50 protein-coding genes and 1 pseudogene are annotated in these 51254 nt (G+C 64.9%); 28 read left to right on the top strand and 23 right to left on the bottom strand.

The genetic code is table 11. The annotated features are described in order from the left end of the window. The 7 genes and pseudogenes from HOP51_RS20635 to pqqA all read right to left on the bottom strand — a co-directional run. Nucleotides 1-133: pseudogene (locus HOP51_RS20635) on the bottom strand (S-(hydroxymethyl)glutathione dehydrogenase); the annotation flags it as partial. A 166-nt stretch (nt 134-299) separates the two neighbouring features. Next, entirely contained in the window at nt 300-2783 is a 2484-nt protein-coding gene (locus HOP51_RS20630) for an insulinase family protein (RefSeq protein ID WP_234275746.1), read from the bottom strand. Continuing rightward, nucleotides 2780-3931: a pyrroloquinoline quinone biosynthesis protein PqqE gene (pqqE, locus tag HOP51_RS20625; protein ID WP_234275745.1), complete on the bottom strand. Its 1152-nt coding sequence runs from the start codon at nt 3929-3931 to the stop codon at nt 2780-2782. The genes HOP51_RS20630 and pqqE overlap by 4 nt, the downstream gene beginning before the upstream one ends. Continuing rightward, nucleotides 3924-4202 (bottom strand): pyrroloquinoline quinone biosynthesis peptide chaperone PqqD, encoded by a 279-nt coding sequence (gene pqqD, locus HOP51_RS20620; RefSeq protein WP_407061825.1) that lies wholly within the window; start codon nt 4200-4202, stop codon nt 3924-3926. Before pqqD ends, pqqE begins: the two co-directional genes overlap by 8 nt. Before the next feature lie 5 nt (nt 4203-4207). Next, a complete protein-coding gene (gene pqqC / locus HOP51_RS20615) occupies nt 4208-4996 on the bottom strand; it encodes a pyrroloquinoline-quinone synthase PqqC (protein ID WP_234275743.1) in 789 nt (262 codons plus the stop codon). Nucleotides 4997-5065: 69 nt separating this feature from the next. Then, nucleotides 5066-5995: a pyrroloquinoline quinone biosynthesis protein PqqB gene (gene pqqB, locus HOP51_RS20610; RefSeq protein WP_234275742.1), complete on the bottom strand. Its 930-nt coding sequence runs from the start codon at nt 5993-5995 to the stop codon at nt 5066-5068. A gap of 90 nt (nt 5996-6085) precedes the next feature. Next, nucleotides 6086-6157 carry a pyrroloquinoline quinone precursor peptide PqqA gene (gene pqqA / locus HOP51_RS20605; protein ID WP_234275747.1) on the bottom strand — a complete coding sequence of 24 codons (72 nt, stop codon included), beginning with the start codon at nt 6155-6157 and terminating at the stop codon, nt 6086-6088. A 332-nt stretch (nt 6158-6489) separates the two neighbouring features. On the opposite strand from pqqA, the gene HOP51_RS20600 reads away from it, so the two are divergent. The 8 genes from HOP51_RS20600 (at nt 6490) to HOP51_RS20565 (ending at nt 14227) form a co-directional block, all read left to right on the top strand. Next, nucleotides 6490-8313 (top strand): methanol/ethanol family PQQ-dependent dehydrogenase, encoded by a 1824-nt coding sequence (locus HOP51_RS20600; RefSeq protein WP_234275741.1) that lies wholly within the window; start codon nt 6490-6492, stop codon nt 8311-8313. A gap of 95 nt (nt 8314-8408) precedes the next feature. Beyond that, on the top strand, nt 8409-8879 hold the full coding sequence (locus HOP51_RS20595; protein ID WP_234275740.1) for a c-type cytochrome: 471 nt from the start codon (nt 8409-8411) through the stop codon (nt 8877-8879). A 32-nt stretch (nt 8880-8911) separates the two neighbouring features. Continuing rightward, nucleotides 8912-9763: a quinoprotein dehydrogenase-associated putative ABC transporter substrate-binding protein gene (locus HOP51_RS20590; RefSeq protein ID WP_234275739.1), complete on the top strand. Its 852-nt coding sequence runs from the start codon at nt 8912-8914 to the stop codon at nt 9761-9763. Continuing rightward, nucleotides 9760-10419, top strand: a complete 660-nt coding sequence (locus HOP51_RS20585) for a hypothetical protein (protein WP_234275738.1) — start codon at nt 9760-9762, stop codon at nt 10417-10419. The genes HOP51_RS20590 and HOP51_RS20585 overlap by 4 nt, the downstream gene beginning before the upstream one ends. Before the next feature lie 67 nt (nt 10420-10486). Beyond that, nucleotides 10487-11701: an ABC transporter substrate-binding protein gene (locus tag HOP51_RS20580; RefSeq protein ID WP_234275737.1), complete on the top strand. Its 1215-nt coding sequence runs from the start codon at nt 10487-10489 to the stop codon at nt 11699-11701. Next, a complete protein-coding gene (locus HOP51_RS20575) occupies nt 11689-12696 on the top strand; it encodes a PQQ-dependent catabolism-associated beta-propeller protein (RefSeq protein ID WP_234275736.1) in 1008 nt (335 codons plus the stop codon). Before HOP51_RS20580 ends, HOP51_RS20575 begins: the two co-directional genes overlap by 13 nt. Next, complete coding sequence (locus HOP51_RS20570; RefSeq protein WP_234275735.1) at nt 12693-13421, top strand: ABC transporter ATP-binding protein; 729 nt, start codon at nt 12693-12695, stop codon at nt 13419-13421. Before HOP51_RS20575 ends, HOP51_RS20570 begins: the two co-directional genes overlap by 4 nt. After that, a complete protein-coding gene (locus tag HOP51_RS20565; RefSeq protein ID WP_234275734.1) occupies nt 13418-14227 on the top strand; it encodes an ABC transporter permease in 810 nt (269 codons plus the stop codon). The genes HOP51_RS20570 and HOP51_RS20565 overlap by 4 nt, the downstream gene beginning before the upstream one ends. A gap of 13 nt (nt 14228-14240) precedes the next feature. Here HOP51_RS20565 and HOP51_RS20560 read toward each other — a convergent pair whose 3' ends face one another. The 6 genes from HOP51_RS20560 to HOP51_RS20535 all read right to left on the bottom strand — a co-directional run bounded on the left by HOP51_RS20560 (nt 14241) and on the right by HOP51_RS20535 (nt 17648). After that, complete coding sequence (locus HOP51_RS20560; protein ID WP_234275733.1) at nt 14241-14603, bottom strand: c-type cytochrome; 363 nt, start codon at nt 14601-14603, stop codon at nt 14241-14243. A gap of 153 nt (nt 14604-14756) precedes the next feature. Beyond that, the gene (locus HOP51_RS20555; RefSeq protein WP_234275732.1) at nt 14757-15107 is read right to left on the bottom strand and encodes a hypothetical protein; all 351 of its coding nucleotides are present in this window, start codon (nt 15105-15107) and stop codon (nt 14757-14759) included. Nucleotides 15108-15180: 73 nt separating this feature from the next. Next, a complete protein-coding gene (locus HOP51_RS20550; RefSeq protein WP_234275731.1) occupies nt 15181-15537 on the bottom strand; it encodes a hypothetical protein in 357 nt (118 codons plus the stop codon). Between the two features lie 94 nt (nt 15538-15631). After that, nucleotides 15632-15937 carry an AzlD family protein gene (locus HOP51_RS20545; RefSeq protein WP_234275730.1) on the bottom strand — a complete coding sequence of 102 codons (306 nt, stop codon included), beginning with the start codon at nt 15935-15937 and terminating at the stop codon, nt 15632-15634. After that, nucleotides 15934-16656 carry an AzlC family ABC transporter permease gene (locus HOP51_RS20540; protein ID WP_234275729.1) on the bottom strand — a complete coding sequence of 241 codons (723 nt, stop codon included), beginning with the start codon at nt 16654-16656 and terminating at the stop codon, nt 15934-15936. Before HOP51_RS20540 ends, HOP51_RS20545 begins: the two co-directional genes overlap by 4 nt. Further along, entirely contained in the window at nt 16653-17648 is a 996-nt protein-coding gene (locus tag HOP51_RS20535; protein WP_234275728.1) for an LLM class flavin-dependent oxidoreductase, read from the bottom strand. The genes HOP51_RS20540 and HOP51_RS20535 overlap by 4 nt, the downstream gene beginning before the upstream one ends. Before the next feature lie 171 nt (nt 17649-17819). On the opposite strand from HOP51_RS20535, the gene HOP51_RS20530 reads away from it, so the two are divergent. From HOP51_RS20530 to HOP51_RS20515, 4 genes are all read left to right on the top strand, one after another. Next, nucleotides 17820-19454, top strand: a complete 1635-nt coding sequence (locus tag HOP51_RS20530) for a BCCT family transporter (protein ID WP_234275727.1) — start codon at nt 17820-17822, stop codon at nt 19452-19454. Nucleotides 19455-19761: 307 nt separating this feature from the next. Next, nucleotides 19762-20460: an extensin-like domain-containing protein gene (locus tag HOP51_RS20525; protein ID WP_234275726.1), complete on the top strand. Its 699-nt coding sequence runs from the start codon at nt 19762-19764 to the stop codon at nt 20458-20460. 71 nt (nt 20461-20531) lie between these two features. Then, nucleotides 20532-21467 (top strand): cobyrinic acid a,c-diamide synthase, encoded by a 936-nt coding sequence (locus HOP51_RS20520; protein WP_234275725.1) that lies wholly within the window; start codon nt 20532-20534, stop codon nt 21465-21467. 84 nt (nt 21468-21551) lie between these two features. Continuing rightward, nucleotides 21552-22784 (top strand): toxic anion resistance protein, encoded by a 1233-nt coding sequence (locus HOP51_RS20515; protein WP_234275724.1) that lies wholly within the window; start codon nt 21552-21554, stop codon nt 22782-22784. Nucleotides 22785-22787: 3 nt separating this feature from the next. On the opposite strand, the gene HOP51_RS20510 is transcribed toward HOP51_RS20515, so the two are convergent. From HOP51_RS20510 to HOP51_RS20495, 4 genes are all read right to left on the bottom strand, one after another. Continuing rightward, nucleotides 22788-23135 carry a sll1863 family stress response protein gene (locus tag HOP51_RS20510; protein ID WP_234275723.1) on the bottom strand — a complete coding sequence of 116 codons (348 nt, stop codon included), beginning with the start codon at nt 23133-23135 and terminating at the stop codon, nt 22788-22790. 88 nt (nt 23136-23223) lie between these two features. Beyond that, a complete protein-coding gene (locus HOP51_RS20505) occupies nt 23224-24474 on the bottom strand; it encodes a GGDEF domain-containing protein (RefSeq protein ID WP_234275722.1) in 1251 nt (416 codons plus the stop codon). A gap of 17 nt (nt 24475-24491) precedes the next feature. Further along, nucleotides 24492-25850: a substrate-binding periplasmic protein gene (locus tag HOP51_RS20500; protein WP_234275721.1), complete on the bottom strand. Its 1359-nt coding sequence runs from the start codon at nt 25848-25850 to the stop codon at nt 24492-24494. A gap of 223 nt (nt 25851-26073) precedes the next feature. After that, entirely contained in the window at nt 26074-27186 is a 1113-nt protein-coding gene (locus HOP51_RS20495) for a PQQ-dependent sugar dehydrogenase (protein WP_234275720.1), read from the bottom strand. A 125-nt stretch (nt 27187-27311) separates the two neighbouring features. Here HOP51_RS20495 and HOP51_RS20490 point away from each other — a divergent pair, with 125 nt between their 5' ends. Both HOP51_RS20490 and HOP51_RS20485 read left to right on the top strand, forming a co-directional pair. Then, the gene (locus HOP51_RS20490; protein ID WP_234275719.1) at nt 27312-28697 is read left to right on the top strand and encodes an MFS transporter; all 1386 of its coding nucleotides are present in this window, start codon (nt 27312-27314) and stop codon (nt 28695-28697) included. Further along, a complete protein-coding gene (locus tag HOP51_RS20485) occupies nt 28694-29443 on the top strand; it encodes a sulfite exporter TauE/SafE family protein (RefSeq protein WP_234275718.1) in 750 nt (249 codons plus the stop codon). The genes HOP51_RS20490 and HOP51_RS20485 overlap by 4 nt, the downstream gene beginning before the upstream one ends. A 20-nt stretch (nt 29444-29463) precedes the next feature. Here HOP51_RS20485 and HOP51_RS20480 read toward each other — a convergent pair whose 3' ends face one another. Continuing rightward, nucleotides 29464-29700, bottom strand: a complete 237-nt coding sequence (locus tag HOP51_RS20480; protein ID WP_234275717.1) for a hypothetical protein — start codon at nt 29698-29700, stop codon at nt 29464-29466. 158 nt (nt 29701-29858) lie between these two features. On the opposite strand from HOP51_RS20480, the gene HOP51_RS20475 reads away from it, so the two are divergent. From HOP51_RS20475 to HOP51_RS20450, 6 genes are all read left to right on the top strand, one after another. Continuing rightward, the gene (locus HOP51_RS20475) at nt 29859-30386 is read left to right on the top strand and encodes a retropepsin-like aspartic protease family protein (protein ID WP_234275716.1); all 528 of its coding nucleotides are present in this window, start codon (nt 29859-29861) and stop codon (nt 30384-30386) included. A gap of 21 nt (nt 30387-30407) precedes the next feature. Then, nucleotides 30408-31379, top strand: coding sequence for a YihY/virulence factor BrkB family protein (locus tag HOP51_RS20470; protein ID WP_234275715.1), 972 nt, complete (start codon nt 30408-30410; stop codon nt 31377-31379). Between the two features lie 14 nt (nt 31380-31393). Next, complete coding sequence (locus tag HOP51_RS20465; RefSeq protein WP_234275714.1) at nt 31394-32434, top strand: NAD(P)H-dependent flavin oxidoreductase; 1041 nt, start codon at nt 31394-31396, stop codon at nt 32432-32434. Nucleotides 32435-32478: 44 nt separating this feature from the next. Further along, entirely contained in the window at nt 32479-34194 is a 1716-nt protein-coding gene (locus HOP51_RS20460) for a VRR-NUC domain-containing protein (protein ID WP_234275713.1), read from the top strand. Nucleotides 34195-34205: 11 nt separating this feature from the next. Then, entirely contained in the window at nt 34206-36527 is a 2322-nt protein-coding gene (locus tag HOP51_RS20455) for an ATP-dependent DNA helicase (protein ID WP_234275712.1), read from the top strand. A gap of 105 nt (nt 36528-36632) precedes the next feature. Next, complete coding sequence (locus HOP51_RS20450; protein WP_010627671.1) at nt 36633-36812, top strand: PLDc N-terminal domain-containing protein; 180 nt, start codon at nt 36633-36635, stop codon at nt 36810-36812. Between the two features lie 39 nt (nt 36813-36851). Here the strand turns inward: HOP51_RS20450 and HOP51_RS20445 are convergent, their stop codons facing one another. The 3 genes from HOP51_RS20445 to HOP51_RS20435 form a co-directional block, all read right to left on the bottom strand. Then, the gene (locus tag HOP51_RS20445) at nt 36852-37058 is read right to left on the bottom strand and encodes a DUF3565 domain-containing protein (RefSeq protein WP_234275711.1); all 207 of its coding nucleotides are present in this window, start codon (nt 37056-37058) and stop codon (nt 36852-36854) included. 27 nt (nt 37059-37085) lie between these two features. Further along, the gene (locus tag HOP51_RS20440) at nt 37086-37613 is read right to left on the bottom strand and encodes a GspH/FimT family pseudopilin (protein WP_234275710.1); all 528 of its coding nucleotides are present in this window, start codon (nt 37611-37613) and stop codon (nt 37086-37088) included. Nucleotides 37614-37733: 120 nt separating this feature from the next. After that, nucleotides 37734-37997, bottom strand: coding sequence for a PP0621 family protein (locus HOP51_RS20435; protein ID WP_159554851.1), 264 nt, complete (start codon nt 37995-37997; stop codon nt 37734-37736). Nucleotides 37998-38095: 98 nt separating this feature from the next. On the opposite strand from HOP51_RS20435, the gene HOP51_RS20430 reads away from it, so the two are divergent. Beyond that, a complete protein-coding gene (locus tag HOP51_RS20430) occupies nt 38096-39727 on the top strand; it encodes an NAD+ synthase (RefSeq protein WP_234275709.1) in 1632 nt (543 codons plus the stop codon). A 72-nt stretch (nt 39728-39799) separates the two neighbouring features. Here the strand turns inward: HOP51_RS20430 and HOP51_RS20425 are convergent, their stop codons facing one another. Continuing rightward, nucleotides 39800-40621, bottom strand: a complete 822-nt coding sequence (locus HOP51_RS20425; protein ID WP_234275708.1) for an outer membrane protein assembly factor BamD — start codon at nt 40619-40621, stop codon at nt 39800-39802. A 119-nt stretch (nt 40622-40740) separates the two neighbouring features. Here HOP51_RS20425 and rluD point away from each other — a divergent pair, with 119 nt between their 5' ends. From rluD to ilvN, 5 genes are all read left to right on the top strand, one after another. Beyond that, on the top strand, nt 40741-41700 hold the full coding sequence (gene rluD / locus HOP51_RS20420) for a 23S rRNA pseudouridine(1911/1915/1917) synthase RluD (RefSeq protein ID WP_234275707.1): 960 nt from the start codon (nt 40741-40743) through the stop codon (nt 41698-41700). Between the two features lie 9 nt (nt 41701-41709). Then, complete coding sequence (gene pgeF / locus HOP51_RS20415) at nt 41710-42465, top strand: peptidoglycan editing factor PgeF (RefSeq protein ID WP_234275706.1); 756 nt, start codon at nt 41710-41712, stop codon at nt 42463-42465. 139 nt (nt 42466-42604) lie between these two features. Then, nucleotides 42605-45187 (top strand): ATP-dependent chaperone ClpB, encoded by a 2583-nt coding sequence (clpB, locus tag HOP51_RS20410; protein ID WP_234275705.1) that lies wholly within the window; start codon nt 42605-42607, stop codon nt 45185-45187. Nucleotides 45188-45709: 522 nt separating this feature from the next. Then, a complete protein-coding gene (locus tag HOP51_RS20405) occupies nt 45710-47434 on the top strand; it encodes an acetolactate synthase 3 large subunit (RefSeq protein WP_234275704.1) in 1725 nt (574 codons plus the stop codon). Next, the gene (gene ilvN / locus HOP51_RS20400; protein WP_104205163.1) at nt 47434-47925 is read left to right on the top strand and encodes an acetolactate synthase small subunit; all 492 of its coding nucleotides are present in this window, start codon (nt 47434-47436) and stop codon (nt 47923-47925) included. Before HOP51_RS20405 ends, ilvN begins: the two co-directional genes overlap by 1 nt. A gap of 72 nt (nt 47926-47997) precedes the next feature. On the opposite strand, the gene ilvY is transcribed toward ilvN, so the two are convergent. Beyond that, a complete protein-coding gene (gene ilvY, locus HOP51_RS20395) occupies nt 47998-48885 on the bottom strand; it encodes an HTH-type transcriptional activator IlvY (protein WP_159554839.1) in 888 nt (295 codons plus the stop codon). Between the two features lie 181 nt (nt 48886-49066). Between ilvY and ilvC the strand changes: the two genes are divergently transcribed. Then, a complete protein-coding gene (ilvC, locus tag HOP51_RS20390; protein WP_234275703.1) occupies nt 49067-50083 on the top strand; it encodes a ketol-acid reductoisomerase in 1017 nt (338 codons plus the stop codon). A 152-nt stretch (nt 50084-50235) separates the two neighbouring features. Then, nucleotides 50236-51114 carry a CDP-diacylglycerol--serine O-phosphatidyltransferase gene (pssA, locus tag HOP51_RS20385; RefSeq protein WP_234275702.1) on the top strand — a complete coding sequence of 293 codons (879 nt, stop codon included), beginning with the start codon at nt 50236-50238 and terminating at the stop codon, nt 51112-51114. Nucleotides 51115-51254: the final 140 nt, after the last annotated feature.

Raw genomic sequence — 51254 nt, 5'->3', positions numbered from 1 at the left:
AGGCGTCGGTGTGGCACACACTGGTCGCGGCGATGCGCACCAGTACCTCCCCAGCCTTGGGACCTTGCACATCGATCTCGGTGAGTTCGAGCGGCTTACCCGCTTCGAGGGCGACGGCGGCGCGTGATTTCATGAGCGGGTCTCCCGGGTTGTTGTTGGCGGCCGGTGTGGCAGCGCTATGGGGTCGACGTGATGTCAGTCTAGGTGAGGTAGGGCGGGAGCATTGTGACGTAGCGACACAACTGAGTTGTCTATTGGCAACATTCGCTAGAGAGGAGGGTGCATAAAAGCGGCGGGCTTCAGCGTGGCTGGTGCAGCCACCAGCGCTGTACCAGACGGCCCGCGGCGAGATCCTTTGCCAAGTCGAGCAGCGAGTCGGCGTGCAGTGCGGCCAATGCCTGCGACTCGGCTTCCCACGGCAGCGGCTGCCAGGGCGGTGAGGCATTTTTCATGGCGGCATGGCGACGCAGCGCCTGCCACAGCTGGGCGATGGTCTCGGTCTGAGTCTCGGGGTAGCCCGCGTAGGCGACCAAGCCGCGCTTGCGGCGTTCCATCTCCGCTGCGGTGAGGCACGCCAGCGCCTCACTCTGCTGGGTCAGGAAATCGGCAATGGCTTGGCGCAACCCGTCAATCTCGGCATGAGGGGACTGCACCACATAGCCCAGGCGGGGAGCGCCCGACGCTTCACGATAGCGCACCGCCGCCACGTATCCCAGGCCGCGCCGCTGGCGCATCTCATGCTGGAAGGCGGCGTCGTGGCACTGGGCCAGCAGGCATAGCAGCCAGCGGTTGCGTGGCGTGTCGTCGGGACCGGCAACTTCCAGCATCGCGACGTGGTCGTTGCCCTGGGGCGGCAGCCAGCGGGTGCCGTCGATCTCTTCGCGGGCTTCATGGGGCGTCGTGCCGGCCATCAGGTTCGGAACTGCCGACAGACGTTCGGCAAGGCAGTCCAGCATCGCCCGGGCCGCCCCGGCGTCTTGCTCGTCGCTGACCCAGCCCAGCATCGGCAACGCTCCGGCTTGCTCAACCCTTGGCGCCGAGGTTTCGAGCTGGCTCAGCAGGCGCTGGGCGAGCAGCCCCGTTGGCGGATCGCATGGGGGTAAGGTTGCCTGCTCCGGCCAGCATGCCAGGGCCAGCTCCGCCAGGGAGCAGAGTCGATCGGCGCCGCCGCTGACGATCAGCCAGTCGCCGCGGGCATCACCTCCGCAGGAGAGCTGCAGCCCTCGCTCCAGGGCGGCCTGGCGCAGGGGCAACGTGTTCTGCCGCCACTGGCATAACCGTGCCCCCAACTGTGAGGTCGGGGTGGGCCAGCCCAGGCAGAGGCTGGTCGGTGTGGTATCCCGCATTCGTGCCGGCTTTCCGCACCACAGCCTGAACTGTTCGTTTCGGGGCAGCTCGCGTGGGGTCGTGGTGTCGGTATCCTCGCGGCGTGGGCGGACGCAGAGGTCAGGAGGTGCCCGCGAGGGCAGCGCCACGCCCTCGCTGAGTGAAGGCTGGGGACGCCAGCGGGTGCCGGTCTCCGTCAGCGTTTTCCAGCGGCCGGACGCAGCGGGAGCCTGCCAGAGCAGCCGACACTGCTGGGGGGTTAGCCAAGGCAAGAGTGATGACTCTTCCAATGCTTCGCCGCGTGGGATGCGCTCCGTTGAGCCCGGCAGTTGCCTGGCGTAGCGCCGGGGCCAGGCGTCGAGATCCGCCGCCGACACGGATGGGGCGGGCAACGTAGCGACGGAGGCCTGCTCGAGTGCCGCACAGCAGGTGGCCAGCATTGCCTGCACCGTTTCCTCGTCCGGCGTCGGGGCCAGGCTCAGTGCCAGGGCCGACCCCAGGCCAACGGGTTCCAGGGTAACCTCGAGCCGGTCGAGTTCCATGGTGGCCTGTAGGGTGGCGGCGAGACCTCCATCGGCTAGCCGGGCAGCCACGGCGGCGAGCCAGTCGGTATGGGTGGCGGCCTGTTCCTCGGGCAGCGGCCAGAAGAGTTCCAAAGCCGAAGCGCCGGGGCTGGCCGCGGGCGGGTGCCATGCCACGCCGCCGGGCTGGGCCCAACGCCAGGTCCGTGGCGGCGACGGCACGGCGCCCGTTGGCAGTGTCGCACCATGCCGCGTGAGCTGCTCGAGCTGCGCTTCGAGCGGCAGAGGACCCAGCATTACCAGGGCCATGAGTCCGGCACGGTAGTGATGGTCATGAAAGTCGGTGAGCCGTGCGGCCAGCCGGGAGGCGTCAGTGCCCAGAGTGTTGCGATTGCCGGCATGGCTGTGTCGGGCGGGGTGCCCCTCGCGGCAGAGCCGGCCGAGTGCCGCCAGCCGATGCAGCGCGGGGTCGGCCAGCCGCGCGCGGAACTCTGCCTCGAGTACTTCCACCTCGTGCGCGACGAGCCCGGGTTCGAAGCGAGGCCGGGCCAGCATATCCACCAGTCGAGCCAGGCCCTCGTCGGTATCGGCGGGGGGCAGATGCAGGTGCACCTCGGTCACGGTCTCGTCGGTACGGGCGTTGTAGCGCCCGCCCCGTTGGCCGACCCAGCGCGCCAGTTCGCCTGCTCCGGGAAAGCCCGCCGAGCCCAGGAACAGGGCGTGTTCGAGCAGGTGGGCCAGTCCGCGGCAGTCGTCGGGCTCGTCCAGGTAGCCCACGTTCACGGCACCGACCAGGCGCTGCCAGCGAGCGTCGGGCACTTCGGCGGCGGTGACGGTCAGGCCATTGGCGAGGCGGGCTTCACGTAGCCGGCTGCCTGGTGGTAGCCCCGCGTGCCGGGCGAACTCGTCGTCGGAAATCGTGGATGGGTGGTTCATGCGCGGCAGAAGATCCGCGATTCGTGCACGTTGCGCAGGGTCAGGTCGGCCATGGGGCGCTCGCCGTGTTCGGCCTGGCGACGGGCGGCCTCGATCAGGTGGTGATCGGGCGACAGCGAGCATACTGGATCGGTGGCCGTGGCGTCGCCGGTAAGCAGGTAGGCCTGGCAGCGGCAGCCGCCGACGTCCTTGTGGCGTTCGTCGCAGCTGCGGCAGGGTTCGCGCATCCAGCCATCGCCGCGGTAGCGATTGAAGGGTTCGCTGTCGTACCAGATTTCATGTAGCCCACGCTCGCGCACGTTGGGAAAGCTCATCGGCAGCATCCGCGCGCTATGACAGGGCAGCACCGCGCCGTCCGGCGCCACGGTCATGAAGATCGCGCCCCAGCCGCCCATGCACGCCTTGGGACGCTCGGCATAATAGTCGGGCACCACGAATAGCAGGCGCATGTCGCGGCCTCGCTCGGCCAGACGCTCGCGCCAGCGCGCAGTGGTGGCCTCGGCGGACTCGAGCTGCTCATGGCTGGGAAGCAGGCCCTCGCGGTTGAGGTGAGCCCAGCCGTACATCTGACAGTTGGCCAGTTCCACTGCATCGGCCCCCAGTTCGTCGCACAAGGCGATGATGTCGTCGATGCGGTCGATGTTGTGGCGGTGCAGCACCACGTTGAGCACCATGGGATAGCCGGCCGCCTTGACCGCTCGGGCCATGGCCAGCTTCTTGGCGTGGGCCTTGGGCGAACCGGCCACTGCCGCGGCAACGTCCGGATCGGAGGCCTGCAGGCTGATCTGAATATGGTCGAGCCCGGCCGCGTGCAGCGCCTTGATGCGTGCTTCGTCGAGCCCCAGCCCGGAGGTGATCAGGTTGGTATAGAAGCCGAGCCGGCGCGCCTCGGCCACCAGGGTTTCAAGATCCTGGCGCACCAACGGTTCGCCGCCCGAGAAACCTATCTGCACGGCGCCCATGGCGCGGGCCTGGGCCAGCACGCCCATCCACTCCTCGGTGGAGAGTTCCTCCTTCACCGCAGCGAAGTCGAGCGGATTGGAGCAGTAGGCGCATTGCAGCGGGCATCGGTAGGTCAGCTCGGCAAGCAGCCACAGCGGGGCACCGGTGGTGTCGTTGACGGCAGTGGTGTGGGTACGGTCAGTCATGGCGGATCCACCCTTGTCGTGCGGCGTCGAGCAGGAATTCGTGTACGTCCCGTTCGATCTCCGCGGCGGGGGCATCGGCAAACCGGGCCTGCAGATTGGCCACTACGCCGGCCACGTCGCGCTGGCCGTCGAGCTGGGTCAGGATGGCCCCCGCGCTGTCGTTGAGCTGCACCATGCCCTCGGGATAAAGCAGCACGTGACGACCCTGGGCTTCCTCCCACTGCAGGCGCCAACCCGGGCGCAAGCGATAGATGCTGGTTGACTCGATCATATCCATCATAGTCCCCGGTGGTAAACGCGCTGGTCGGTCACGCTGTGATAGGGCGGGCGCTCGAGCTGGTAGGCCAGGGTCATGGCGTCGAGCATGCTCCACAACACGTCGAGCTTGAACTGCAGGATCTCCAAGGCGCGCTGCTGAGCGGCGGCAGTGGTGCACACCGCCAATGCCACCTCAAGGCCATGGTCGACGTCGCGTCGCGCTTCCTTCAGACGCTTGCGGAAGTAGCCGTAGCCGGCCTCGTCGATCCAGGGATAGTGGGTTGGCCAGGTGTCGAGACGGCTTTGATGCGCCTGTGGGGCGAACAGTTCGGTCAGCGACGAGATTGCTGCCTCCTGCCAGCTAGCCCGGCGCACGAAATTGACGTAAGCGTCCACCGCGAAGCGCACACCGGGCAGCACGTGCTCCTGGGCCCACAGTTCGTCGCGGGACAGCCCTACCGCCTCGCCCAGGGTCAGCCACGCCTCGATGCCGCCGCCGTCATCGTCATGGCCGTCGTGGTCGAGTAGGCGCTGGATCCAGCGCCGCCGGGTGGCGGCGTCCGGACAGTTGGCCAGCAGCGCGGCATCTTTCTGTGGGATCATCACCTGGTAATAAAAGCGATTGGCCACCCAGCCGCGGATTTGCTCCGGCGTGGCGCGCCCTTCTGCCATGTCGACCTGGTAGGGATGGTGGATATGGTAGTAGTCGCCTTTGGCCAACAGGGCCTCTCGGAAGGCCTCGGCAGAAAGGGGCGGGGTCTCGGGTTCACTCGCCGAGGCGGCAGAGGGGGATGCAATAAAGGTCATGAGGCGCTTCCTTCCCATTGCATGGCGTACAGCGTCGTTATTGTTGTGACGTCAGCGAAAATGAGGGGTTCATATCTCCAGGCGCATGCCGTCGTGGGCGACCTCGATTCCGGTCTGGGTCAGCGTGGCGCGCTCCGGCGAGCGCTCGTCGAGGATCGGGTTGGTGTTGTTGATGTGCGTCAGCACCCGGCGCGTGGCGGTGGACAGGGCGCTTAGTTCTTCCAGCAATCCGCCTGGACCGGCAAGCGCCAGGTGGCCCATGTCGCTGCCCGTGGCCTGCCCCACGCCGGCGCGGCGCAACTCGTCGTCGTGCCACAGGGTGCCGTCGACGAGCACACAATCGGCGCTGGCCAGAAAGCTGCGCACGCGCTCGTCGACACGACCGAGCCCGGGAGCGTAGAACAGCCGGGTGGCGCGGCGGCGATCCTCGACCAGCAGGCCGATGTTGTCTCCTGGCGTGGGAGAACCGCGGCGCGGCGAATAGGGCGGAGCGTTGCTGTCGAGCGCCACCGCGGTGAACAACAGGCTGGGGCAGGCGGGGATCTCGAAGGTGCTCTCCAGGCGCTCGGCGCCGATGTCGATGGTGCGCCAGTTGAGCCCGCCCTGCCAGTGTTCGAGCATGGTGAACAGGGGAAAGCCCCGGCTCAGATCCTGGTGCACGTTGGGCGTGCACCAGACATCGAAAGGACAGCCTTCGCGCAGCGACAGCAGGCCGGTGGTGTGATCGATCTGAGCGTCGACCAGCAACACCCCGGCGATGCCGCTGTCGCGGGGTACGCGGCGTGGGTGTAGCGATGGGTTGGCGGCCAGTTGGGCGCGGATGTCGGGAGAGGCGTTGCACAGTAGCCAGCGCTGACCGTCGCTACTGATGGCAATGGAGGACTGGGTGCGGGGCCTGGCGTCGATGCTGCCCTCGCGGACTCCTTTGCATAGCGTGCAGTTGCAATTCCATTGGGGAAAGCCGCCTCCGGCGGCCGCGCCCAGGATCAGTATGTGCATGACGGCTCCCTGCAAACGGCACCGGCCGACGCCCATGCTACGGACGTCAGCCGGTGGGTGTCGCCTCGCGAACGAGGCGGGGGTACAACCTCAACGGTTGGCGATGTATAGCGTGACTTCGAAGCCAAGACGAAGATCAGTGTAGGTAGGCTTGGTCCACATAGAGAATCCTCCACGTTGGGGTGGATATCGTTACACGCACCCCAAGTAAAGCAGTTAATGGCGTCGCTACCTTTCGACCTAAGTCGTAGGTGCGGAACGAAGGGCAGGTGGTATATGACCGAAACGCCGCCATGGAGCGGCTTGTCAGCGATGTTGCCGTATTGTTGCCAGAGGGCAATAGTCTTTTGATTTATTAAAATGCCTAAATTACCGGACAACAGCAATGGCGCTCCCGAAGTTGTGCTAGACCTTCTCAATGTCAATACCTGAAAGACAACTACACAAGATGTGCCGTTTCCCAGGCACACCTTCAGTGAGACGGAGACAACGCCATGCTTCGCGAGACCGGCTACGCAGTCGTGGCCATCGGTTTGATGGCCGCCACGGCGGTTCACGCCAACCAGAATGTCTTGGAACTCCAGGACAATCCCGAATACTGGGCCACACAACTCGGCAACTACCAGGGCCACCGCTTCAGTCAACTAGACCAGATCAACCGTGACAACGTGCAAGAGCTGCGCTCGGTATGGCAGTTTTCCACCGGCGTTCTGCGCGGTCACGAAGGCGGGCCGTTGTACGTCGGCGACGGGCGCCTCTACATCCATACGCCTTTTCCCAACAAGGTCTTCGCCCTCGATCTGGAGGATGAGGGGCGGGTGATCTGGAGCTACGAGCCGGTACAGGACTCACGCGTCATTCCGGTGATGTGCTGCGACACGGTCAACCGTGGACTGGCCTACGCCGACGGAAGGCTGTTCCTCGGCCAGGCCGACAATACCTTGATCGCGCTGGACGCCGAGAGCGGCGAGCTACTGTGGGAGGCCAACAACGGCGACCATACCATCGGCGAGAGTAATACCATGTCGCCGCTAGTGGTGCACGACAAGGTCATCGTCGGCATCAGTGGCGGCGAGTACGGTATTCGCGGCCACCTTTCCGCCTATGATGTCGAGACCGGCGAAATGGTGTGGCGGGGTTACTCCACCGGGCCGGACGATGAGGTACTGATCGACCCCGAGACCACCCTGATGCTGGGCGAACCCGTCGGCGAAGCCGATCTGGGTGTCACCACCTGGCCCGAGGGCGAGTGGGAGCGTGGTGGCGGGGCGCCCTGGGGGTGGATCACCTACGACCCCGAGCTCGACCTGATCTATTACGGTACCGGCAACCCCGGCACCTGGAACCCCGACCAGCGCACCGTGGATGGCGAGCCCGCCGACAACAAGTGGGCCATCACCATCTTTGCCCGCGATCCCAACACCGGCGAGGCCAAGTGGGTCTTCCAGAAAGTGCCCTTCGACGAGTGGGACTACGACGGGGTCAACGAGAACCAACTGATCGACATCGAGTTCGAGGGCGAGGAGCGCAAGGCACTGGCGGTGATCGACCGCACCGGCTTCGGTCTGCTGATGGACCGCGAGACCGGCGAGTTGCTGGTGGCCGAGAAGTTCGCCCCGGAGACCAACTGGGCCGACAGCTACGACCTGGAGACCGGGCGGCCGGTGGTCAACGAGGAGTACAGCACCTTCCGCCAGGGGGTCGACGTCAATACCACCAACATTTGCCCCACCGCCATGGGCGCGAAGAACATGCAGCCCAGCGCCTATTCGCCGAATACCGGGCTGATATATGCGGGTATCAACCGCATCTGCATGAACTACGAGCCCTACGAGACCGAATACATTGCCGGCCAGCCCTATGTCGGCGCGACCCTGACCATGATGCCCGCGCCCTCGCATAACGGCAGCATGGAAGGGCGTACCGGCAGCTTCATCGCCTGGGACCCGGTCGCGGGCGAGACCGTCTGGGAGGTCGATGAGCGCTTTGCGGTCTGGAGTGGCGCCCTGGCCACGGCTGGCGACCTGGCCTTCTACGGCACCCTGGAAGGGCACGTGAAGGCGGTGGACCTCGAAACCGGCGAGGAACTGTGGCGCTTCAAGACCCCGTCGGGGGTGATCGGCAACGTTAACACCTTCATGCATGAGGGCAAGCAGTACGTGGCGGTGCTCTCGGGCGTCGGCGGCTGGGCCGGCATCGGTCTGGCGGCGGGGCTCGAGGATCCGGAGGAGGGGCTGGGCGCGGTGAGCGTCTTCGGTGCCCTGGGCGACTACACCAAGCTCGGCGGTGTACTGACGGTATTTGCCCTGCCGGATTGAGCCGGCTCGACCCACGCGTTTTTCTCTCGTTGCGTTGCTCCGGCCCGTTTCCGCCGTCGTTGTCACGGTGGGCCGGAGCCTCAGAAGGAAATGGCATGATGGTATTCAAGCGTTCCCCCCTCTTCGCCGCGCTCGCGGCCATTTTGCTGGCATCTACCGCCTTGGCCAGCGAACCCGGCGACTACGTCGTCGAGGATGGCAAGGTTGACCCCAGCACCTACGAAGGCTACCTGGTCTACACTCGCGCCTGCATGGCGTGCCATGGCCCCGATGGCCTGGGTTCCTCCTTCGCTCCCAATCTGATCCAGGCCGCCGAGCGTCTCGGCTGGGCCGAATTCGCCGGCACCATCGCCGCCGGGCGCGAGATCCAGCCCGGCCAGGTGATGCCCTCCTTTGCCGACGATCCCTACGTGATGGGCAACATTCCCAAGATCTTCAGCTATATGCTGGCGCGTGGCGAGGGCGGACTGGGGCGCGGCCGTCCGCAGATCATCGAGTCTATGCAAGAGGAAACCGAGGAAGCGGCGGACGCCGGCGAGGATGGGAACGAGGCGGCGGAAGAGTGAGACGCCGAGATCCGATAGCCAGTGGAGGAAGCATGAACGTCGCTCGTCATCCTGTTCGGGGAGCGCTGTTGCTGGGACTGATTGTAGCTCTGGTAGGGCTCCCGCCCGCTGCCGCCAACCCGCCGGAGCGCCAGGAGCGCGAAGCCCTGCGGGTATGCGCCGACGCCAATAACCTGCCTTTCACCAACCAGGCCGGCGATGGGTTCGAGAATCGTATCGCCGAACTGATGGCCGAGGAACTGGGAGTGCCGCTGATCTACGTGTGGGCGCCCCAGGTGATGGGCTTCGTGCGCAATACCCTGGAGTTGCGCGTATGCGATGTGATGATCGGGGCGGTGGCGGGTTATGAGTTCGTGCAGAACACCAATGCCTACTACCGCTCGGTCTACGCCCTGGTGGTGCCCGAGGAGTCCGACCTGCGGGCCACGAGCCTGACCGACCCGGCGCTGGCCGGGAAACGTTTCGGCGTGGTGGCGGAAACGCCGCCGATGGTGCCGTTGCGCCGTGCCGGGGCGAGCGTAAAGGGCTATCCCCTGATGGTCGACACGCGGGTGCGCACGCCGGTGCGCGATGCCATAGAAGAGGTCGCGGCCGGAGAAACCGACGGTGCCGTGGTATGGGGGCCGCTGGCCGGCCACTATGCGGCGTTGCAGTCGCCACCGCTACGGGTCATTCCGCTGGTCGACGACGATTCGGGCGCGCAACTGGACTATCGCATCACCATGGGGATCCGCCGCGGCGAGCCACACTGGAAGGATTGGATCAATGACTTCATCGAGCGCCATCAGGAGACCATCGACGCCATTCTGACCGAGCACCATGTGCCGCTGCTCGACCGTCGCGGTCAACTGCTGACGGCGGATGGCATGGGAGGTGAGTCATGAGTCGCGGTCATCGTCCGGGATCGCTGGCGCTGGGGGTATTCGCCTGCCTGGTCTTGGCCGGCGCGCCCCAGGCACAGGCTCAGCGCGCAGCGGCAGGGCCACCGGACTGGCCCTGCGTGCAGCGCCTGATACCTGAGCTGGCCTGGGGCACCCTGTGGAGCGGACCTTCGCCGGAGGCGCTGGAACGTGAGTGGTGGGAGGACGAGGAGGTCGGCCGGGTGGTGCGCTTCGCCGCTCCCCGCTCGACACCCGAGGAGCAGGCCGTGGAGCGGGTGCGGGAGTTCGTCACCGAGGCGAGCCAGGGCATGAACGGGAGCGAGGCCGAACTCGAGGAGCGTCTGACGCTGCTCTTTTCCGGCCTGTTCGAACTCACCAACCGCGAACGGCGGCGCGCCATCGATGGTATCCGCGGCGCATCCCGCGCCCAGTTGGCGCGCCTCGACAGCGTTTCCGCCATGATCGACGAACTGGAAGAGAAGCGCTTCGCCGAGGATGCCGACGAGGCCGAGATCGAGCGCCTGTCCGAAGCGTTGTTCTGGGAGCAGCGGACATTCCAGCATCGTCAGCAGGCTTTACCGGCGATGTGCGATCAACCCTACCTATTGGAGGAGCGGCTTTCCCGGTTGGTCCGGGTCATCATGCAAGGCATGCCATGAGCCCATTCGCGGCCTTGCAACCGCATAACCACAATAAACGGCAGCACGGGCTGCCTGAGGAGCGCGCATGACGACCTTGCCTCATACCCTGCGCTGGCTGGCGGCGGGGGGGATCATCGCTGGCCTGGGATGGTCGGCGGCACTGCCGGCCGACGACACGGTGGAAACCCTTACCCTCGGCTATATCGGTCTGGAGCGGGACGACGATCTCGAACCGCTCTCGGTGCTCGATCCCGTCCTCGACGACGAGGGTATCCAGGGGGCCCGGCTGGGCATCAACGACAATAACGCCACGGCCCAGTTCCTGGGGCAGGAGTTCGTGCTCCACGAGGAGGTGATCCCGATGGGGGGCGACGTTGGCGAGGCCCTGGAGCGATTGTTCGACCAGGGTGCCGACTGGATCGTCGCCGGCCTTCCCGCCGAGGCCCTGCTGGAGGTGATCGAGCATCCAGACCTGGGCGACCGGGTAGTGTTCAACGCCCTGGCGCCGGACGACGCCCTGCGTGGCGAGTCGTGCCATCCCAATCTCTATCACACCACACCGAGCCGACGTATGCTGGCCGACGCCCTGGCCCAGTTCCTCGGCTACAAACAATGGCAGAACTGGGCCCTGGTCTACGGCAATACCGAGGAAGACCAGCGCATGGCCGAGGCGCTGCGCGAGTCGGCGGAGCGCTTCGGGCACACGGTGATTGGCGACAAGATGTGGCCCCACGAGCCCATGGCGCGCCGTTCCGAAGGGGGGTTCCATGACATCCAGCGCGAGGTGCCGGTGTTCCTGCAGGATCTGCCCGAGCACGATGTGCTGGTGATCGCTGACGAGACCGACTACTTCGGCGAGTACTTCCCCCACCAGACCTGGCTGCCGCGCCCGGTGGCGGGCACCCAAGGACTGGTTTCCACCGCCTGGCACCGCTCACATGAATCCTGGGGCGCGGTGCAGTTGCAGCGGCGTTTCGAGAAGCTGGCTGAACGCTGGATGACACCCCATGACTTCGCCGCCTGGCTGGCGGTGCGCTCGCTGGGAGAGGCGGCGGCGCGCACCGGTTCGGTGGAGCGCGAGGCCGTGCTGGAGTACATGCTCGGCGAGGAGTTCGAGCTTGCCGGCTATCTGGGCGTGCCGGTCAGCTATCGCACCTGGAACCATCAGATGCGTCAGCCGATCCTGGTCACCGGGCCGCGCATGGTGGCTTCCGTCTCGCCCCAGGAGGGGTATTTGCATCCACGCACGCCACTCGACTCAATGGGCGCCGATGAGGGGGAATCGCAATGTCGCTTCTGAATTCGCGGGATCGCAAGCCCGCCATCAAGCAAACCGCCCTGGTCGTGGCGCTGGGCGTCTTGCTGGGACTGCCGTTGGCCGCCCAGGCGGAGCGCATCTTCGTCTCCAACGAGAAGGACAACACCATCTCGGTGATCGACGGCGAGAGCCTGGAGGTGGTGGAGACCATCCGTGTCGGCCGTCGACCGCGCTCCATGGCCTTCAGCAGCGACGGCAGCGAGTTGTTCGTGGCGGTGGGCGACGACGAATCCATCGACATGATCGACCTGGAGACCCTGGAGGTGGTGCGCAGCCAGGCCTCCGGCGACGATCCCGAAGTGATTCGTGTCGATCCGAACCGGCCCTACATCTACGTTTCCAACGAAGACGACAACATCGTCTCGGTGCTCGACTACGAGGCGCGCACCCTGGTCACCGAGATTCCCGTCGGGGTCGAGCCCGAAGGTCTCGGTATCAGTCCCGATGGCCGCTGGCTGGTATCCACCACGGAGACCTCCAACATGGCGCACATCGTCGACACCGAGAGCATGGAAGCGGTGCACCATCGCCTGGTGGGCGCGCGACCGCGTCACGCCGAGTTCACCCATGACGGGCGCGAGGCCTGGGTCTCGGCGGAAATCGCCGGCACGGTGTCGATCCTCGACATGGAGGAGACCTTCGACGTCAAGCATACCATTCGCTTCGACGTGCAAGGCGTACCGCGGGAGACGGTGCAGGCGGTGGGCGTGGCGCTGACCTCCGACGGTCGCTACGGCTTCGTCGCCCTGGGGCCCTCCAACCGGGTGGCGGTGGTGGACCAGCAGAGCTACGAGGTGCTCGACTACATCCTGGTCGGACAGCGGGTCTGGCATCTGGCGCTCAATGCCGATGAGAGCCGGCTCTACACCACCAACGGGGTTAGCGGCGACGTCACCGTGATCGATGTGGAGAGCCTGGAGGCGGTGCGCTCGATTCCGGTGGGGCGCTTCCCCTGGGGGGTGATCGTCGAGCCGTGAATGACGTTCCCGCCCTGGAGGTAAGCGAGCTGAGCTTCGCCTATGCGGGCGAACCGGTGCTCGACGCGATCTCCCTGGCCATCGCGGCCGGGGAGTTCGCCGTTCTGCTGGGGCCCAACGGGGCCGGCAAGACCACGCTGTTTTCGCTGATCACGCGGCTGCACGACCGTCGCCGGGGCGATATTCGTATCGGCGGCCATGACGTGCGCCGTCACGCGTCCCAGGCCCATGCGCATATCGGCGTGGTGTTTCAGCAGCCGACCCTGGACCTGGACCTGAGCGTGGCCCAGAACCTCGCCTACCATGGTGCGCTGCACGGTATGGGACCGGGCGAGGCCCGTCGCCGTGGCGCGCGGCAATTGGAACGGGTGGGGCTGGCGGAGCAGCGCCGCACCCGGGTGCGGCGTCTTTCCGGTGGTCAGCGTCGCCGGGTGGAGATCGCCCGCGGCCTGATGCACGAGCCGCGCTTGCTGCTTCTCGACGAACCCAGTGTGGGGCTCGACATCGCGTCACGGCGGGAGTTGGTCGAGCATGCCCATCGGCTATGCGCCGAGGAGGGTGTGGCGGTACTGTGGGCGACCCACCTGATCGACGAGGTGCGTCCCGGCGACCGGGTTCTGATATTGCATCGCGGCCGCCTGCTGGCGGACGATCGCGCCGAGGCGCTGGTCGCCGGGCTCGGCGTTGCCGACTTGGGAGCGGCTTTCGACCGGCTGACGACATGAATCCAATATCCTGGTTACATTGCCTGCGTGGCGTAGTCGGCCGCGAACTGCTGCGCTTCCTGCACCAGCGCAGCCGCTTCCTGGCTGCGCTGGTGCGCCCGTTGATCTGGTTGTTCGTCTTCGCCACTGGCTTCCGCATGGCGCTGGGGGTGGCCATGACCGCCCCCTACCAGACCTACATTCTCTATGAGGTCTACATCGTGCCGGGGCTGGTCGCCATGATCCAACTGTTCAATGGCATGCAGAGCTCGCTCTCCATGGTCTACGATCGGGAAATGGGGAGCATGCGGGTCCTGCTGGTCAGTCCGTTCCCGCGCTGGTATCTGCTGATCTGCAAGCTGCTGGCCAGCACCCTGGTTTCGATGGTGCAGGTCTATGTCTTTCTCGCCATCGCCTGGGTCTATGGCATCAAGGCACCGCCGTTGGGGTATCTCTACATACTACCGGCGCTGCTGATGACCGGTTTCATGGTCGGCGCCCTGGGACTGCTGCTGTCGACCTTCGTGCGTCAGTTGGAAAACTTTGCCGGAGTGATGAACTTCGTGATCTTTCCCATGTTCTTCCTCTCCTCCGCGCTCTACCCACTGTGGCGCATTCGCGAGGGGAGTTATCTGGTCTATCAGATTGCCTCCCTCAATCCGTTCACCTATGCGGTGGAAACCATTCGCTTCGCCCTCTACGAGCGCTTCAATGGAGAGGCGGCTCTGATTAGCGTGGCAGTGACGCTGGTGCTGCTGGCGCTGGCCATCCTTGGCTACAACCCCTCGCGGGGCATGTTGGCGCGCAAGGGGAGGGGCGGGGACTGAGGCCCCGCCCTAGTCAGTCGGAAGGCTCGTCCAGGCTCTCCAGGTAGCGGACGATGGCGCGGCGCGAGCGCTCGTCGAGCCCCCATAGCACCATGCGGTTGCCGGGCAGGAAGCCGGAGGGATCGGCGAGAAAGGCATCGAGGGTGGGGGCGTCCCAGGTCAGTTCGGCCCCGGCCAGGGCGGGGGAGTAGTCGAAGTCGTCCAGGCTGCCCGCCGGGCGCCCCAGCAGTGCATGCAAGCTGGGACCGCCCAGATGCACGCCGGGCTCGACACTGTGACAACCCACGCATTGGGAACGGAACAGCCGCTCGCCAGCACGCAGCTCGCCATCATCGGCCTGGGCAAACGTCCCGCCCAGGCAGGCGAGCCAAAGCACGCCTCCGGCTCCCACCGAGGCGGCGAGGCTCGCTCGTGGGTGGGGTCGCTGGCCGTGCGGCCCCCTGGCCCTTCTCTCGTCGGGAAGTAGCGACCGGCAGCCCGCCGCCCCTTGTCCTGATCGCACAGCGTCCGCCATCCTGGTCGCTCCCCGTCAGAAGCAGCGCAGGTTGGCGTCGGCCTGGGCCTGTTGCAGGGCGCGAATCTGGTCCTGCATGCCGCGCTCGGTACGGAACAGCACGCCAAGCTCACCGCGCTGGTCCTGCATGCCAAGCACCGTTTCGACCTGCTCGTACTGCTCGTAGGGCAGGTGTTCGGCGATCACATCGATACTACAGGCACACTTGCGCATCGTGAGTTGATGATTGCCATTGGCGGCCATGCAGCCCAGCACATAGTCGACCCGGGCCTCGGTGGGGTAGTCGTTGGCGCCGGCGGCCCAGGCGAAGGGCAGGCACAGCGCGACCAGAGCGGTCTGGCGTGGAAGTGTCCGAAGAAAGGACATTGTTATTGTCTCCGGATTTTTTTATGGATTGTCGTGCTTCAGAGTATGGCACCGGGCGGCGTCGTTTGGCCACCTAGCGGTCGTCCTTCACTTCGTAATCGCCTTCCAGCAACGCGGAGTCGCGTGAGGGGCGGCCTTCCTGGCGATGCGAGCCGCCGACATCGGTTGCCTGCTCGGCGCGCATGCGCTCCATGCGCTTCTTCATGCGGTAGCGCATGATCGGCAGCAGCGCCCAGCCAAGCAGCAGGAGGAACAGCCCGAGCACGGTGCCGACGATCAGCAGCAGGCCGAACAGCAGCCAGGTGAACATCAGTTTCAGCCCGCCGAGGGGGCCGCCGCCGGGTCGGTTCATGCGGCTGCGCCACTGCTGCGCCGCCTGCCAGGCGGCGTTGTTGCGGTAAGCGTTGCGCGGGTCGTTGGGGTCGAACATCGCTTTCTCCAGGAGGGGCTCCGACAGGGATGATGGTGTATTGGAGGCCGGGCGCGCGGAATCGTTCCCGTGAGCGCCGGCTCCGTGGACCCGCTCACAGGCGCCACAGCGCCGCGGTGAGTATGCCGGCGGCGATGGCCGGCAGTGGCTTGCGCAGCACCAGCATGGTACCCAGGGTGGCCAGCAGGGCGAGTCGGGCACCCCAATCGCCTTGGATGGCCATGGGTGTGATTACCGCCACCAGCACCGAGCCCGCCATGGCGTTGATGAAGCGCTCTACCCTGGGCCCGATGGGCACCCGCGACATCACGAATACGCCGCCAGCGCGGGTCAGATAGGTGACCAGCGCCATGATCACGATTGCGGCCAGCGCCCCCATGGCCGTGGATGGCAGGCTCATGCGGTCGCCTCCTGTGACGGGCTGGCCGGCAGCAGCAGGCCGACCAGCCCACCGGCCAGGGCGCCGACGATCACGTGGGAGTGTGGCGGCAGCCAGGCCATGGCGGCCAGGGCGGCCAAGGCGGCCGCACCCCACGGCACCAGCATCGAAAGGTCGCGGCGGCCACCCACCAGCATGGCCAGCAGGAAGCAGCCCATGATCACGTCGAGGCCAAAGCGCTCGGGCTCGGTGATGCCGCTGCCGAAGATCACCCCGAGCAGCGTGCCCAGGAGCCAAGTCAGCCACAGGGCGATGCCGCCGCCCACCAGCATGCCGACGTTGGTTTCGCCGCGCTGACGGTCGGCGACGGCCATGGCCCAGTTGGAGTCGCTCATCAGCACCAGGCTGCCATAGCGCTGCCCCGGGGGCAGGTGAGCCAACCACGGCTGGATGGCGGCGCCCATCAGCAGGTGGCGAGCGTTGATGGCGAAGGTGGTGGCGATCAGCGGCAGCAGCGGAATCTCGGGGCCCCACAGCTCCAGGGCGGCGAACTGCGAGGCGCCGGCGAACACCAGCGCGCTCATCAGCAGGGCTTCGAAGCCCGACAGCCCCCGCGCCAGCGCGGCCACGCCGAAGGCCAGGCCGAAGATCACTACGAACAGCGATAGTGGCGCCATACGGCGGATACCGGTGAGAACGCCGGTAACATCGAGCTTGGCGCCTGGGGTGGTCTGGCTCATGCGCGCCACGCCTCGGCGACGATTTCGTAGCTGCGCAGGCGGTCCTCATGTGCATAGAGATCGCTGTTGAGCATCAGCTCATCGGCGTCGGTCTGCTCAAGGAAGCGCTCGAGTCCGTCGCGCACGGTATCCGGCCCGCCGATTACCGCCGCGCCCAGGAACTGCTCCACCTGAACACGCTCCATCGGCGTCCAGTCGAGGGTCTCGACCGGTGGCAGCGAGCGGGTGCGGCGGCCACGCACCATGCCGAGGAATTTCTGGCGGGTGGTGGAGGCGAGGAACTCGGCGCGCTCGTCGCTCTCGGCGGCAATTACCGGCAGTCCGACCATGGCATAGGGGCGCTCGAGCAGCGCCGAGGGGCGGAAGTTGTCGCGGTAGAGACGCAGGGCCTCGTGCAGGTAGCCCGGGGCGAACTGGGCGGCGAAGGCGAACGGCAGCCCCTCACGGGCGGCGAGCTGGGCACTGTAGCCGCTGGAGCCGAGCAGCCACAGCGGCACCTTGGTGCCCTGTCCGGGCACGGCGCGTACGCGCTGGCCGGGTCGCTCGTCATCGAGGAAGCCCTGCAACTCGGCGAGCAGCTCGGGGAAGTTCTCGGCTCCGGCGTAAGGATCCCGACGCAGCGCGGCCATGGTGGCGGCGTCGGAGCCGGGGGCACGGCCCAGTCCCAGATCGATGCGGCCTGGGTAAAGGGTTTCCAGGGTACCGAACTGCTCGGCGATCACCAGCGGCGGGTGGTTGGGCAGCATGATGCCGCCGCTGCCCACGCGAATACGCGAGGTGGCGCCGGCAATGTGGCCGATCAGCACCGCGGTGGCGGCACTGGCGATGCCGTCGAGGCTATGGTGCTCGGCCAGCCAGTAGCGGGTGAAGCCGAGGCGCTCGGTCAGTTGGGCCAACGCCACGCTTTCGGCGAAGCTGTCGGCGATGGTGCCGCCATCGCGGATCGGCGCCAGGTCGAGAACGGAGAGAGGTGTCCGGGAGAGTCGGGACATGAGCACACTCGTCAGAGAAATGTTAGCCTGCTTGGTATCTCCCCTAGAATCCACCCGTCGGCGTCTCGATGCAATGGCTTGTTGCCTTTTCGGGGTCAGTCAGTGGTTGTGTTCCGCTGGGATCATGCTGCTAGCATGAGAGGCGTCCAGGGACGGAACGAGGAATTTTGTATGGCCAATCATGGAGGGCAGCGGGTCTTTACCGTGTCGGCCCTGATTATCCTGATGCTGGTGGCGGCCGGTGCCGGTTTTCCAGAGGCATTCGGCAATGCCGCCGATGCTGCGCTTGCCAGCGTTACCCGACTGTTCGGTTGGTTCTATCTCATTTCGGTGTTCGGTTTCGTCATCTTTCTGCTGGTGCTGGCCTTCAGCAAGTACGGCAAGATCCGCCTGGGGCCCCAGGACAGTACGCCGAGTTTCAGCTTCTTCTCCTGGGTCAGCATGCTGCTGGCGGCGGGCTTCGGCGTGGGCTTGGTGTTCTACGGCATGGCCGAGCCGATGCTGCACTACATCGAGCCGCCCTATGGCGACGTGCCCGCCGAGACTACCGCGGCGGCGCGATATGCCATCCAGTACAGCTATTTCAACTGGGGCGTCCACCAGTGGGCGGCCTTTTCGGTGGTTGGCTTGATCATCGCCTATTTTCAGTTCCGCAAGGGGCAGGCCGGGCTGGTCTCCTCGGTGCTCTCCTCGATCACCGCCAAGTACCCCGCCATGCGCCCCTATGCGCCCACCCTGGACGTCTTCGCGGTAGTGGCCACGGTAATGGGCGTGGCCACCTCGCTGGGGCTGGGCGTACTGCAGCTCAACGGCGGCTTCAACGCCGTGTTCGGCCTGCCCGAGAGCGTGCTGTGGCAGTTCGTCATTCTGTTCGTGATGTTCCTGGCCTACATGGCGTCGACCTGGTCGGGGCTGGACAAGGGCATCCGCCGGCTCTCCAACCTCAACATGATCCTGTGCATCGGTCTGATGCTCTACGTGCTGGTCACCGGGCCCACGGTAATGATCCTCGAGACCATCACCCTGGGTATTGGCGATTACCTGCAGAACTTCCTTGGCATGAGCCTGCGCATCTCGCCCTTCACTGACAACACCTGGGCGTCCAACTGGACGATCTTTTACTGGGCCTGGGTAATTGCCTGGTCGCCGTTCGTTGGTACCTTCGTGGCCCGGGTATCGCGCGGGCGCACTATCAAGGAGTACGTATTTGGTGTGCTGGTCGTGCCGCCGTTGCTGGCCTGCCTGTGGATCGGCGTGTTCGGCGGCGCCGCCCTGCACATGGAGCTGAGCGGCGACGTCGGGCTGGCGGCGGCCACCGAGGCCAATATCACCGTGGCGCTGTTCGAGATGTTCGAGCGTATGCCCTTCACCGGAGTGCTGTCGGTGATTGCGATGCTGTTGATCTTCATCTTCCTGGTGACCTCGGCCGACTCCGCTTCCTACATCGTGGCGCAGATGACCGACAATGGCTCGATCAATCCGCCGCTGTTCAAGCGGGTGATCTGGGGTGTGCTGATCGCTGCGATCTGCTTCACCTTGATTGCCGCCGGTGGCTTGACCGGGCTGCAGTCGGCCGCAGTGCTTTCGGCGTTGCCCTTCACCTTCATTCTCTACGGCATGATCGTGGTATTGATTCGCGAGCTGCGCGCCGACCGCCAGGCCATGCTTACCCAGCTCTACCGCCGCCACGGCGAGACCCCGGTAGGGGCGGATGCCTTCGAAGCCGAGGCGTTGGGCGAGCAAGAGCGATTGCGCCGAGCGCCCAGTGTGATCAATCGACGCATCAATCGGCGCGAGGGCGGGTAGACTCGTCCATGGCAGACTCTTGTGTCTGGCCATGCGCCGCCGACACAGCGATTGCCGGTAGCCAGACACGAGCGCAGGCCGTAAGCTCGGGAGAACAACGGGGAACCGGATTCCTGCCATGTCTCTCAACGCCTCACGCCGCCGTGCGCATTCGCGCGGCGCTACTCGTCGACGGCAGCCTAGTCGTCGAAGCCAGGGCAGCTTCGATCGCTGGCTGGACCGTGCTGTCGACATTGCCGTGGTGATGGCCCTGATTGTGGGGGGCGTTGCCTTGCTCCTGCATTTATTGCTCTAGTGACGGGACGAGATGCGTTCGCTGTGGGTACTGCTCCTGTTGGTCGCTAGCGCTGCCGCGGCCTGGTGGCTCTTCGAGGACCGTATTCCTCGCCAATGGCATCCCTGGCAGCCGCTGCACGTCGAGGACCCCCTCACGCCGGTGACCAAGTGGAAGTTGCACCGTCTGGCCGACGATCGCGAGGCATGCCTGGAGGCTCTTGGCACCGCGTCGGAGGGAGCGCTGCGGATGACGCCGTTGAATGACCACGAGCCGGCGCCCGGCTGCCCGCTCGAGAACGTGGTGCGGGTGCATCGCAGCGAAGTCGAGTTCAACGGTAGTTTCGTAGCGCGTTGTCCGCTGGCGCTGGCTTGGGTCATGTATGAACGGCAGCGTCTGCAGCCGGCTGCCGAGGCCCTCTTCGGCATGCGCGTGGCGCAAGTCGAACATTATGGTAGCTTTGCCTGTCGCAATGTCTATGGCCGCGAGGAGGGGCGACTCAGTGAGCATGCCACGGCCGAGGCGCTTGATGTGGCAGCCTTCCGCCTGACCGATGGTCGTCGCATTACCCTGCTTGAGCATTGGGGCAGCGAGGATGCGCGGGGTGCCTTTCTGCGAGCGGCACGCGATGGCGCTTGCGACCTGTTCGGCAACGTGCTTGGTCCCAAGTACAACCATGCTCATGCCGATCACTTCCACTTCGGCATGCGTGGCTTCCGCCTGTGTCGCTGACGTCGGCGGGCTCGCGCGGCGTCGCCGGCCCCCGTACACTCAAATCATCCGATTGCCGAGTCACGAGGCTTATGCTGGGATTTCTGCAGGGATTTGCCTATGGGCTGTTTGTTACCTGCCTGCCATGGTGCCTGGTTGGGCTGGCCAACCCGCGGCTGGCGGTGCCCACCGAGAACCCCAACCGTTTCCAGGTGCTGTTCCGCTACTGCCTGCTGGTGCCCTTCATCAGCATGGTGCTGTGGCTGACTTCGCTATGGGGCGGCTTCGGCCCCAGCTTAGGCGGCTGGCTGGCTGGGCTGGTCGCCGTCGGTGTTGCGCTGCCGGTGGAGCGCGGCTGGCGTCGTTGGCGTGCGCGGCGGCAGCAGCGCCGGCTGCAGGAGCGGCTTGCCGCCGAAGCCGAGCGTCGTCGCGCCGAACGCGAGCGTACCGCGCGGGAATCCGGCGTGGCCGAGCTGGATCCGGCCCAGCCGCCGGTGGGGGCCGACGAGCTGGTGCTGTCGCTATGCCGGGCCAAGCAGCAGCTGCTTGAGGTCAAGCGAGTCGACCTGGCTGGCCAAGTCGACCGCTTCTATACCCGTTATACGCATGTCATGGAGCTGCTGTCGGCGCGTTTCGATCGCAACGAGCTGGCTTTCGAGCGTTCTCGCGGCCTGATCACCGAGGTCTGTCTCGGCGCGGTGGACACCTTCTCCTCCATGGCAGCCCAGTCGCGTGGCGTGATAGGGCTGGACGGCGACTACGTGCGCAGACGCCTGGAGCAGGAAGGTAACCGGCTCTCCGTCGAGGAACGCATCGCGCTCAAGCGCCGCTTGGAGTTGATTGAAGAGACTGAGCGCCGATTGCGGCGCCTGGTGGCGCGCAACGAGTCGGCGCTGACACTGCTCGACGACACCGCGGTGGCGCTGGCACGGGTCGAGACGGGGCGCCCGCAGGCGGCGCTGGCCACCGACCGGGCGTTGGAGGAACTGCGCCGTTTCATCGACGGTGCTGAGCGCTATAGCCGCTAGCGAGCGGTGCTAGCAAGGCGACACAAGGTGAGTCGCTGCGGGCGCTGCTGCTAGTGTTTAGGTAGGTCTGAAGGGGAATCGCTTATGAACCAGTCGTCCGAACGTGGCTCGCCGCTTTCGTTGCCGCCGGTGGAGCAGATCGCCGACGAGCTCGAGGAGATCGCTCCCGAAGCGAGCGGCGAGGACGTGGAAATCGATGACCCCGAGCTCGAGCAGATGGCTTCCGCTTTCGTCGACGAGGTGTTGGCTAGCGAAGGCGCCGCGCTCGAGCGTCAGCGCCGAGCAGTGGACGAGATGGGACTCGAGCTGCAGCAGCAGGCGGCGCATCACAGTGAGATGCTGCAGGCACCGTTGCGCAAGCTGGCCCATCAGGGCGATGAGGGCGGCCCGGTGGCCAAGGCCCTGATCGATCTGCGTGGCCATATGCAGGCACTCGACCCGCACCAGCACCGCTTGGCATCGGGCCCATTCGACCGCCTGCTGTCGCGCATTCCCGGTGCCGGCAGCCGCGTGCAGCGCTATTTCCGCAAGTTCGAGAATGCCCAGCAGGCGTTGGATGCGATCATTGCCGACTTGGAAGCGGGGCGCGACATGCTGCGGCGTGACAACATCACCCTCAGCGACGATCAGGAGAGCCTGCGCCAGCTGCTGGGGCGGCTGCAGCGCCAGATCGACCTGGGGCGACTGATCGATCGTCGCTTGGTACAGGCACTGGAACGGCTCGGTGCGGAGCACTCGCAGCGTGCCTTCATCGAGGAGGAACTGCTGTTCCCGTTGCGACAGCGCATCGTCGATCTACAGCAGCAGCAGGCGGTCAGCCAGCAGGGCGTGCTGGCGTTGGAAGTGATCATCCGTAACAACCGCGAGTTGATTCGCGGCGTCGACCGTGCCATCCACGTCACTGTTTCGGCGCTGACGGTAGCCGTGGCCGTAGCGCTGGCGCTGGCCAACCAGCGGCTGGTCCTGGATCGTGTGGAATCGCTCAATACCACCACCTCGAAGATGATCGCCGGTACGGCCAAGGCGCTGCGTCAGCAAGGCGTGGAGATCCAGACCCGGGCCGCTTCGGCCCAGCTCGACATGCAGGCATTGGAGCAGGCCTTCGACGATGTACTCGGTGCCATCGACGATCTGTCACGCTACCGCCAGGAGGCGCTGCCCAAGCTCGATGCGCAGATCGACCGCCTGGCGCAGCTGGCGCATCAGGGGGGCGCGGCGGTCGACAGGCTGCAGCGAGGCAGTGACATCCAGGCGCCAGCAGCCGAAGAGGGCCAGGATGCGGCGGCAGAGCGTGAGCGTAAGGGCGGCTCCGCCTAGGGGCTAGGGCGAGCCGCCCGGCGAGCGAGGCTGCTGGGTGTCGTCGGGATCGTTGATGTCCTGCGGCGGCTCACGGTGTTGGGCATCGCGCAGGGCCTTGCGCAGCAGTTCCCAGGCGTCGTCGAGCCCTTGCTGTAGCGTATCCCAGGCCGCTTCGCTGGCATATTGCAGCTCCTCGAGCCGGCGCCATGTCTCATCCCGGCGGCGCCGGAGCCGCTCGATGTCGTCCTGGTAGCGGACCTGAGCTTCGTCACTGGCCGTGCGGGCGCGTTCTGCCAGTGCCTCGATTTCGGCATTCCATTCGTCGAGCTGGGTCTTCATGCGCTCGATGAACTCGTCGCGTCTGGTCATGCGGCTCCTCCACCTCTGGCTGGGTTTACTCCTATCGATTCTCCCGCTGGCAAGCCAGTTCCCACTTACCCGTTTCCATTTCCGCGCTTCAGGTCTGCGAGGCTACCTGGTCACGGCCCTGACGCTTGGCGCGGTAGAGCTGTCTGTCGGCCTGCGCCAACAGCTCCTCGCAGCCGGCCGGGTTCTTGGCGGGCACACTGCTGGCCACGCCGAGGCTGGCGGTAACCCGACCCTCGCGGGCCGAGTGGGCGTGGGGAATGTCCAGGGCGCGGATCTCCTGGTGGACCCTCTCAGCCACTCGTAAGGCGCCCTCCAGGTCGGTATCGGGCAGCACGCAGACGAACTCCTCGCCGCCGTAGCGAGCCACCAGGTCGGAGACTCGGTGGACCACCCGGGAGAGAGCCTCGGCAATGGCTCTCAGCGTATCGTCGCCAGCGAGATGACCATAGTGATCGTTGAACTCCTTGAAGTGGTCGATATCGATGAAAATGATCGAGATGGCGTAGCCGTTGCGGTGGGCACGCTGCCACTCCCGCTCGAGGAAGGCGTCGAAATGGCGGCGATTGGCGATACCGGTCAGACCATCCATGGTGGAGATTTGATGGAGCCGGTCGCGCTGGTCGAGACCCTGTTGGAACGCCTGGAGCAGTTGATCGACGCTCTCCACCAAGTGTCCCAGTTCGTCGTTGTCATGGCCTCCCATGGCCGGCTTCGGCCAGCGGCCGGGCTGGCGTGGGTTGGTCTCGACGATCGCAGCGTGCACCTTCAGCAGGGGGCGGGTTACGAACCAGTGGAACACCAGCGCCAGCAGGGCTGCAATGGCCAGCGCCTTGGCGACACCCAGCGTGAAGATCAGCAGGCTGCGGTCAGTGAAGTCGCGAGTCAGGCGGTCGAGCGCCAGGGTCAGCTCGAGTTCGCCTACCGGCTGCGGTGGGTTGCCGGAGCCTGCCTGGTAGAGCAGCGTCTGCCGGTAATGAAGGATATCGTCGAACAGGGCGCTGGCTGCCCAACTGGTGGTGGCTGTCTGGTTGCGTTGACGTGTGGCCATGATGCGATCGAAGTCATCGCTGATGGCGACGCTTGCGACTCGGCCGCTGTTGAACAGGCCATCGACGACCTGGGGCGCTAGTTCGGTGTTGAGCTGGAAGGCGGCTTCGGCGGCGGTGCCGTGAACCAGGTCGAGACGGTACTGGGTGTCGCGCACGATTTCCAGGCGCATGGCGCGGGCGTCGAGCGCCAATCCGATGGTGCCGGCGGTGATGCTGAGCAGCAGCGCGATGGCAAGCGTAAGACCGGCCTGCTTGGCAGTCAGGCTGCGTCTGCGGGGTTGGCGATCCATGCCAGGAGGATGCTTCACTAGGGTGCCTCCGCTTCGGCGAGTGCGCGGTCGAGAGCCGCTTGCAGGCGAGTGACGAACTGGTCCGGTACCGAGGGGTGGCAGGCCAGGTAGAGATCGACTTCGTTGAAAGCAAAGAGTCGTTGCAACGACAGGCCGGCCTCCTCGGCGAGGAGCCAGGCGGTCTCCTCGCCGGTGACCCAGGCATCGATCAGTCCGGCGCGCAGGCGTCCAATGTTCTCGCGTTCGGCGCTGGCCACGACGATGGGTACGCCTTGGCTGGCAGCGTAGTGGCCAACGGCATCCTCGCGGAAGCTGCCCACCCGCAGCTCCTGCAAGTCCTCCAGAGAATCGGCATCGATGTCGGCATCTGCCAGGGCGAAGGCGGCCCAGGTACTGGAAATCAGCGGGCCGATCCAGGTGAACAGCGCCTCACGCTCCGGTGTGCGGGTGGTCGAGTAGACGCAGTGGCGTTCGCGCAGTTGGGCTTCGGTATAGGCGCGTGCCCAGGGCAGCAGGCGAAAATCGGCATCGAGTTCGGCGGCTTCGAGTGCGGCGCGCAGGAGTTCGGTGGAGGTGCCCGTGATCCTGCCGTTTCCGTCCTCATAGTTGTAGGGCGGATATTCCTCGGTGTTGAAGGCGATGGTGCCGCCGAGGATTACGCTCAGCACCCCATCTTCACGCAGGCGGTTCAGCGCCTCCTGCATTTTCGCCACCAGCGTGGGGTCGGTGCGGGGGTTCAGGGCATAGTAGAGGTCGGATTCGCTGATTGTCAGGGCGGGGACGTAGTCGGTAGTCGGCAGGTTCTCTTCGTTCATCAACCAGAAGGCGACATCCTCGCTGTAGGTCCACAGGTCGACCCTGCCGCGTTCCAGCATACGCAGTGCGCTGACGTTGGAGATCGCGGCATGCACCTGGCTGTCCGGCACCCCGGCTTCCTGTAGCCGCTGGGCGCCGATATCTTCGCGAATTACGGCAATGCGATAGCCTCCGGCGATTACGTCCGCGATGTCGTCCAAGCGTATGTCGCTGTCGCGGCGGGCGATCAGCGTGACCCTGTCGGTGGCAATGGGGCCCACCCATTGGAACAGCGGTTCGCGCTGCTCGGTACGGGTGGTGGAGAATAGCACCGTACCCGGTTCGGAGAGCGCCGTGTCATAGCCACGTGCCCAAGGGTAGTAGAGTATGTCCTTGCGGGAGCGCGCAGTATCGGTTACGCGGAATATGCGTTCGAGAAGCTCGACTGAAATGCCTTCGAGCCGGTCGTCCTGCCGGTAGTTGTAGGGAGGGTACTCTTCGGTGATGAAGGTCAGCCCTTCCAGGCCTGCGACCGCCGGGAGCGACAGCAGAGCCAACATCGACATTAGCCATTTCTTCATTCGGCCAGCACCCTGCTTGCTTGTTCTTTTGATTGTGCTGCGCTGGATCGATCACGCTTCCAGCCACCTGCGCACCTGGTGCCGGCGAAAACGGCCTTGGGGAGGGCGTAAAGCCAATTAACCAGGGTAACCGCGATAATGCCCCGGGCTGCGTGAGAAGTGAAGAACTCTGCTCCTCACGCAAGAGGCCGGCCCGACAGGTTCGAGCCGGCCGGCAGCAGTGCTACTCCTCGGGTTCGAGCCGATAGAGGGTGCCGCTCTCGTCACCGATGAGGACGTAGAGGTAGCCATCTGGCCCCTGACGAACCTCACGCACCGGACCTTGTGTTTCGTCGAGCAGTTCTTCCATGTCGGTAATATCGCCTCCGTTTACCTCGAAGCGATAGAGCTGCTCGCTCTCCAGTCCGCCGACGATCAGGTTACCTTGCCAATCGGGGTAATGCTCGCCATTGACCACCGCCAGGCCTGACGGCGAGACGTCCTCGGGAAAGCGATAAGCAGGTTGGATGACTTCCTCTTCGGTAAACAGGTCGCTGCTGGCGGCCTCCTCGAGGAGGTCCGAACCTTCCTCCACCGGGCTGCCATGCCTCTCGCCGCGCTCCACCAGGACCAATGCGCCCCTGCCGTTGTCGTGGGCTTCGACGGCCCAGACGTTGTTGCGTGTCTCATCCACTGCCAGGCCAAGTACGTGGCGGTGCCCCCAGGAGTAGAGTTCGGGCAGATAGCCGGCGTCTTCCAGCAGGGGGTTGTTCTCCGGCGCCAGGCCCTGCGGGTCGAGGCGCAGGATGGAGCCGGCATGGTCCTGGGTATCCTGGGCGCGATCGGGGGAGTTGCGATCGCCGACGGACATCAGCAAGGTGTCGTCGCCCATCCAGGCCAGGCGTGAGCCGGCATTGGGGCCTGGCTCGGAACGCCGATTCTGCTCAAACAGTTCCTCCACGTCCACTAGGCGGTCTCCGGCCAAGCGCCCGCGGGCCAGGGCCGTTGCGGTGGAGTCCTCGTCACCGCTCGAGTAAGTGAAGTAGAGCCAGCCGGTATCGGGATACTCGGGCGAAGCGGCGATGTCGAGCAGGCCGCCCTGCTCCTCGACGTGAATGCCGGGCAAACCTGCGACCTCCTGGCGTTCGCCGTTGTAGAAGGTCTGGATTTGCCCCGTACGCTCACTGATCACGAATAGCCCGCCGGGCAGTACGGCCATGCCCCAAGGGCTTTCGAGATCCTCCGCTACCGGGATCAGGCTAAGTTCTTGGTGCGCGATACTCAGCGACATCTCCTCCGCATGTGCCGTCGTGGCGAGTGCTGCCAGCACCAGGGGGAATCCCATCAAGCGTTCCATTGCTTGCCTCCGGTTTCGAAATGTCGCTCTCAGTGTAGTGAAAGCAGCCATGGCGTCATGTTCGCCCCGATAAGCTGTTAGGCTAGGCGTTTCCACCAGGGGCAGGGAAAGGAGGGCAGGCACAGATGAGCGCGATACCGGCCGTTGGCGGTACGTCACCCCGGCAGCGGGCGTCGAAGCGGGAGATCTTTGGCTGGGCGATGTTCGATTTCGCCAACCAGGCCTATACGCTGCTGATCATCACCGTGGTCTTCGGCGAACTGTTCACCACCGTGATCGTCGGCGATCGTGACGACGGCTTCCGCCTGGCCAACCTGCTGTGGAGCCTGGCCCTGGCCGTCAGCTATCTCATGGTAGTGATCACCGGCCCGCTGTGTGGCGCAGTGATGGACTACCGGGCCGCCAAGAAGCGCTTTCTGTTCGCCAGCTACGTCGTTACGGTGGTGGCCACGGCGTTGCTCTATTTCGTCGCCCCTGGTTATGTCTTGCTCGGGCTGTTGCTGATCGTAGTTTCCAATTACGCCTATTCCATGGGTGAGTCCTTCATCGCGGCCTTTTTGCCCGGTCTCGGTCCTCCCCAGGACCTCGGCAAGATCTCCGGTTTCGGCTGGGCGTTAGGCTATGTGGGAGGCTTGTTCGCCGCCGGGTTCACCCTGGTGGTGCTGGGCGAGGCCACGGCCGAGAATTTCGAGCGCATTCGCTGGGTGGGGCCCTTCGCGGCAGCCTTCTTCCTGGTCACCGCGATTCCCACCTTCGTGTGGCTCAAGGAGCGCGGCGACCCACAGCCGCATGCCAAAACCTATCGCGAGATCGCTTGGGAGCGTGTCTCCACCACCCTGCACGAGCTGCGGCACTTCCGCGACCTGGGCATCTTCCTGGTGTCGCTGCTGTTCTCCATGGCCGGGGTCTACATCATCATCGCCTTCGCTTTCATCTACGGTGCCCAGGTGATCGGCTGGGACGAAGCGGTGCGCAACGTCATGTTCATCATCGTCCAGATCACTGCGGCAGCGGGCGCGCTTGGCTTCGGTTTCCTGCAGGATCGCATCGGCACCAAGTTCACTTATCAGTTGACTCTGATGCTGTGGGTGGCGGCGATACTCGCTATCTGGGCCACGCCGGAGGTCACCGCCTTCCTCAATGTCAGCTTGGGATTGGATTGGGAAGCGCAGCACCTGTTCCTGTTCGTGGGCTGCCTGGCGGGACTCTCGCTGGGCTCCAGCCAATCGGCCAGCCGCGCTCTGGTGGGGCTGTTTTCGCCCACGCGTAAGGCCGCTGAGTTCTTCGGTTTCTGGGGCCTGGCCAACAAACTGGCAGGCGTAGTCGGCATCATCGGGTTGGGGTTGCTGCAGTCGGTGGTTGGGTTGCAGGCCTCGATCCTGCTATGTGCCGTCCTGTTTATCGTCGCCATCGTGATCTGTCTGGCGGTTAACCAGCCCCGGGGAGAGCTGGCCGCCGCCGAGTGGGAGGCACGCAACGGTCAAGCCGCGGTGGGAGGCATCGAGCGATGAGCCTGGACCCCTTGCTGCTGGTGCTGGTAGCGGCAACCTTCGTCGCCGCCGGCCTGGTCAAGGGCGTGATCGGCATGGGCATGCCCACGGTCTCGCTGGCTCTGCTCGCGGCTACGGTGGGGCTACCGTCGGCCATGGCGCTGCTGTTGGTGCCGACTATCGTCACCAATGTGTGGCAGGCGCTGGTCGGCGGTTATTTGCGCCAGATCCTACGCCGGCTGTGGCCCTTCCTGCTGGCCTCGGTGGTGACTGTGTGGCTGGGGGTCAGCATCCTGGCCAGGGTCGACGTGCGCTGGCTATCCGGCCTGCTGGGTGTGCTGCTTGCCTTCTATGCCCTTTCGGGGCTGTTCAATCTCGGGCTCGGCAAGATGGTCAGCCGTGGCCGCCATGCAGCACCGGTCAATGGTGCGCTGACCGGCCTGCTCACCGGCATGACCGGCTCCTCGGTGTTTCCCGGCGTGGCCTATCTGCAGGCGCTCGGCCTGCCGCGGGACATGCTGATCCAGGCCATGGGCGTACTGTTTGTGGTGACCACCACGGCGCTGGGTCTCTCCATGGGCGAACAGCGCCTGCTCAGCGTGGAACTGGGACTCATGTCGCTGGGGGCGGTGGTGCCAGCCATCGTGGGCATGCAGCTCGGCCAGAAGTTGCGCCAGCGGCTTTCGGAGACCACCTTTCGGCGGGTCTTCCTCAGCGGCCTGCTGGCCATGGGTGTCTACCTGCTGGTGCGCTCCCTGGCGGGCTGACGCGTCAGGGAACGGGCGCCTCACTCAGCGAGGAAGTCGCGGATGGTGACCAACGGAAAATCCGTTCCCCAGGTCTCGCCGCTGACGGTAGTGTAGGCGTCCATTTCGAAGACCTGCTTTTCCACCAGCCCATCCCAGGCCACTGTCGAGGCGCAGGCGAGTGGCAAGAGCATGACCAGGACGATGCGGGCCAGGTGGCGGACGTTGCGGGAATGGCAGCGAGCCAACGTGGTCGAAGATTCGATGCTGTCATGCATGGGGCTATCCTTGTTCTTATCACGTCGTTGTCGAACGGCGATGGCACCCGGCGAGTGCCGTGGCATGCGCAGCCAAGGGATACTTGGCGCTCCTCAGTACAGACAGCGGATGCGCAGGTGTCAACGCGGCTGGCCGCGCTTTTCCAGGAGGTGGGTCGATGAGGCGAGAGGGCGGTTCGGTACGGCGTGCCGGAATGGGCATGATGCTGCTGTTCTGGGTGGCGTTCATCGGTTTTGGCAGTTGGTGGTTTCACGGTTTCCTAGAAGCCCAGCGCAACCCCAATGCGCACCTGGTCAATGCCGTGAGCGGAGTGGACGAACCGATCGTGCTCGAGCGCAACCGCTCGGGACACTTCGTCGCCACCGGACGCATCAACGGTGAGCCGATCGAGTTCCTGCTCGATACAGGCGCCACTTACGTGGCCGTACCCCTTGCATTCGCTGAGCGACTGGGGTTGGAGCGTGCAGGCTCGGCCTGGTTCAACACCGCTAACGGGCGCGTGCGTGGTGACCTAACCTGGCTCGACGAGGTCAGCCTGGGAGGTTTCTCCGCCACCGAGGTGCGCGGTTCCATCAGCCCGGGGCTCGAAGGCGAGGTGGCACTGCTGGGCATGAGCTTCCTTAACCGGTTCGACATCGAGATCCGCGATTCCCGTATGGTGCTGCGCCCGGCGGGACAGCCGTGAGGAGGAGTTCCGAGGAGCGGTATGGCGAAATTGTGGCGAGGCAGGAAAGCCGAAGTCCCCCACCAGATACCTGGGCCGGGATGGCTGGACGTGGTCTGGCGAGTCAAGCAGCAGGCTGCCGATGACCGCGTCAACATGCTGGCGGCAGGTATCGCCTTCTACGCGCTGCTGTCGCTGTTCCCCGCCATTGGCGCGGTCATCTCACTATGGGCGCTGGTCTTCGATCCCGCGGAGATCACTGCCCAGATCGGCGAACTCAGTCGCTTCATGCCACCCGGCGGTGCACGCTTGATCAACGAGCAGGCCCAGGAGGTTAGCGAGAACACCGACACCGGCCTCAGTCTGACGGCCCTGGTCGGCTTGGTGGTGGCGATGTTCGTGGCTTCGAAGGGGGTACGCGGGCTGCTGGTGGGGCTCAATGTGGTCTATGGTGAGGAAGAGCAGCGTGGTCTGCTGCATCGCATGCTGGTGGTGGCGGCGCTAACCATTGGGTTGATCACGATGTCGCTGGCAGCCACTGTGTTCGTGGCGATCTATCCTCTGGTCGTCGGCTGGCTCCTCCTGGATGGTCCGCTCGTCACCTTGATCACCTGGCTGCGCTGGCCGGCCCTACTACTGATGATGATGTTCGTGATTGCCGCGCTCTATCGCTTCGGGCCCTACCGGTGTGCGCCGCGCTGGGAATGGGTCAGCGTGGGTACCGTGGTGGCGACGCTACTCTGGCTGGTTGGCTCGGGCGGGCTATCGCTCTACGTGAGCCAGTTCGCCAACATGGATGAACTGTACGGCTCGCTGGGTGCCGTGGTGGTACTGATGCTGTGGTTCTGGCTCTCCTCGTTCGTCGTATTGCTCGGCGCCGAGATCAACGCTGAAATGGAGCGACAGACCCGCTGCGACACCACGGTCGGCGAGCCTCGCCCCATGGGCGAGCGAGGCGCCTATGCGGCGGATACGCTGGGACCGAAACGTCCCTGGCAACGCAACGAACGATAGCAGGGAGGAGTAGCATGAGCCTGACTCACCAGCTCGGCATCGAATTTCCCATCCTTCAGGCGCCGATGGCCGGCGTCCAGGGCGGCGACCTAGCCGTGGCTGTGTGTGAGGCGGGCGGTCTGGGTGCTCTGCCCTGCGCAATGCTTTCGCCCGAGGCCATGGTGGATGAACTCCAGCGCATTCGTGCCGCCACCGCGAAGCCGCTCAACGTCAACTTTTTCTGCCATGTTCCGCCGGCGCCCGATGAAGTACGCCTGCAGCGCTGGCACCAGGCACTGGCGCCCTACTACGCCGAATACGGTCTTGATATCGACAGTATAGCGGCGGGGGCCGGGCGGCGTCCCTTTGACCATAAAGCCTGCGATGCCCTCGCGGCGTTTCGTCCTGAGGTGGTCAGCTTTCATTTCGGCCTGCCGGAGCCGGCGTTGGTCGAGCGGGTCAAGGCATGGGGGGCCGTGGTGCTGTCGTCCGCCACCACGGTCGAAGAAGCTTGCTGGCTCGAGGCGCACGGCGTCGATGTGGTAATCGCCCAGGGCGCTGAAGCAGGCGGCCACCGTGGCATGTTCCTCAGCGAGGACGTGACCACCCAACTGGGCACCTTTGCCCTGCTGCCGCAGGTGGTGGAGGCCGTGTCGGTGCCGGTGGTCGCCGCTGGCGGCATCGCCGATTCCCGTGGTGTCGCCGCAGCCCTTGCCCTGGGTGCCTCTGCCGTCCAGGTCGGCACCGCCTTTCTCTGCTGCCCCGAGGCCATGACCTCGACGCTTCATCGTCAGGCCCTGTTGAGTGAGGCGGCACGCCACACGGCGTTGACCAACCTCTACACGGGGCGGCCCGCTCGCGGTATCCTCACCAGGCTGATGCGCGAACTCGGTCCGCTCAGCGACGTGGCGCCGGCCTTCCCCCTGGCCACCTCCGCCATAGCGCCGCTGCGCAGTGCCGCCGAGTCGGCAGGGAGTACCGATTTCTCGCCGCTGTGGGCCGGTCAGAATGCCAGCGCCTGCCGTGAGATACCGGCGGCCGACGTGGTGCGCGCACTCACCGCAGGTCTACGCTGAGTAGCGAGACTGGCAGTGCCTCACGGGGCTGATATCATGGATGCATGAACAGTATCCTGCGTCCTGTCTCGGCGACCGCTTCGCTCGGCGATCCCTTCTACTACCTGGCGAACTTCCGCTTCGTGCTTGGCTGGGTGCGCGAGCATCACGCCGAGCTGCTTACCGCGCAGGAGCAGGGCTTTCTCATCACATTCGAGGCCTTGCCGCAGGCGGCTCAGGCCCTGCTGGTGCGCATGGTGATGCGCAAGGGCGAGCACTTTCGCACCGGCAAGCTCGCTTACGCCGAGATCGGCGACGTCGATAGGGCGCTTGCGTCCCTCGCCTCAGCGGGCTGGGTCGAGACGGACCCGGCGATATCACTCGCCGAGCTGTTTCGCCTGCTGCGCCTGGCCGAGCTGCGTCAGGCGCTGGCAAGCGAGATGGCCGATGCCGGGCTCTCGTCCAGGGCGAGCAAGACGGTACTGTGGGAGACGCTACAGCCACATTTGAGCCAGGTGCAGCGGCTGACCGAATGGTGGCCCGCCGCCGGCGAGATGCTGGGCGGCGAGCGCATCGTGCGCTTGAGCGTGATGCCCTGGTGCGACCGGCTGCGGCTGATGTTCTTCGGCAACCTGCGCCAGGACTGGGCCGAGTTCGTGCTCACCGAGCTTGGCCTGCAGCGCTTCGAGCACGTCGAGCTGACACCCGGCTCACGAGCCTTCCATTGCCGTGAGGAGGTGGACGTTTACCTGACGCTGCACGAGCTGCGTGAACGGCTGGAGCAGGGGGAGTCGCCCGAGACGCTGATGACCGAGATGCCGACTGTGCCGGCTGAGAATACCTGGCTGGCGCAGCGGCATGCCAGGCTGACGTTCCGGCTGGGCCAGGCCGCCGAGCGTGGTGGGCAGGAAACATTGGCCCTGCGGCTCTATGCCGAGAGCGGCGACGGCCCGGCCGGCCAGGTAGAGGCGCGCATTCGCCGCCTGCGACTGCTGGAGCGGCTGGGCGAGCATCACCAGGCTCACGCCCTGGCCAGCCGAGCATGGGCATCGGCTGTTGGCGAGCAGGAGAGCCAGGCGCTGGCACGCTTGCTGCCCAGGCTCTGTCGTCGGCTGGGGCTGGCGTCACCACGCCGCGAGGTCGAGCCATCCCCCCCACGACTGGACCTGTGCCTGCCTCGACCCGGTGAGACGACGTCAGGCGTCGAGCAGGCCGTGGCCGAGCACCTGAGCCGTCCCGGAGCGCCGGTCTATTACGTCGAAAATACGCTGCTGACCGGCCTGTTCGGCCTGCTGTGTTGGCCGGCACTGTTCGCGCCGCTGCCCGGGGCTTTTTTTCATCCCTTCCATAGCGGGCCGGCGGATCTCTATCGCGACGATTTCGTCGCGCGCCGCCGCGAGCGGTTCGAGCGCTGTCTGGCCCGCCTCGACGAGGGCGCCCATGGCGAGGCGATATGGCGGGTCTGGCGCGAAAAACATGGCGTGGCATCGCCCTTCGTGTTCTGGGAAGGGCTCGACGAGACGTTGCTCGAACAGGCGCTGACCTGCATTCCCGCCACGCATCTGCGTGCTTGCTTCGAACGCCTGCTGAGCGACCTCAAGGCCAACCGAGCCGGATTGCCCGACCTGATCCAGTTCCTGCCCGGCGGCGCCGAGCCTCGCTATCGACTGATCGAGGTGAAAGGGCCCGGCGACAGGTTGCAGGACAACCAGCGCCGTTGGCTGGCGTTCTTCCGGGCTCAGGGGATCGATGCCTTGGTCTGTCATGTGACCTGGCAGTAGGACGCGGCGCCATGAGTGATGCCATGCATCGTGCCGAAGCGCCGCTCTACCGGGTGGCCGTGCGGGCGCTGTGCGACTTCACCGCCCGTGAGGGCGACCTCGACCACCGCTTCACGCCTTCGCCCAGCGCCCGCGAAGGCATCGCCGGCCATGCGCTGGTGACGGGGCGTCGCGGCAAGAGCTACGAGCGCGAGATTGCCTTGAGCGGCCGCTATCGCGGTCTCGTGGTTAGCGGCCGAGCCGACGGCTTCGACCCGGAGAGCAACCGCCTCGAGGAGATCAAGACCCATCGCGGCGACCTGTCGCGCATGGCGCACAATCAGCGCGCCCTGCACTGGGCCCAGGTCAAGGTCTACGGGGCGCTGCTGTGCGCCGAGCGTGGGCTCGAGTCGCTGACCCTGGCGCTGGTCTATCTGGATATCGCCAGCGAGCGTGAGACGCTGCTGACCGAGGAGGCCAGTGCCAGCGAGCTCAGCGCCTTTTTCGAGGCCCAGTGCGAGCGATTCCTGAGCTGGGCCGGGCAGGAGGCGGAGCACCGCCAGGCGCGCGACACCGCCCTGGCTGGCCTGGACTTTCCCCACGATGCCTTTCGCCCGGGGCAGCGGGAACTGGCCGAGAGCGTCTACAAGGCGGCTGCCACCGGGCGCTGCCTGCTGGCGCAGGCGCCGACCGGCATCGGCAAGACCATGGCCACGCTGTTCCCGACGCTCAAGGCGATGCCGCGACAAGGCATCGACCGGCTTGCCTTCCTGACCATGAAGACGCCGGGCAGGCGTCTGGCGCTGGACGCCCTGGCCCGGCTGGGCGCCGCCAGTGCGGACAGTCAAGAGACCCAACCGCGCCTGCCGCTTCGGGTGCTGGAACTGGTGGCACGCAGCAAGGCCTGTGAGCATCCCGACAAGGCGTGCCATGGTGATGCCTGCCCGCTGGCTGCGGGCTTCTACGACCGCTTGCCGGCCGCCCGCCAGGCCGCGGTAGCGTGCGGCTGGCTCGACCGCGAGGCGCTGCGCGAGGTGGCGCTCGAACACCGAGTCTGCCCTTACTACCTCGGCCAGGAGATGGCGCGCTGGAGCGATGTCTGTGTGGGCGACGTCAACCACTACTTTGACGCCTCGGCGCTGCTGCATGGGTTGGCCCAGGCCAACGGCTGGCGCCTGGCGCTGCTGGTGGACGAGGCTCACAATCTGGTGGAGCGAGCGCGCAAGATGTACAGCGCCGAACTGGATCAGTGCGCACTCAGTCGCCTGCATCGTCAGGCGCCGGCGCCGCTGGTCAAGCCGCTCGGCCGGCTGGTGCGCCAGTGGCAGGCTCTGGTGCGAGAGCAGGGGGGAACCGACGAGGGCCGGCCGGGCCAGCCCGCTTACCGGGTGCTGAAGGAGTTCCCGGGGAGATTTCTCGGTGCGCTGCAGCAGGCGGCGGCAGCCATCACCGACTATCTGGCCGAGCACCCGGGTGGGGCCGACCCGGTCCTGCAGGAGCGGCTGTTCGAGGCTTTGGCATTCATGCGCCTGGCCGAATCTTTCGGCGATCACTCGCTATGCGATCTCACCCGGTATGGCCGTGGTCGGTCGCTGCTCGGCCTGCGCAACTTGGTGCCGGCGGACTTCCTGGCGGTGCGCTTCACCCAGGCACACAGTGCGGTGCTGTTCTCGGCGACCCTGAGCCCGCCGGGCTATCACCGCGACCTGCTGGGGCTGCCTGGCGATTGCGTCTGGCGATCGATCGCTTCGCCCTTTCACGCCGACCAGCTCGAAGTGCGCATCAACAGAGACATCTCGACACGCCTGCGCGACCGCCAGGTCTCGCTCGATCCCATCGTGGCAGAACTCGTGGGGCAATATCGTTCGCGTCCCGGCCTCTACCTCGCTTTCTTCAGCAGCTTCGCCTATCTGGAATCGGTAACGCAGCGGCTGGCGCAGCGGCATCCCGAGCTGCCGCACTGGAGCCAGACCCGCGGCATGAGCGAGGCCGAGCGAGATGCTTTCCTGGCGCGCTTCCGGGCCGGGGGGCAGGGCATCGGCTTTGCGGTGTTGGGCGGGGCTTTCGGCGAGGGCATCGACCTGCCCGGGGAGCGACTGATCGGCGCTTTCATCGCGACGCTGGGACTGCCTCCGTTCGATGCCTTCAACGAAGCGCTGAAGGCCAGGCTGGAAGCTCGCTTCGGCTGTGGCGATGCCTATGCCTATCGCATACCCGGGCTGATCAAGGTGATCCAGGCCGCCGGTAGGGTGATCCGGGGGCCGCAGGATCGCGGCACGCTGGTGCTGATGGACGATCGCTTCCAGCAGCGCGAGGTGCGCAAGCTGTTACCCGAATGGTGGCAAATGGCATGAAGCGCGCTACCTTGATTCACATAACGCTACAGTTTCGGATTGTTACTCATGACGCTGCGTGCTAGTTCTTGAATCAGCACACACTGCTGGACAAGGAGATGTCGAATGGGAATCGAAGTGGGCGGCCTGTTGGGCCTGATCTGGCTGATCATTCTGGTGTGGGCTATCGTCAAGGTGGCCAAGAGTCCTGCCGGACCGATCGCCAAGCTGTTGTGGATCATCGTGTTGCTGCTGTTCCCGCTGGTGGGGCTGATCATCTGGCTATTGATGGGGCCAAAGGGTTAGGCCAAAGACTGGCGTGCCATACTCCGCGGCGGCCGGCGTTCAGGGATTGTCGCGAGGCTCGCCGCGGTCGCATTTCACGCACTTCAGCATCAGGCCGAGGCGCGAGCGGCGCCCGGCCTCCGTCGTGACCCAGGGGCGCTCTATCCAAGGCGGCTGGTGGCGGATGTGCTGATTGTGGCCGCACTCGAGTTCGGCGACCCAGTGATCCTCATCGTCCTTGTGATAACCCACGATGGCTTGGCGCATGGACACTCCTGCGTAGACGCGGTGGATTCAGCAACTCATGCTTCCGCCGCTGCGCAGCCGACCGAAATTGCTGAGTACCAGTTGGGCGCCATGGCCCTGGTGTCCGCATATGCGGAAGGTGCCGTTGTGGCCCGCTGGCCTTCCCAGGGCGCTGTAACGTACCGGCTTGCCATCCTGGCGATAGCTGACGCTGACTCTGCGGCCGGCTTCGATGACTCTCAGCAGGGCTCCTTCGGCGAAATCGGTGCCCGTCAGCGGGCCAAGTACGATGGCCAGCGGAGCGCTCCAGTCGTCCATGTCGCAGCGCCGACGGTCGGGACTAGGGCAGACGATAACCACGCTGCGCCGTGTGATGGCCGTGTTGCGACCCAGAGAGAGTGCGACCCGCAGTCGATGCGCTTCGGCGGCCACATCCTGGCGGGCACTCATTGCCTGCAGGCCCGGCACGGCCCAGCCTACCAGCACGACACCCAACGCGATGACGACCAGTAGCTCGATGAGGGTAAGGCCACGTTGGCGTGAAGCATTGCCGGTCAGGGCATGAGCGGCGTCCATGGAACTCTCCCGGAGTGGTGCCTCGTGATCATGAAGCACACACTCTAGTCGAGCCTGGAGTGGCGTCTATCAGCCATTGCCGATAAAGCTTGTAGGCGATTGCCGTCACGCCAAGAGGTTTTATTCCTCGGGATGCTGTTCCTGGAGGAAACGATCGCGATGGGCGCTGCTGCAGAACCATTCGCCCTGTTCGCGCAGGGCGTCGGCTTCCGGTACGTGCACCTTGCACCAGGCGCAGCGTACCATCTGGCCGCCCTCTTGCTGCGACTCGCTGTCCAGTGCTTCCTCACGGTCGAGCTTCCATTGGCGGTACATGCGATAGAGCTGGAGGCCGGCAAAGAACAGCACGGCGAAGATGATCAGGCGAATGAGCAATAGGTTCATCCTTATCCTTCTCCCAGATGGGGGCTAGCGGCTTTGCCAGCCGGGGGCCCTTGCGGGACAATAGGGTGACCTCGGATTCTCAAGAGATTTCTACGCCCATGCAAGATTTGACGCTGGTAATGGCGCAGTTGGACCCACTGGTGGGAGATATCCCCGGCAACGCCGAACGCGCCATCGAAGCCGTCCGCGAGGCGCGCATCGAACATGGCGCCGACATCGTGGTGTTCCCCGAGCTTTTCCTGAGCGGCTACCCCCCCGAGGATCTTTTGCTGCGTCCTTCCATGGAGACCCGTTTGCGCGAGGCGCGTTCCCGCATGGCCGCCAAGATGTCGCGCGATGTGTTGGTGATCATCGGTTATCCCGGGCGGCGTGAGGGGCTTGGCTACAATCTGGCTGGGCTGCTCTACAACGGCGAATGGATCGGCGAGTACGCCAAGCAGGCGCTGCCCAACTATCAGGTCTTCGATGAGCGTCGTTATTTCGCCACTGGCGAGCAGAGCCTGGTGATCGAGCACAAAGGCGCCAAGCTCGGCATCTTGATCTGTGAAGACATCTGGGACGGTGGCCCGGTGCGGGCGGCCCGCGATGACGGCGCGGACATCCTCGTCACGCTCAACGCCTCGCCCTACCATCAGGACAAGCCGGCCGAACGCCTGCGCCTCTTGGAGCAGCGTGCGGCGGAGGTGTCGTTGCCACTGGTTTATGTCAATACTATCGGCGGCCAAGACGAGCTGGTGTTCGACGGTGGCTCGGCCTGTGTCGACGCAAGCGGCCAGGTGCGCGTGGTGGCGCCCTACTGGCAGGCGGGGCTGATGCCGGTACAGTTCGTCCAGGAGTCGGGCGTCTGGGAGCCACGCGAGGGCGAGATCGAGCCCATGGAGGAGCCCGAGGAGAGTCTCTACTGCGCGCTGGTCAGCGGCGTGCGCGACTACGTTAACAAGAGCGGTTTCCAAGGCGTGGTGCTGGGCCTCTCCGGCGGTATCGACTCGGCCCTGTCGCTTGCCATCGCCGTGGATGCCCTGGGGCCGCAGCGGGTGCATGCAGTGATGATGCCGTATCGCTATACCGCCGACATGTCCCAGGAAGATGCCGCCGAGCAGGCACGGCTGCTCGGCGTGCATTACGAGGTGCTGCCCATCGAGCCGATGGTCGACGCTTTCATGGCAACGCTGGCCGAGACGTTCGCCGGTACCGAGCGCGATACCACCGAGGAGAACCTGCAGTCGCGCTGCCGCGGCGTGCTATTGATGGCGATCTCCAACAAGAAGGGCCTGATGGTGCTGACCACCGGCAACAAGAGTGAGATGGCGGTGGGCTATGCCACGCTCTACGGCGACATGGTGGGTGGCTTCAACGCGCTCAAGGATGTCTACAAGACCTGGGTCTACCGTCTGGCACGCTGGCGCAACGAGCAGTCGCCGGCGATTCCCGAACGAGTGATCACTCGCCCACCCTCGGCCGAGTTGGCACCCGATCAACAGGATACCGACTCGCTCCCCGACTACGATACGCTTGATGCCATCCTGGCTCGCTACATCGAAGGTGACATGAGCGCCGAGGCCATCATCGAGGCGGGCTTCGACCGCGATGACGTTTATAAGGTGGTCAAGCTGGTCGATCGCAGCGAATACAAGCGTCGCCAGGCGCCGGTCGGCGTGCGGGTGACGCCGCGAGGATTCGGTCGCGACCGTCGCTACCCCATCGTCAACGGCTGGCAGCCCGGCGACTGACGACGCTGTCAGGCCAAACGCAAGAACCCGCGAGCAGGCTCGCGGGTTCTTCGTCTCGGCTCGACGGATGAATCAGGCGGAGAGCGATTGGGCGCGCACGTGCTGTGGCTGGAAGGTGCGGCCACGCAGGCGGTCGTTGCCGGGATCGTTCTGAATCAGTACCTGCAGCACTTCACGCGCACGGTCGCGCATGTCGAGGCCCAGGTAGCCTTCGACCATTACCGCCAGTGCATCGCGGGTGGCTTCGGCTTCCGGATAGTTCTCGATCACCCAGCGGCCACGCTCGACGGCGGCCAGATAGGCGCCCTTGCGCAGATAGAAGTCGGCGACGTGCAGTTCGTGGCGTGCCAGCACGTTGCGCAGGTAGACGATGCGCTGCTCGGCGTCGGGAGCGTACGCGCTGTCCGGATAGCGCGACACCAGTTCGCGGAAGTCGGAGTAGGCGTCGCGCGAGGCACCCAGGTCGCGCTTGGAGATGTCGATCAGGCGCAGGCGCTCGAGACTGAAACGGCCCGCTTGCCAGGAGGCCAGCCCGCGCATGTAAAGCGCGTAGTCGGCCTGGGGGTGCGTGGGGTGCAGGCGGATAAAACGGCTGGCGGCGGCGCGGGTGGCCTCCCAGTCTTGGGTCTCGTAGTAGGCATAGATCAGCTCGAGCTGGGCCTGTTCGGCGTGGCGGCCGAACGGATAGCGCGTGTCGATGGCCTCGAGACGCGAGATGGCGGTGGTATAACGTCCGCCCTCAAGCGCGTTGCGTGCCTCTTCGTAGAGCTGTTGTTCGGCGACGCCTTCGAACTCGTCTTCTTCTTCCGTGGCCGACCTGCCAGCACAGCCGGTGACCAGAGCGGTTACCAGAAGCAGGGCGACAAGGCGTGTAGCGATGGGGGAAACGCGCATCGTGATCCTCGTATCTAACAACCCGTGTCGGCCATGGTAGAATTGGCCATAACCCGTCCACTATAAAGCACCTTGGGTAAAAACGCAGTCCGAGGATGCTCTTCAGCGACAACCTTACTATGTCCCAGACCGTGGAAGCCCAGCAGCGCGTGCCCATCTCCCTGGCCGGGAGCCGTCTCGACCAGGCCGCCGCCGAACTTTTCGCCGAGCACTCCCGCGAGCGCCTCAAGGGGTGGATCAAGGAGGGTGTGCTCACCGTGGACGGTCGTCCGGGCAAGCCCAAGGATAAGATGGCCGGCGGCGAGTGGCTGCAGTTGGCGGCCACGCTTGAGGAGGAGGTGCGCTTCGAGGCGGAGGCGATCCCGCTCGAGATCGTGTACGAGGACGATACGATCCTGGTGATCGACAAGCCGGCCGGTCTGGTGGTGCATCCGGCGGCAGGCAATCCCGACGGTACCCTGCTCAATGCCCTGCTGCATCACTGCCCGAGTTTGGCCACGGTGCCGCGTGCCGGTATCGTGCACCGACTGGACAAGGACACCACCGGGCTGATGGTGGTAGCCAAGACGCTCGCCGCCCAGACTGCCCTGGTGGAGCAGCTCCAAGCTCGCACGGTATCGCGCGAGTACGATGCGGTCTGCGTCGGCGTAATGACTTCCGGCGGGACGGTGGATGCTCCCATCGGTCGTCATCCCAAGGATCGCAAGCGCCAGGCGGTGCATGTCAGCGGCAAGCCGGCGGTCACCTATTATCGCGTGGTCGAGCGCTTCCGCGCTCATACTCACGTGCGTTGCCGGCTCGAGACCGGGCGCACCCACCAGATCCGTGTACACATGGCCCATCGGCGCTTCCCGCTGATCGGCGATCCAGTATACGGTGGTCGGCTCAAGCTGCCGGCCGGGGCCAGCGAGGAACTCAAGACGCTGCTGCGGGAGTTTCCCCGGCAAGCGCTGCACGCCAGGAAACTGGCCTTCCTGCACCCCGCCAGCGGCGAGCCGGTCGAGTTCCGTGCCGCGCTGCCCGATGACCTGCTGCTGCTGATCGACTACCTGCGTGACGACCACGAGGCCATGCGCTGAGGAGCCCGGATGAGCGATGCCCCCCACTTGCAACCGACCCTGATCGAGCCTGACTGGCCGGCGCCCGCTAGCGTCGGAGCCTTCGTCACGACGCGTGAGACCGGGCCCAGTCAGGGCGAGTTCGCCTGCTTCAATCCGTCCGATGGGGTAGGGGACAATCCCGCCCATGTGGCGCTGTGCCGTCGGCTGCTGTCCAACGAGCTCGAAGACGATCGGCCGCTGCTGTGGCTCAGGCAGGTGCATGGTGCCCGGGTGCAGCCCAGCTACAGTGACAGCGTGCCCGAGGCCGATGCCTCGGTGGCCTTCGATCGCGGCCATGCCTGCGTGGTGTTGACGGCCGACTGCCTGCCGGTATTCCTATGCGATCGCAAGGGCACTCGGGTCGGCGTGGCCCACGCCGGCTGGCGAGGGCTGGCCGGTGGCGTGCTGGAAGCCACGGTGGCGGCGTTGGCCACCCCACCGGAGGAACTGATGGCCTGGCTGGGGCCGGCGATCTCCAACGCCCAGTTCGAGGTGGGGCCGGAAGTGCAGCAGGCCTTCGTCGGTGTGCATCCGGAGGCCGCGGCGGCGTTCGATCCCAGCCCCTATCGCCTGGGCCACTACATGGCCGACCTCTACAAGCTTGCCCGCCTGCGCCTCGAGCGACTCGGCATCGCATACATCAGTGGTGGGCACTTCTGCACGGCGTGCGAGCCGCGCTTCTACTCCCATCGCCGTGACGACGGCAAGACCGGGCGCATGGCCAGCGTGATCTGGCTGCGCTGATCTGCGTCAAGCTGCCGCATCCTTTCCCTGGCTGGCGACTTGAAAGCCGGCCAACCTGACTCCATTGAATCTGTCAATACGATATGGCAGGGCCAAGCGGCGCGTCCGAACGCGCCGCCACCCCGATGGAGGAAAGCGAATGCGTTTCGACAAGTTCACCGCCAGGCTGCAGAACGCCGTGGCCGATGCCCAGTCCCTGGCCGTGGGACGCGGACACAATCAACTCGAGCCTGGCCACCTGCTGCTGGCGTTACTGGACGCTCGCGATACCGGCATTAAGGCGCTCGTCCAGAAGGCCGGCGGTGATGCCGCGCGGCTGCGCGACGCCCTGGCCGGACATCTCGACGATCTGCCCAAGGTCGGCCAGTTTACCGGCGAGGTGCAGCCCTCGCGGGACCTGATCAAGCTGTTCAACCTGACCGACCGCGAGGCCCAGCAGCGCGGCGACCAATACATTGCCAGCGAGCTGGTGCTGCTGGCCGCTCTGGAAATGGGGCATGCCGTCACCAAGTTGCTGACTCAAGCCGGCGTGACTCGCAAGGCCCTGGAGCAGGCCATCGACAGCGTACGCGGCGGCGAGCGGGTCGACGACCCCAACGCCGAGGAGAGCCGTGAGGCACTCGAGAAGTACACCCTCGACCTCACTGCACGCGCCGCCGACGGCAAGCTCGACCCGGTGATCGGTCGTGACGACGAGATCCGCCGTACCATCCAGGTGCTGCAGCGGCGCACCAAGAACAACCCGGTACTGATTGGTGAGCCCGGTGTGGGCAAGACCGCCATCGTTGAGGGCCTGGCCCAGCGCATCGTCAATGGCGAAGTGCCGGAAGGCCTCAAGGACAAGCGTGTACTGTCGCTCGACATGGGCTCGCTGCTGGCCGGGGCCAAGTTCCGCGGTGAGTTCGAGGAGCGCCTCAAGTCGGTGCTCAAGGAGCTGGCCCAGGAAGAGGGGCGGGTCATCCTGTTCATCGACGAGCTGCATACCATGGTCGGTGCCGGCAAGGCTGAGGGTGCCATGGACGCCGGCAACATGCTCAAGCCGGCACTGGCTCGCGGTGAACTGCACTGCGTGGGGGCAACGACTCTCGATGAGTACCGCAAGTACATCGAGAAGGATGCCGCGTTGGAGCGGCGCTTCCAGAAGGTGCTGGTCGACGAGCCCTCCGAGGAGGACACCGTGGCGATCCTGCGCGGCCTCAAGGAGCGCTACGAAGTGCACCATGGCGTCGACATCACCGACGGTGCCATCATCGCCGCGGCCAAGCTGTCGACCCGCTACATCACCGACCGACAGTTGCCCGACAAGGCCATCGATCTGATCGACGAGGCTTCCTCTCGAATCCGCATGGAACTCGACTCCAAGCCCGAGGAGATGGACCGGCTCGACCGTCGCCTGATTCAGCTCAAGATGGAGCGCGAGCACCTCAAGAAGGAGACCGACGAGGCCTCCAGGAAGCGCCTCGAGAGCCTCGAGGAGCAGATCGACGAGCTCGAGCGCGAGTACGCCGACCTCGACGAGATCTGGAGGGCCGAGAAGGCCAGCATTCAAGGTGCCGCTCAGTTCAAGGACGAGCTCGACCGCGCCCGCATCGACCTCGAGCAGGCGCGCCGCCAGGGTGATCTCGCGCGCATGTCGGAGCTGCAGTACGGCGTCATACCCGAGCTGGAGAAGAAGATCGCCGAGTCCAGTGAGGCCGAGACCGACACCTCGAGCCACAAGCTGCTGCGCTCCAATGTCACCGAGGAGGAAATCGCGGAAGTCGTATCGCGTTGGACCGGCATTCCGGTGGCCAAGATGCTCGAGGGCGAGCGCGACAAGCTGCTGCGCATGGAAGAGGCGCTCCACCAGCGGGTGATCGGTCAGGACGAGGCGGTGACCGCCGTGGCCAACGCCGTGCGTCGCTCCCGTGCCGGGCTCGCCGACCCCAACCGGCCCAACGGCTCCTTCCTGTTCCTCGGCCCGACCGGGGTGGGCAAGACCGAGCTGTGCAAGGCGCTGGCGAGCTTCCTGTTCGACACCGAGGAGGCCATGGTGCGTATCGACATGTCGGAGTTCATGGAGAAGCACTCCGTGGCTCGCCTGATCGGCGCGCCTCCCGGCTATGTCGGCTACGAGGAGGGCGGCTACCTGACCGAGGCGGTACGGCGTAAGCCTTATTCGGTGCTGCTGCTAGACGAGGTGGAGAAGGCGCACCCGGATGTGTTCAACATCCTGCTGCAAGTGCTGGAAGACGGGCGTCTCACCGATGGTCAGGGGCGCACCGTGGACTTCCGCAACACCGTGATAGTGATGACTTCCAATATGGGCTCGGACATCATCCAGCGGATGGGCGGTGACGATGAGCAGTACGAGGAGATGAAGCGTTCCGTCATGGATGTGGTAGGCATGCATTTCCGCCCAGAGTTGATCAACCGCATCGATGAAGTGGTGGTGTTCCATGCCTTGCGTCAAGAGCAGATCGAAGCCATTGCCGGCATTCAGCTCGATCGTCTGCGCGCACGCCTGGTCGAGCACGGCATGCAACTCGAGGTCAGCGACGAGGCGATGGCGCAACTTGCACTGGCGGGCTTCGATCCGGTGTTCGGTGCGCGGCCGCTCAAGCGGGCGATCCAGAGCCGTATCGAGAATCCATTGGCCCAGGATCTGCTGGCTGGCCGTTTTGCCTCCGGCGATACCATCCACGTTGAGGTGGAAGACGACAAATTCGTCTTTCGCGCTTGATACAGAGTCATAACGCGTTACCCGGTGCAGAGCCTGGCGAGCGACTACACTGTCTTATAGGTTGCGTCCTGTAACCCCCTTGCCCGCCCGCATATTGCCGGCGGGCTTTTTTACGCTGTGCTTCCGTTCGCAGCCGTAACACAGTTGACACTGCCGCTAGGCTGTTGGAATCTTGAGCGTTCCTGATTTGCGGGCACGGACACCAGCGGGCAACCCCCCATTTCCGTGCGAAGGGTAGGCCTAGTAGCCTCTACCCGCCGAAGGACTCCGGAACCGGCCAACCGCCGGATTCGGCCAATGCCCCGACGCGGCGATCCGCCGCGATAGGGAACGGCAGGTTGATGTCGCAAGCGCAGCATCGGCCGGTGTTCCCGAAGAGAGTGCAGGCCCCAACAGGGCTAACCAGCCAGGGTTTGGCATCAGGTGTCGGCCTCGCCGACAGCGGCATACCGCCGCACTCGACCCCGTGCCCATCCAACAAGGGTACGGATCGCACTCGAGACCTCCAGGGGAGATACACAAGTGGAATTGCTTTCCGGCGCGGATATGATCGCCCGATTCCTGCAGGATGAAGGCGTCGAATACATCTATGGCTATCCGGGCGGCGCGGCGCTGCACATCTACGATGCACTGTTCCGTCAGGACAAGGTCAAGCACATCCTGGTGCGCCACGAACAGGCGGCCACTCACGCTGCCGATGGCTACGCCCGAGCCTCCGGCAAGCCCGGCGTGGTGCTGGTCACCTCCGGCCCCGGTGCCACCAACGCCGTTACCGGCATTGCCACCGCCTACATGGATTCGATTCCCATGGTGGTGCTGTGTGGTCAGGTGATGAGTCACCTGATCGGTGACGACGCTTTCCAGGAAACCGACATCATCGGCGTGACCCGCCCGATCGTGAAGCACAGCTTCTCGATCAAACACCCGACCGAGATTCCCGAAGTTCTGAAGAAAGCCTTCTATCTGGCCTCGACAGGGCGGCCCGGCCCAGTGGTGGTGGACATTCCCAAGGACATGACCGCGCCCACCGAGCGTTACGAATACGTTTACCCGAAGAAGGTCAAGCTGCGCTCATACAACCCAGTGGCGCGGGGGCATACCGGCCAGATCAAGAAGGCCGTCGAGATGATGCTCAAGGCCAAGCGGCCGGTCTTCTACACCGGCGGTGGGATCATCACCGGGCGCGCCTGCGAGGGGCTGACCGATTTGGTCAAGCGGCTCGGCTACCCCATTACCACCACGTTGATGGGCATCGGCGCCTACCCGCAAAGCGATCGCCAGTGCCTGGGCTGGCTGGGCATGCACGGCTCCTATGAGTCCAACATGGCCATGCACCATGCCGATCTGATCATCGCCATCGGGGCGCGTTTCGACGACCGTGTGACCAACAACACCTCCAAGTTCTGTCCCACCGCCAAGATCATCCATGTCGACATCGACCCCAGCTCGGTGTCGAAGACGGTGCGTGCCGACGTTCCCATCGTGGGGCCGGCGGCCAGCGTGATCGACGAGATGATAAGCCTGGTGCAGGGCAAGGAGATCGCCTATCCCGAAGCCTTGGAAGAGTGGTGGAGCAAGATCGACGGCTGGCGCGAAGAACGCCGCGGCAAGCTCTACGAGCCTTCGAGGCCGGGCGAGCAGCTCAAGCCGCAGGAGGTGATCGAGGCGCTGTGCGAGGTCACTCGCGGGGAAGCCTACGTCACCACCGACGTGGGCCAGCACCAGATGTTCGCTGCCCAGTACTACAAGTTCGACAAGCCCAATCGCTTCATCACCTCGGGCGGGCTCGGCACCATGGGCTTCGGCTTCCCGGCGGCCATGGGCATCAAGCAGAACTTTCCCGAGGAGCAGGTGGTTTGCGTCACCGGCGAAGGCAGCTTCCAGATGATGATGCAGGAACTCTCCACCTGTAAGCAGTTCGGCGGTGGGGTGAAGATCATCAACCTGAACAATGCCTCGCTGGGCATGGTGCGCCAGTGGCAGGACCTCAACTACAAGTCGCGCCATGCGCACTCCTACATGGAGTCGTTGCCCGACTTTGCCAAGCTGATCGAGGCTTATGGCTTCACTGCGTTGCGGGTGGAGACGATGGACGAGCTGCGCCCGGCGCTGGAACGTACTTTCGCCGACAAGCACGAGTTGGTGTTCGTCGATGTCATCGTCGACCCGCGCGAGCACGTTTATCCGATGCAGGTGCCCCTCGGCTCCATGCGTGACATGCTGCTTTCCAAGACGGAGCGGACCTGATGCGCCATATCATCTCGATTCTCATGGAAAACGAACCGGGCGCACTGTCTCGCGTGGTAGGGCTGTTCTCGCAACGCAACTTCAACATCGAGACGCTCAACGTGGCGCCCACCGAAGACCCGTCGCTGTCGCGGCTGACCGTGACCACCGTCGGCGACGACCGGGTGATCGAGCAGATCACCAAGCACCTCAACAAGCTGATCGACGTGATCAAGCTGGTCGACCTCACCGAGGGCAACCATATCGAGCGCGAGTTGATGCTGGTGAAAGTCAAGGCGCTGGGGGCGGCCCGCGACGAGGTCAAGCGTACCGTCGATATCTTCCGCGCGCAGATCGTCGACGTCACACCAAGTCTCTATACGGTGCAGATCACCGGCGATGCGTCCAAGCTCGACGCCTTCCTGCAGGCCATGGGGCCGGTGGGAATCCTCGAGGTGGCGCGGACCGGGGTTTCGGGCATAGCCCGTGGCGACAAGGTGCTCTCGCTCTGATCGACGAACGCACTCGTGACGTAAATCAACATCGCAGAATGTTAGGCCGCCCTTCGGGGCGGCTTTTTCGTCCTAACGTTCGGTGACCGTTTCCCACAGCGCCTGAATCAGCGGGCTCTTGAGCTGACGGTTGAGCACGCACAGGCCGACATCGTAGTAGGGCAGTTCCGGTTTGACCGGCAGTACCCGCACGCGCTCCAGGAGCGGACTGTTGTCGAGCACAATCTTCGGCACCACGCCGATACCGAAGCCGAGCCCCACCATGCTGACGATCGCTTCATGCCCTGCCACTTGGGCGTAGATGGTGGGCGAGACTCCCAGGGCGCGAAACCAGGTGTCGACATAATCTCGCGACAGGCCCGCCTCGGATAGGATCATGGGTACCCCCTGCCACTGCTCGACGGAAGGCGACTCCGGGGTGGTGGGAATCCAGGCTGCCTGTTCCACGGGGGCGATGAAGACCAATGGTGAGCGGGTCAGCGATTTGAAGGCCAGGGCGCCGGGAGCACTGCGTGGACGCGGCGTGATGGCCATGTCCTCTTCGCCGGCCAGCACGCGGTTCATCGCCTCGGCAGGATCTCCGGTATGGAGCTTGAGCTCGATCCGTGGGTGGCGCAGGCGAAAGTCGCTGAGCAAGTCGTACAGGAAGCTGTAACTGGCCGTGACCGAGCAATAGATGCTGATCTCCCCAGCGAGTTCTCCCGTCTCGCTGCTGAGGCTATGCCGTAACAGCTCCCATTGGGCGAGGGCCTCGCGGGAGTACTCTTGGAACTGCCGGCCCTGACGGGTCAGGGTGACATGGCGGTTGTCGCGCACGAACAGCACCACATCGAGATGCTCCTCGAGCTGACGAATGGTGCGGGAGAGCGTCGAGGGGCTGACGTGGCACATCTCGCTGGCACGTCCGAAGTGCAGCGTTTCGGCCAGGGCGAGAAATTGTTTGAGCGGTCGCATGTCCATTGCCACATTATTGCATGATCCGGGATGTAACGTTGCAAATATCGCGTTTTACGCAACGAGTGTGTGGCGTTAAGGTTGACCCATCGAATGAACCGACTCCCAGCGCCGCGACAGACGGCGCGGGTGGCCATCAACGCTGACACCAATCGAAACCACACACTTCGCTTTCAGGAGCACCGCCATGCGTGTCTATTACGACAAGGACTGCGACCTCGCTCTCATCCAGGGCAAGAAGGTCACCATCGTGGGTTATGGCTCGCAGGGCCATGCCCATGCCAATAACCTGAAGGAATCCGGCGTCGACGTTACCGTCGCCCTGCGGGCCGGTTCTTCTTCTGCAGCCAAGGCCGAGACTGCCGGCCTGAAAGTGGCCTCTGTCGAGGAGGCATGCAAGTCCGCCGACGTGGTCATGATCCTGGCGCCGGATGAAAACCAGAAGGCGATCTACGAGAACCAGGTCGAGCCGAACCTGAAGGAAGGCGCTACCCTGGCCTTCGCCCACGGCTTCAACATCCACTACAACCAGATCGAGCCGCGTCGCGATCTCGACGTCATCATGATCGCGCCCAAGGCGCCGGGGCACACCGTGCGCTCCGAGTTCGTCAAGGGTGGTGGTATTCCTGACCTGATTGCCATCCATCAGGATGCCTCCGGCAGGGCCAAGGAGCTTGCGCTATCCTACGCTGCGGCCATCGGCGGCGGCCGTAGCGGGATCATTGAGACCACCTTCAAGGATGAGACCGAAACCGACCTGTTCGGCGAGCAGGCCGTGCTGTGCGGTGGTGCGGTGGAGCTGGTCAAGGCGGGCTTCGAGACCCTGACCGAAGCGGGTTACGCTCCCGAGATGGCTTACTTCGAGTGTCTGCACGAACTCAAGCTGATCGTCGACCTGATGTATGAGGGCGGCATTGCCAACATGAACTACTCCATCTCCAACAATGCGGAGTATGGCGAGTATGTGACCGGTCCCGAGGTGATCAACGAGCAGTCCCGCCAGGCCATGCGCAATGCACTCAAGCGCATCCAGACCGGTGAATACGCCAAAATGTTCATTCAGGAAGGCAACACCAACTATCCCTCGATGACGGCACGCCGGCGTCTGAACGCCGAACACGAAATCGAGCTGGTTGGCGCCAAGCTCCGCGGCATGATGCCGTGGATCGCCGCCAATCAGCTGGTGGACAAGTCCAAGAACTGAGTCGCCAGTTTCGCTCGAACGACACCAAGGGCGCGGATTCTCCGCGCCCTTGGTGCGTTAGGGCTATGCGCACTGCGCTTTTCGCTCCGGTAGCACCGTGTAGAATGAAGGCTTCATCATGAGCTACCCCATTCTGGCAACGGACGAGACGAATGAGTCAGGATCCCCGCAGTACCGAGCATGACCCACGCCGCGCCGACACTGAGTCAGGCTCTACCGATGGCAAGGGAGGCCAGCTTGACGAAGAGGATCTGGCCGCCGCCTTTGTACGCGAGACGGAGGTAATCGAAGAATCGATCGAGGATGGCAAGAAGGTCAGGCGCAGGGGTATTTATCTGCTGCCCAACTTGTTTACCACCTCGGCGCTATTCGCCGGGTTCTTCTCGGTAGTGGCCGGCATCAATGGCGATTTCACTGCGGCAGCGGTGGCAATATTCATTGCCATGGTGCTCGACGGCCTGGATGGGCGTGTTGCCCGTTTGACCAATACCCAGAGCGCTTTCGGTGCCGAGTACGACAGTCTCTCCGACATGCTTTCGTTCGGCGTGGCGCCGGCGCTGGTGGCGTTTACCTGGATTCTTCAGGACATCGGTAAGACCGGCTGGGTCGTGGCTTTCCTCTACGTTGCCTGTGCGGCACTGCGCTTGGCGCGGTTCAATGTGCAGATCGGCAGTGTCGACAAGAAATGGTTCATCGGCTTGCCAAGCCCTTCGGCCGCGGCTTTCGTGGCGGCAAGTGTATGGACTTTCCACAGCTTCGATGCCGAAGCCTTTGGCTTCAAGCTGTTGATGCTGATCGTCGTCGCCACTGCCGGCATCCTGATGGTGAGCAACATCCGCTACTACAGCTTCAAGGATATCGACCTGAAGGGGCCGGTACCCTTCGTGGTGCTGCTGGCCATCGTGCTCGGCTTCGTGGTGATCTCGGTCGAACCCTCCGTGATGCTGCTACTGCTGTTCGGTGCCTATGTGGCTTCCGGGCCGACGCTGGCCATCATGCGCAAGGTGCGACATTCTCCGCCTGAGAGCTGAGCCGATCGCGAGGTATTTGCGCCCGCCCCGCGCGGGCGTCGTCGTCTCCGGTCCCGGTGCAAAACCATCCACAGCCCCTCGTTTGCAAGCGCCTGTGGATAGCTTGCTCGCCCGTGTCCTGACATCGCATTGTCACGCTC

Origin of the sequence: Billgrantia zhangzhouensis (assembly GCF_021404465.1) — a bacterium.
GTDB classification, from domain to species: domain Bacteria; phylum Pseudomonadota; class Gammaproteobacteria; order Pseudomonadales; family Halomonadaceae; genus Halomonas; species Halomonas zhangzhouensis.
Note: the sequence above shows the minus strand (reverse complement) of the source record. Positions and strands in the feature narration are given on the sequence as shown.

What these genes read in the sequence shown, in the direction of transcription:
- HOP51_RS20460 (WP_234275713.1), top strand. Translation starts at nt 32,479, where the DNA reads ATGAACAGTATCCTGCGTCCTGTCTCGGCGACCGCTTCGCTCGGCGAT.
- HOP51_RS20630 (WP_234275746.1), bottom strand. Translation starts at nt 2,783, where the DNA reads ATGAACCACCCATCCACGATTTCCGACGACGAGTTCGCCCGGCACGCG.
- HOP51_RS20555 (WP_234275732.1), bottom strand. Translation starts at nt 15,107, where the DNA reads ATGTCCTTTCTTCGGACACTTCCACGCCAGACCGCTCTGGTCGCGCTG.
- HOP51_RS20565 (WP_234275734.1), top strand. Translation starts at nt 13,418, where the DNA reads ATGAATCCAATATCCTGGTTACATTGCCTGCGTGGCGTAGTCGGCCGC.
- HOP51_RS20455 (WP_234275712.1), top strand. Translation starts at nt 34,206, where the DNA reads ATGAGTGATGCCATGCATCGTGCCGAAGCGCCGCTCTACCGGGTGGCC.
- HOP51_RS20450 (WP_010627671.1), top strand. Translation starts at nt 36,633, where the DNA reads ATGGGAATCGAAGTGGGCGGCCTGTTGGGCCTGATCTGGCTGATCATT.
- HOP51_RS20440 (WP_234275710.1), bottom strand. Translation starts at nt 37,613, where the DNA reads ATGGACGCCGCTCATGCCCTGACCGGCAATGCTTCACGCCAACGTGGC.
- pqqC (WP_234275743.1), bottom strand. Translation starts at nt 4,996, where the DNA reads ATGACCTTTATTGCATCCCCCTCTGCCGCCTCGGCGAGTGAACCCGAG.
- HOP51_RS20425 (WP_234275708.1), bottom strand. Translation starts at nt 40,621, where the DNA reads ATGCGCGTTTCCCCCATCGCTACACGCCTTGTCGCCCTGCTTCTGGTA.
- HOP51_RS20445 (WP_234275711.1), bottom strand. Translation starts at nt 37,058, where the DNA reads ATGCGCCAAGCCATCGTGGGTTATCACAAGGACGATGAGGATCACTGG.
- HOP51_RS20540 (WP_234275729.1), bottom strand. Translation starts at nt 16,656, where the DNA reads ATGAGCCAGACCACCCCAGGCGCCAAGCTCGATGTTACCGGCGTTCTC.
- HOP51_RS20510 (WP_234275723.1), bottom strand. Translation starts at nt 23,135, where the DNA reads ATGACCAGACGCGACGAGTTCATCGAGCGCATGAAGACCCAGCTCGAC.
- HOP51_RS20430 (WP_234275709.1), top strand. Translation starts at nt 38,096, where the DNA reads ATGCAAGATTTGACGCTGGTAATGGCGCAGTTGGACCCACTGGTGGGA.
- HOP51_RS20485 (WP_234275718.1), top strand. Translation starts at nt 28,694, where the DNA reads ATGAGCCTGGACCCCTTGCTGCTGGTGCTGGTAGCGGCAACCTTCGTC.
- HOP51_RS20580 (WP_234275737.1), top strand. Translation starts at nt 10,487, where the DNA reads ATGACGACCTTGCCTCATACCCTGCGCTGGCTGGCGGCGGGGGGGATC.
- pqqB (WP_234275742.1), bottom strand. Translation starts at nt 5,995, where the DNA reads ATGCACATACTGATCCTGGGCGCGGCCGCCGGAGGCGGCTTTCCCCAA.
- HOP51_RS20480 (WP_234275717.1), bottom strand. Translation starts at nt 29,700, where the DNA reads ATGCATGACAGCATCGAATCTTCGACCACGTTGGCTCGCTGCCATTCC.
- HOP51_RS20600 (WP_234275741.1), top strand. Translation starts at nt 6,490, where the DNA reads ATGCTTCGCGAGACCGGCTACGCAGTCGTGGCCATCGGTTTGATGGCC.
- HOP51_RS20520 (WP_234275725.1), top strand. Translation starts at nt 20,532, where the DNA reads ATGCTGGGATTTCTGCAGGGATTTGCCTATGGGCTGTTTGTTACCTGC.
- HOP51_RS20490 (WP_234275719.1), top strand. Translation starts at nt 27,312, where the DNA reads ATGAGCGCGATACCGGCCGTTGGCGGTACGTCACCCCGGCAGCGGGCG.
- pqqD (WP_407061825.1), bottom strand. Translation starts at nt 4,202, where the DNA reads ATGATCGAGTCAACCAGCATCTATCGCTTGCGCCCGGGTTGGCGCCTG.
- rluD (WP_234275707.1), top strand. Translation starts at nt 40,741, where the DNA reads ATGTCCCAGACCGTGGAAGCCCAGCAGCGCGTGCCCATCTCCCTGGCC.
- HOP51_RS20595 (WP_234275740.1), top strand. Translation starts at nt 8,409, where the DNA reads ATGATGGTATTCAAGCGTTCCCCCCTCTTCGCCGCGCTCGCGGCCATT.
- ilvN (WP_104205163.1), top strand. Translation starts at nt 47,434, where the DNA reads ATGCGCCATATCATCTCGATTCTCATGGAAAACGAACCGGGCGCACTG.
- HOP51_RS20535 (WP_234275728.1), bottom strand. Translation starts at nt 17,648, where the DNA reads ATGTCCCGACTCTCCCGGACACCTCTCTCCGTTCTCGACCTGGCGCCG.
- HOP51_RS20500 (WP_234275721.1), bottom strand. Translation starts at nt 25,850, where the DNA reads ATGAAGAAATGGCTAATGTCGATGTTGGCTCTGCTGTCGCTCCCGGCG.
- clpB (WP_234275705.1), top strand. Translation starts at nt 42,605, where the DNA reads ATGCGTTTCGACAAGTTCACCGCCAGGCTGCAGAACGCCGTGGCCGAT.
- ilvC (WP_234275703.1), top strand. Translation starts at nt 49,067, where the DNA reads ATGCGTGTCTATTACGACAAGGACTGCGACCTCGCTCTCATCCAGGGC.
- HOP51_RS20590 (WP_234275739.1), top strand. Translation starts at nt 8,912, where the DNA reads ATGAACGTCGCTCGTCATCCTGTTCGGGGAGCGCTGTTGCTGGGACTG.
- HOP51_RS20525 (WP_234275726.1), top strand. Translation starts at nt 19,762, where the DNA reads ATGCGTTCGCTGTGGGTACTGCTCCTGTTGGTCGCTAGCGCTGCCGCG.
- HOP51_RS20550 (WP_234275731.1), bottom strand. Translation starts at nt 15,537, where the DNA reads ATGTTCGACCCCAACGACCCGCGCAACGCTTACCGCAACAACGCCGCC.
- HOP51_RS20530 (WP_234275727.1), top strand. Translation starts at nt 17,820, where the DNA reads ATGGCCAATCATGGAGGGCAGCGGGTCTTTACCGTGTCGGCCCTGATT.
- HOP51_RS20515 (WP_234275724.1), top strand. Translation starts at nt 21,552, where the DNA reads ATGAACCAGTCGTCCGAACGTGGCTCGCCGCTTTCGTTGCCGCCGGTG.
- HOP51_RS20585 (WP_234275738.1), top strand. Translation starts at nt 9,760, where the DNA reads ATGAGTCGCGGTCATCGTCCGGGATCGCTGGCGCTGGGGGTATTCGCC.
- HOP51_RS20470 (WP_234275715.1), top strand. Translation starts at nt 30,408, where the DNA reads ATGGCGAAATTGTGGCGAGGCAGGAAAGCCGAAGTCCCCCACCAGATA.
- HOP51_RS20505 (WP_234275722.1), bottom strand. Translation starts at nt 24,474, where the DNA reads ATGGATCGCCAACCCCGCAGACGCAGCCTGACTGCCAAGCAGGCCGGT.
- ilvY (WP_159554839.1), bottom strand. Translation starts at nt 48,885, where the DNA reads ATGGACATGCGACCGCTCAAACAATTTCTCGCCCTGGCCGAAACGCTG.
- HOP51_RS20435 (WP_159554851.1), bottom strand. Translation starts at nt 37,997, where the DNA reads ATGAACCTATTGCTCATTCGCCTGATCATCTTCGCCGTGCTGTTCTTT.
- pssA (WP_234275702.1), top strand. Translation starts at nt 50,236, where the DNA reads ATGAGTCAGGATCCCCGCAGTACCGAGCATGACCCACGCCGCGCCGAC.
- HOP51_RS20495 (WP_234275720.1), bottom strand. Translation starts at nt 27,186, where the DNA reads ATGGAACGCTTGATGGGATTCCCCCTGGTGCTGGCAGCACTCGCCACG.
- pqqE (WP_234275745.1), bottom strand. Translation starts at nt 3,931, where the DNA reads ATGACTGACCGTACCCACACCACTGCCGTCAACGACACCACCGGTGCC.
- HOP51_RS20545 (WP_234275730.1), bottom strand. Translation starts at nt 15,937, where the DNA reads ATGAGCCTGCCATCCACGGCCATGGGGGCGCTGGCCGCAATCGTGATC.
- pgeF (WP_234275706.1), top strand. Translation starts at nt 41,710, where the DNA reads ATGAGCGATGCCCCCCACTTGCAACCGACCCTGATCGAGCCTGACTGG.
- HOP51_RS20475 (WP_234275716.1), top strand. Translation starts at nt 29,859, where the DNA reads ATGAGGCGAGAGGGCGGTTCGGTACGGCGTGCCGGAATGGGCATGATG.
- HOP51_RS20465 (WP_234275714.1), top strand. Translation starts at nt 31,394, where the DNA reads ATGAGCCTGACTCACCAGCTCGGCATCGAATTTCCCATCCTTCAGGCG.
- HOP51_RS20575 (WP_234275736.1), top strand. Translation starts at nt 11,689, where the DNA reads ATGTCGCTTCTGAATTCGCGGGATCGCAAGCCCGCCATCAAGCAAACC.